General features: G+C 58.7%; 50 protein-coding genes, 1 tRNA gene and 4 pseudogenes (1 of these 55 running past the window's edge). 25 read left to right on the top strand and 30 right to left on the bottom strand.

Translation table 11 applies throughout. The features are described 5' to 3' along the window. The 8 genes and pseudogenes from UIA24_RS07895 to UIA24_RS07860 all read right to left on the bottom strand — a co-directional run. A protein-coding gene (locus UIA24_RS07895; protein ID WP_330522567.1) for an aldehyde dehydrogenase crosses the window boundary here: on the bottom strand, window positions 1–273 show its 5' end (the start). It extends 1,179 nt beyond the left edge of the window; only the first 273 of its 1,452 coding nucleotides appear in the window; it begins with the start codon at window positions 271–273; its stop codon lies off the left edge, out of view. Between the two features lie 27 nt (window positions 274–300). After that, entirely contained in the window at window positions 301–1,446 is a 1,146-nt protein-coding gene (locus tag UIA24_RS07890) for an NAD(P)-dependent alcohol dehydrogenase (RefSeq protein WP_330522566.1), read from the bottom strand. A gap of 40 nt (window positions 1,447–1,486) precedes the next feature. Then, window positions 1,487–2,425: a catechol 1,2-dioxygenase gene (gene catA, locus UIA24_RS07885; RefSeq protein ID WP_330522565.1), complete on the bottom strand. Its 939-nt coding sequence runs from the start codon at window positions 2,423–2,425 to the stop codon at window positions 1,487–1,489. 72 nt (window positions 2,426–2,497) lie between these two features. Continuing rightward, complete coding sequence (gene salA, locus UIA24_RS07880; RefSeq protein WP_330522564.1) at window positions 2,498–3,784, bottom strand: salicylate 1-monooxygenase; 1,287 nt, start codon at window positions 3,782–3,784, stop codon at window positions 2,498–2,500. 187 nt (window positions 3,785–3,971) lie between these two features. Continuing rightward, window positions 3,972–5,309, bottom strand: coding sequence for an MFS transporter (locus tag UIA24_RS07875; RefSeq protein ID WP_330522563.1), 1,338 nt, complete (start codon window positions 5,307–5,309; stop codon window positions 3,972–3,974). Between the two features lie 341 nt (window positions 5,310–5,650). Continuing rightward, window positions 5,651–5,928, bottom strand: a pseudogene (locus UIA24_RS07870) (catechol 1,2-dioxygenase); the annotation flags it as partial. A 21-nt stretch (window positions 5,929–5,949) separates the two neighbouring features. Next, a complete protein-coding gene (gene catC / locus UIA24_RS07865) occupies window positions 5,950–6,240 on the bottom strand; it encodes a muconolactone Delta-isomerase (RefSeq protein WP_014756783.1) in 291 nt (96 codons plus the stop codon). Window positions 6,241–6,264: 24 nt separating this feature from the next. Further along, on the bottom strand, window positions 6,265–7,386 hold the full coding sequence (locus UIA24_RS07860; RefSeq protein WP_330522562.1) for a muconate cycloisomerase family protein: 1,122 nt from the start codon (window positions 7,384–7,386) through the stop codon (window positions 6,265–6,267). Window positions 7,387–7,534: 148 nt separating this feature from the next. Between UIA24_RS07860 and UIA24_RS07855 the strand changes: the two are divergent. The 3 genes and pseudogenes from UIA24_RS07855 to UIA24_RS07845 form a co-directional block, all read left to right on the top strand. Continuing rightward, window positions 7,535–7,856, top strand: a pseudogene (locus UIA24_RS07855) (LysR family transcriptional regulator); the annotation flags it as partial. Window positions 7,857–7,942: 86 nt separating this feature from the next. Then, window positions 7,943–8,863 carry a LysR family transcriptional regulator gene (locus UIA24_RS07850; RefSeq protein WP_330522561.1) on the top strand — a complete coding sequence of 307 codons (921 nt, stop codon included), beginning with the start codon at window positions 7,943–7,945 and terminating at the stop codon, window positions 8,861–8,863. 77 nt (window positions 8,864–8,940) lie between these two features. Beyond that, window positions 8,941–9,267, top strand: a complete 327-nt coding sequence (locus tag UIA24_RS07845; RefSeq protein WP_330522560.1) for an ArsR/SmtB family transcription factor — start codon at window positions 8,941–8,943, stop codon at window positions 9,265–9,267. A gap of 62 nt (window positions 9,268–9,329) precedes the next feature. On the opposite strand, the gene UIA24_RS07840 is transcribed toward UIA24_RS07845, so the two are convergent. Beyond that, a complete protein-coding gene (locus UIA24_RS07840) occupies window positions 9,330–10,223 on the bottom strand; it encodes a LysR family transcriptional regulator (protein ID WP_330522737.1) in 894 nt (297 codons plus the stop codon). A 142-nt stretch (window positions 10,224–10,365) separates the two neighbouring features. On the opposite strand from UIA24_RS07840, the gene UIA24_RS07835 reads away from it, so the two are divergent. From UIA24_RS07835 to UIA24_RS07820, 4 genes are read left to right on the top strand one after another with little or no spacing between them, the layout of a single operon-like run. Next, entirely contained in the window at window positions 10,366–11,358 is a 993-nt protein-coding gene (locus tag UIA24_RS07835; protein WP_330522559.1) for an LLM class oxidoreductase, read from the top strand. Between the two features lie 22 nt (window positions 11,359–11,380). Next, a complete protein-coding gene (locus UIA24_RS07830; protein ID WP_330522558.1) occupies window positions 11,381–12,181 on the top strand; it encodes a sugar phosphate isomerase/epimerase family protein in 801 nt (266 codons plus the stop codon). 23 nt (window positions 12,182–12,204) lie between these two features. After that, entirely contained in the window at window positions 12,205–13,014 is an 810-nt protein-coding gene (locus tag UIA24_RS07825) for a sugar phosphate isomerase/epimerase family protein (RefSeq protein ID WP_330522736.1), read from the top strand. A gap of 56 nt (window positions 13,015–13,070) precedes the next feature. Further along, on the top strand, window positions 13,071–14,057 hold the full coding sequence (locus UIA24_RS07820; RefSeq protein WP_330522557.1) for an LLM class flavin-dependent oxidoreductase: 987 nt from the start codon (window positions 13,071–13,073) through the stop codon (window positions 14,055–14,057). 45 nt (window positions 14,058–14,102) lie between these two features. Here UIA24_RS07820 and UIA24_RS07815 read toward each other — a convergent pair. Next, a pseudogene (locus UIA24_RS07815) lies at window positions 14,103–14,318 on the bottom strand (SDR family oxidoreductase); the annotation flags it as partial. Window positions 14,319–14,389: 71 nt separating this feature from the next. After that, window positions 14,390–15,289, bottom strand: a complete 900-nt coding sequence (locus tag UIA24_RS07810; RefSeq protein ID WP_330522556.1) for a LysR family transcriptional regulator — start codon at window positions 15,287–15,289, stop codon at window positions 14,390–14,392. Window positions 15,290–15,427: 138 nt separating this feature from the next. On the opposite strand from UIA24_RS07810, the gene UIA24_RS07805 reads away from it, so the two are divergent. The 9 genes and pseudogenes from UIA24_RS07805 (at window position 15,428) to UIA24_RS07770 (ending at window position 21,125) form a co-directional block, all read left to right on the top strand. Then, window positions 15,428–15,829 (top strand): DoxX family protein, encoded by a 402-nt coding sequence (locus UIA24_RS07805; protein WP_330522555.1) that lies wholly within the window; start codon window positions 15,428–15,430, stop codon window positions 15,827–15,829. 331 nt (window positions 15,830–16,160) lie between these two features. Beyond that, window positions 16,161–16,358 (top strand): tautomerase family protein, encoded by a 198-nt coding sequence (locus UIA24_RS07800; protein ID WP_330522554.1) that lies wholly within the window; start codon window positions 16,161–16,163, stop codon window positions 16,356–16,358. Between the two features lie 83 nt (window positions 16,359–16,441). After that, window positions 16,442–16,795, top strand: coding sequence for a putative quinol monooxygenase (locus tag UIA24_RS07795; RefSeq protein WP_330522553.1), 354 nt, complete (start codon window positions 16,442–16,444; stop codon window positions 16,793–16,795). Between the two features lie 23 nt (window positions 16,796–16,818). Then, entirely contained in the window at window positions 16,819–17,433 is a 615-nt protein-coding gene (locus tag UIA24_RS07790; RefSeq protein WP_330522552.1) for a nitroreductase family protein, read from the top strand. Between the two features lie 160 nt (window positions 17,434–17,593). Then, window positions 17,594–17,739 (top strand): annotated as a pseudogene (locus UIA24_RS23260) (alpha/beta fold hydrolase); the annotation flags it as partial. A 255-nt stretch (window positions 17,740–17,994) separates the two neighbouring features. Next, on the top strand, window positions 17,995–18,624 hold the full coding sequence (locus tag UIA24_RS07785) for an NADPH-dependent F420 reductase (protein WP_330522551.1): 630 nt from the start codon (window positions 17,995–17,997) through the stop codon (window positions 18,622–18,624). A gap of 20 nt (window positions 18,625–18,644) precedes the next feature. Continuing rightward, a complete protein-coding gene (locus UIA24_RS07780) occupies window positions 18,645–19,487 on the top strand; it encodes a DODA-type extradiol aromatic ring-opening family dioxygenase (protein ID WP_330522550.1) in 843 nt (280 codons plus the stop codon). After that, window positions 19,480–20,157 carry an alpha/beta hydrolase gene (locus tag UIA24_RS07775; RefSeq protein WP_330522549.1) on the top strand — a complete coding sequence of 226 codons (678 nt, stop codon included), beginning with the start codon at window positions 19,480–19,482 and terminating at the stop codon, window positions 20,155–20,157. Before UIA24_RS07780 ends, UIA24_RS07775 begins: the two co-directional genes overlap by 8 nt. 50 nt (window positions 20,158–20,207) lie before the next feature. After that, complete coding sequence (locus UIA24_RS07770; RefSeq protein WP_330522548.1) at window positions 20,208–21,125, top strand: LysR substrate-binding domain-containing protein; 918 nt, start codon at window positions 20,208–20,210, stop codon at window positions 21,123–21,125. A 409-nt stretch (window positions 21,126–21,534) separates the two neighbouring features. Here UIA24_RS07770 and UIA24_RS07765 read toward each other — a convergent pair. The 7 genes from UIA24_RS07765 to UIA24_RS07735 form a co-directional block, all read right to left on the bottom strand. Beyond that, a tRNA-Phe gene (locus UIA24_RS07765) sits at window positions 21,535–21,610 on the bottom strand. A gap of 181 nt (window positions 21,611–21,791) precedes the next feature. After that, a complete protein-coding gene (locus tag UIA24_RS07760; RefSeq protein ID WP_102052959.1) occupies window positions 21,792–22,346 on the bottom strand; it encodes a helix-turn-helix domain-containing protein in 555 nt (184 codons plus the stop codon). 530 nt (window positions 22,347–22,876) lie between these two features. Continuing rightward, window positions 22,877–24,235, bottom strand: coding sequence for an aspartate aminotransferase family protein (locus UIA24_RS07755; RefSeq protein ID WP_330522547.1), 1,359 nt, complete (start codon window positions 24,233–24,235; stop codon window positions 22,877–22,879). A gap of 68 nt (window positions 24,236–24,303) precedes the next feature. Then, window positions 24,304–25,077, bottom strand: coding sequence for a gamma-glutamyl-gamma-aminobutyrate hydrolase family protein (locus tag UIA24_RS07750; RefSeq protein WP_330522546.1), 774 nt, complete (start codon window positions 25,075–25,077; stop codon window positions 24,304–24,306). Between the two features lie 80 nt (window positions 25,078–25,157). Then, window positions 25,158–26,504, bottom strand: coding sequence for a glutamine synthetase family protein (locus tag UIA24_RS07745; RefSeq protein WP_330522545.1), 1,347 nt, complete (start codon window positions 26,502–26,504; stop codon window positions 25,158–25,160). Between the two features lie 27 nt (window positions 26,505–26,531). After that, window positions 26,532–27,086, bottom strand: coding sequence for a helix-turn-helix domain-containing protein (locus UIA24_RS07740; protein ID WP_099774829.1), 555 nt, complete (start codon window positions 27,084–27,086; stop codon window positions 26,532–26,534). Between the two features lie 275 nt (window positions 27,087–27,361). Next, on the bottom strand, window positions 27,362–27,970 hold the full coding sequence (locus UIA24_RS07735; protein ID WP_065761715.1) for a dTMP kinase: 609 nt from the start codon (window positions 27,968–27,970) through the stop codon (window positions 27,362–27,364). 423 nt (window positions 27,971–28,393) lie between these two features. On the opposite strand from UIA24_RS07735, the gene UIA24_RS07730 reads away from it, so the two are divergent. The 3 genes from UIA24_RS07730 (at window position 28,394) to UIA24_RS07720 (ending at window position 30,621) form a co-directional block, all read left to right on the top strand. Next, on the top strand, window positions 28,394–28,621 hold the full coding sequence (locus tag UIA24_RS07730; RefSeq protein ID WP_065761721.1) for a helix-turn-helix domain-containing protein: 228 nt from the start codon (window positions 28,394–28,396) through the stop codon (window positions 28,619–28,621). Beyond that, entirely contained in the window at window positions 28,618–29,871 is a 1,254-nt protein-coding gene (locus UIA24_RS07725; protein WP_330522544.1) for a HipA domain-containing protein, read from the top strand. The genes UIA24_RS07730 and UIA24_RS07725 overlap by 4 nt, the downstream gene beginning before the upstream one ends. Before the next feature lie 141 nt (window positions 29,872–30,012). Next, the gene (locus UIA24_RS07720) at window positions 30,013–30,621 is read left to right on the top strand and encodes a trimeric intracellular cation channel family protein (RefSeq protein ID WP_330522543.1); all 609 of its coding nucleotides are present in this window, start codon (window positions 30,013–30,015) and stop codon (window positions 30,619–30,621) included. 24 nt (window positions 30,622–30,645) lie between these two features. Here the strand turns inward: UIA24_RS07720 and UIA24_RS07715 are convergent, their stop codons facing one another. The 7 genes from UIA24_RS07715 to UIA24_RS07685 all read right to left on the bottom strand — a co-directional run bounded on the left by UIA24_RS07715 (window position 30,646) and on the right by UIA24_RS07685 (window position 40,446). Further along, on the bottom strand, window positions 30,646–33,339 hold the full coding sequence (locus tag UIA24_RS07715; RefSeq protein ID WP_330522542.1) for a cation-translocating P-type ATPase: 2,694 nt from the start codon (window positions 33,337–33,339) through the stop codon (window positions 30,646–30,648). 65 nt (window positions 33,340–33,404) lie between these two features. Then, window positions 33,405–35,186, bottom strand: a complete 1,782-nt coding sequence (polX, locus tag UIA24_RS07710; protein ID WP_330522541.1) for a DNA polymerase/3'-5' exonuclease PolX — start codon at window positions 35,184–35,186, stop codon at window positions 33,405–33,407. Between the two features lie 110 nt (window positions 35,187–35,296). Next, window positions 35,297–36,439: an ABC transporter permease gene (locus UIA24_RS07705; RefSeq protein WP_330522540.1), complete on the bottom strand. Its 1,143-nt coding sequence runs from the start codon at window positions 36,437–36,439 to the stop codon at window positions 35,297–35,299. Beyond that, entirely contained in the window at window positions 36,436–37,929 is a 1,494-nt protein-coding gene (locus tag UIA24_RS07700; RefSeq protein WP_330522539.1) for an efflux transporter outer membrane subunit, read from the bottom strand. Before UIA24_RS07700 ends, UIA24_RS07705 begins: the two co-directional genes overlap by 4 nt. Continuing rightward, complete coding sequence (locus tag UIA24_RS07695) at window positions 37,929–38,816, bottom strand: efflux RND transporter periplasmic adaptor subunit (protein WP_330522538.1); 888 nt, start codon at window positions 38,814–38,816, stop codon at window positions 37,929–37,931. The genes UIA24_RS07700 and UIA24_RS07695 overlap by 1 nt, the downstream gene beginning before the upstream one ends. Further along, complete coding sequence (locus tag UIA24_RS07690) at window positions 38,813–39,532, bottom strand: ABC transporter ATP-binding protein (RefSeq protein WP_099774837.1); 720 nt, start codon at window positions 39,530–39,532, stop codon at window positions 38,813–38,815. The genes UIA24_RS07695 and UIA24_RS07690 overlap by 4 nt, the downstream gene beginning before the upstream one ends. Next, window positions 39,529–40,446 carry a universal stress protein gene (locus UIA24_RS07685; protein ID WP_330522537.1) on the bottom strand — a complete coding sequence of 306 codons (918 nt, stop codon included), beginning with the start codon at window positions 40,444–40,446 and terminating at the stop codon, window positions 39,529–39,531. The genes UIA24_RS07690 and UIA24_RS07685 overlap by 4 nt, the downstream gene beginning before the upstream one ends. A 309-nt stretch (window positions 40,447–40,755) precedes the next feature. On the opposite strand from UIA24_RS07685, the gene UIA24_RS07680 reads away from it, so the two are divergent. The 3 genes from UIA24_RS07680 (at window position 40,756) to UIA24_RS07670 (ending at window position 45,531) form a co-directional block, all read left to right on the top strand. Then, window positions 40,756–41,082, top strand: a complete 327-nt coding sequence (locus tag UIA24_RS07680; RefSeq protein ID WP_065761036.1) for a hypothetical protein — start codon at window positions 40,756–40,758, stop codon at window positions 41,080–41,082. Window positions 41,083–41,163: 81 nt separating this feature from the next. Beyond that, window positions 41,164–44,661 carry a hypothetical protein gene (locus UIA24_RS07675; protein ID WP_330522536.1) on the top strand — a complete coding sequence of 1,166 codons (3,498 nt, stop codon included), beginning with the start codon at window positions 41,164–41,166 and terminating at the stop codon, window positions 44,659–44,661. Between the two features lie 111 nt (window positions 44,662–44,772). After that, window positions 44,773–45,531, top strand: coding sequence for a hypothetical protein (locus UIA24_RS07670; RefSeq protein WP_330522535.1), 759 nt, complete (start codon window positions 44,773–44,775; stop codon window positions 45,529–45,531). An 83-nt stretch (window positions 45,532–45,614) separates the two neighbouring features. Here UIA24_RS07670 and UIA24_RS07665 read toward each other — a convergent pair whose 3' ends face one another. Both UIA24_RS07665 and UIA24_RS07660 read right to left on the bottom strand, forming a co-directional pair. Then, a complete protein-coding gene (locus UIA24_RS07665) occupies window positions 45,615–47,021 on the bottom strand; it encodes a tetratricopeptide repeat protein (protein WP_330522534.1) in 1,407 nt (468 codons plus the stop codon). 35 nt (window positions 47,022–47,056) lie between these two features. Further along, entirely contained in the window at window positions 47,057–47,641 is a 585-nt protein-coding gene (locus UIA24_RS07660) for a hypothetical protein (RefSeq protein ID WP_330522533.1), read from the bottom strand. A gap of 234 nt (window positions 47,642–47,875) precedes the next feature. Between UIA24_RS07660 and UIA24_RS07655 the strand changes: the two genes are divergently transcribed. The 3 genes from UIA24_RS07655 (at window position 47,876) to fhuB (ending at window position 51,547) form a co-directional block, all read left to right on the top strand. After that, complete coding sequence (locus UIA24_RS07655; RefSeq protein WP_065761041.1) at window positions 47,876–48,643, top strand: ATP-binding cassette domain-containing protein; 768 nt, start codon at window positions 47,876–47,878, stop codon at window positions 48,641–48,643. 61 nt (window positions 48,644–48,704) lie between these two features. Next, entirely contained in the window at window positions 48,705–49,571 is an 867-nt protein-coding gene (locus UIA24_RS07650) for an ABC transporter substrate-binding protein (RefSeq protein WP_330522532.1), read from the top strand. Next, window positions 49,568–51,547, top strand: coding sequence for a Fe(3+)-hydroxamate ABC transporter permease FhuB (gene fhuB, locus UIA24_RS07645; protein WP_330522531.1), 1,980 nt, complete (start codon window positions 49,568–49,570; stop codon window positions 51,545–51,547). The genes UIA24_RS07650 and fhuB overlap by 4 nt, the downstream gene beginning before the upstream one ends. A gap of 9 nt (window positions 51,548–51,556) precedes the next feature. Here fhuB and fhuF read toward each other — a convergent pair whose 3' ends face one another. The 3 genes from fhuF to UIA24_RS07630 form a co-directional block, all read right to left on the bottom strand. Next, window positions 51,557–52,327 carry a siderophore-iron reductase FhuF gene (fhuF, locus tag UIA24_RS07640; protein WP_330522530.1) on the bottom strand — a complete coding sequence of 257 codons (771 nt, stop codon included), beginning with the start codon at window positions 52,325–52,327 and terminating at the stop codon, window positions 51,557–51,559. A 49-nt stretch (window positions 52,328–52,376) separates the two neighbouring features. Next, complete coding sequence (locus UIA24_RS07635; RefSeq protein WP_065761045.1) at window positions 52,377–52,874, bottom strand: sigma-70 family RNA polymerase sigma factor; 498 nt, start codon at window positions 52,872–52,874, stop codon at window positions 52,377–52,379. A gap of 232 nt (window positions 52,875–53,106) precedes the next feature. Further along, window positions 53,107–57,671: amino acid adenylation domain-containing protein (locus UIA24_RS07630; protein ID WP_330522529.1), on the bottom strand; the 4,565-nt coding region annotated here is incomplete at its 5' end.

The raw sequence follows: 57,671 nt of genomic DNA, 5'->3' as shown, positions 1-57,671 counted from the left end.
ACCGATTTCATCGGCCATTGCGACGCAGAAATCCGTCATCTTGGCTTCGAGTGCATCGGCGGCGGCCAGCAAGATACGACGACGCTCTGTTGGCCCTGTACCAGCCCAGGTTTGGAACGCTCGCTGGGACGATTCTGCGGCACGCAGTGCGTCTGCAACGCTGCAAGCGGCACCGACGCTGACAGTATGCGAGCTGATAGGATCGACTCGTTGATAGGTCTTGCCGTCGGATGCGGATTGCTTCTGGTTATCTATCACCAGTTGTACAGTCATGGTACATACCTCTAGGTAACAAAAAAATCAGGCTGCTAACACTGCTGGCATCCGCAAGATCGGCTTGATGGTCACGCCACGCTCGCTATCCGCCATGGCTTCGTTGACCTGATCGAACTCATAGAACTTGCATAGCTTGTCGAACGGGAACCGACCTTGCAGGTAGAGATCCACAAGCTTCGGAATGAACGCGTTGGCGACCACGTCGCCCTGGACGATACCCATGATGCGTTTGCCAGGGATCATCACTTCGTTGATGTTAAACGCTACTTCAGTTCCGAACTTGGTCGCGCCAACGATGCCGCAGGTGCCAAGCGTGGCCAGTGCATCGATGGCCTGGCGCAGCACTTCCGCGCGACCCGAACACTCCAGGCTGTAATTGGCGCCGCCTGCGGTAATCTGTTGTATGCGCCCGACCGGGTTTTCTTCACAGCTGTTAATGACATGTGTCGCACCGAGTTCCAGCGCCAATTGAAGCCGGCTCGGGGTGACATCCACCGCGATGATGGTGGTCGCACCAGCAATACGGGCAGCCATGACTGAGGCCAGGCCGACTGCTCCTGCGCCGAAGGCGACGAAACTGGAGCCAGCCTCGACCTTCAGTGCGTTCAGTACAGACCCTGCACCTGTCTGAATACCGCAACCCAGTGGCCCCAGCAATTCCAGCGGTGCCTCTTTGGCGACCTTGACCACGTTGCGTTCGTTGGCGATGGCATACGTCGAGAAGGATGACTGACCAAAGAAATGATCATGTATTGGCGTGCCCGATTCACAGCCGCAGCTTGAAGTACTTCCATCCAAGCGACCGCCGCCAAAGTTCAGCGGGTGCATGTGGGTGCAGTGCGCCGGGTGTCCTGTCTCACAAGGCAGGCACAGGCCGCAGGACATGTAGGTCATCACAACATGATCACCCGGCTTGACCGTCGTCACCGCAGAGCCGACCGCATCGACCACACCCGCGCCCTCGTGGCCGAGAATGATGGGCATCGGTGTAGGGAACAGTTGGTCGCGAACCACCATATCGGTGTGACAGACACCCGATGCCACAACCCGTACACGCACTTCAGTGGGACCGGGTGCTTCGATCAGCACATCCTCGACATTCAGAGGTGCACCTGACTCTCGCAGGACTGCCGCCTGGATACGCATCTTCTGCATGTTATCGTGGGACATTTGCTTCTCCTCGAATACTCACACTGGCCAGCGGCGCGGATCAGGCTGGTTGCAGGGCACGTGGTCGCTGGCTTCGCTCGGTCGCTTTCTCGCTCACTGCAGGGCGCAAACAAAAGTCGAAGGTCATTTCGGCAAAGCGCCCTTCCACACCCCTTGCCTTGGAGCGCTCAGCGTCGTCGACAAATTGGATATCGCCGATCAGGCCGTCACGGGTTGCGTAGGCGAAGTCATCCCACAGGTACTTGTCGTTGGACAGGTTGATCTGGGTAGTGAGATGTTCATGCCCAGGCGCGGAGATGAAGAAATGCACGTGCGCTGGACGCTGCCCGTGTCTGCCAAGCGTATCGAGACACTCCTGGGTAGGGCCGGCCGGGTTGCAGCCATATCCGGATGGTACGATGCTGCGCGCGCGGTACCGGCCCTGCTCATCCGTGATGATCCGGCGGCGCAGGTTGTACTCGGATTGACTCTTGTCGAAGTAGGAGTAATTCCCTTCAGTGTTGGCTTGCCACAGGTCCACGATCGCACCTGCAATCGGCTGTCCCTGCAAGTCGACCACCTGCCCCTCAAGGAACATCACGGTCGCACGGTCATCCTCAGTCCCGTCATCCATGCGCGCGACACCTTCGCAGATCGGAGCGCCTGCGACATAGAGTGGGCCCTCGATAGTGCGCGGGGTTCCGCCAGTACGGCCCGCGGCTTCATCCTTGGCATCGGCCAGAAGATCAAGAAAGTGTTCAATACCCAGGCCGGCGACGAGCAAACCGGCTTCGTTCTTGGCACCCAGACGGTTCAGGTAGTCGACCGCTTTCCAGAATTCGTTTTCGGTAATTTCCAGGTCTTCGATTAGTCGCGCGACATCCTGCAGCACGCGCAGGATTATCTGTTTGCAGCGAGCATCGCCCTGGTCGTGATCAAAGCCGGCAGCTTGACGGAAAAACGCTTGAATTTCAGGCAGGTTGGAAATAGTGATCGCCATGGTGATGACACCTTCTTATATGTGTTCTGAGCGAGGCAAGGCATCAGCGCCCTGCCCTATCTTGGAATTGGATCAAGCCGCTTGCGCGTGCAAGCCGAGCTGCTCACGGGCCTGCAGCAGGTCTTCCTGCATGTCGTGATTCCACAGCCAGTCGAACCGCTCGGCGAGTACCTTGCCGAGCCGTTCCTTGTCTTCCAGTACCGCCGGGTCACGGAACTCGTAGAGTTCGCCAGCTTCCCAAGAGGTCCGCTGCACGCGGCATGCACGTGGCCGGCGTACTGCGTCATAGGCGTCGAGCACTGCCTGTGGACGCTTCTCCAGCACTTTCGGGTCAGCCAGCAGGCGCGCCAGCAGCCACGCATCCTCCAGCCCTTGCCCAGCACCAGCGCCCTGGTGCGGCAACATGGCATGGGCAGCGTCCCCGATCAGGCCGACACGGCCATAGACGTAACCCGGCAACTCCGCCAGATCGTGAAGTGCCCACAGCGAAGGCGTTGGAATGCATTCCAGAAGCACCTGCGCGGCGTCATCCCAGCCCTCGAACGCGGTCAGCATTTCTGCTTGTGTTGCGTTACGCACCCAAGGCGCGTCGCTGGGCCAGACCGGGTTTGGTTGACTACGATCGGAGATGAACGCGACGACGTTGATCAAGCGCCCTTGCTTGACCGGGAAGGTGAGGATGTGGCCGTCCAGCCCAAGGTACATCTGTGGAACATCGATAAGATGCTCATCAACGCCACGTGCCCGGTAGGCTTCGCGCAGTTGCTGGCTGTCAATGAGGCCTCGGTAGGCACAGGTACCGCTGAAACGAGGCGCAGCAAGTGGCTGGTTCAAGCCTTGCAGCACATGGTCACGGATCGAAGACTTGATGCCATCGGCACCGATCAACACGTCGCAGCGATGCTCAGTGCCATCAGTGAACGTTACTTGAACCTGTTCACCGTCCTGCTCCACGCGCTGGGCACGTTTGCCAAACTGGGCGATGCCCTCAGGGAGCTGGCTGGCCAGGGCGTCGAGGAAGTCGGCACGATGCACAGACGATTGCCCGACACCCTCGGCAACGCTGCACCCCAGATACTTGGCATCGCGCCCCATACGCCATTCGAACCAGATGTCCTGCCAAGGCGCAGGCGTGCTGTCAGCGATGTTGCGGTAGGGCTCGGCGATACCGAGGCCAGCGATGGCGCGCACGGCATTGGCGCCGAAGGAGACGCCTGCGCCTACTTCACCGAAAGCGGGCGCTGCTTCGAACAGTTGGACATTCAGATGAGCGTGACGGCACAGATCCAGTGCCAGAGCAACGCCTGCGATACCACCACCGATAATCGAGACGTTCAGAGCAGAAGTAGAGGTTTGCATAGCAAGGTACCCTTGGGGCTGATTGTTATTGGAGTTCACGGATGATTACCGCTGCGTCGCTATTGATAAATACCGTGAAACCCATAAACGACATCACAGCTATGAATATTGCTCGCGAACACGAACGTCATGCGTTACCTGATTTCAAGCACGCAGGCCGACGTTCAAGCCGCTGAACACGCGCCCATCAGGAAGCCGCCTGCGTGCTGATCTGCACAGGCGACAGCACCTTGCGGTGCTTCAGAAAGACCAGGATCGCTGCCGCGCCAATGGCACCGGGTATGGCAAAAACCAGGAAGCTGGCCTGCAATGGCAAGTTTGACCCATGCAATAGCCCGCCAAGTACCGGGCCGATGATTGCCCCGGTTCGCCCTATTCCCATTGCCCAGCCCAACCCCGTGGACCGCACATGCGGCGGGTAATACTGCACAGCGCAAGCATTGGCCAGAATTTGAGTGCCGATGGTGCAAGCTCCAGCAATGGCGATCAGCAGATACAGCACCGCCAAAGGCGCCTTTATTGCCAGCAGGCTTAATGACAAGGCGCCGCAGGCAAAGAACATCAGCAAGACCTTGGTGATGCCCACCCGGTCGCCGAGCCAGCCACCTGCGATAGCGCCGACAATGGCGCCACCGTTCAGCACCAGCAGGAACGCCAAGCTCGAATTGAGTCCGTAACCTGCGCTGTTCATTATCTTGGGCAACCACGAACTCAACGCGTACACCATCAACAAGCAGCAGAAGAATGCGACCCACAAGGCCAAGGTGCTGACGAGGCGGCCATCACGGAACAGCTCCCCGATCGAGGCGGTTGAGCCACGCGCAACCGAATGAACCAACTGATCGTCTGCTTCGGGCAAGTAGCTTGGCGTCGTTTGCGCCAACAAGGATTTGGCCCGCTCGATTTGCCCGCTGCGCAGCAGAAAGTCCATCGACTCCGGCAACTGCCGCAGCAGCAGCGGGAGTATCAGCATCGGGATCAAGGCAACGTAGAATACCGCCTGCCATCCCCACTGCGGGATGAACAGCATACCCAGCCCCGCGGATAACATCCCGCCCAGCGAATAGCCGCTGAACATAATCGCAACCAAGGTGCTGCGTGATTTTTGCGGGGCGTATTCATTCATCAGGGCCACGACGTTCGGCATCACGCCACCGATCCCAAGCCCCGCAATGAAGCGACACAGCGCGAAGGCCGCAGGACTGGATGCAAGACCGTTCAATGCGGTGACGCCGCTAAACAGCAGCACACATATCATGATGGTCTTGCGGCGACCGACCCGGTCTGAGATCGATCCGAAAAACAAGGCGCCCAACATCATCCCGACCAGCGCACAGCTACCCAGTGCGCCCGCTTGCACTGCACTGAGCCCCCATTCGGTCATTAACGACGGCAACACCACGCCGTAGATCACCAGGTCGTAGCCGTCGAAGATGATGATAAGTGCGCACCAGACCAGAATTCGCGCATGAAAGGCATTGAAACGCGCCCCGTTTATCAGGGCCGAAACGTCGATTGTTCGCATGGCATTGCTCATTCTTGTAATTGTTATGGCGGGGCTTCAACCCCCTTGTTACGCCCTCAGCACCGTGGTGTGTCGCTGGACGGTGACCAACAGGCTGAAGTGCGCTGAGGGTCATCATGACCAAGCCGACAGTGGTCTCACATGCAGCGAAACGAATAACCAGTATTTCCATCCTGAATATTCGTCACCACTTCACACACCTGATGCCGATATGGGAAATGCTTTCATCTAACGCCTGGAGCGAGCATGCAGGGGTACGGTTCGGCCAGGGAGAGCAGAGAGAGCAGAGAGAGCAGAGAGAGCAGAGAGAGGTCAGGCTGGGGTTGCTGCCCTCCTCTGCGTTACGCCTGCAGCGCGCGCGGCCGCAAGCTGTGTTGTTCGTCGGGAGTTTCAGCTGCCGGTTGCAACTGGAAGTCAAAGGACAGTTCCGCAAAGCGCCCTTCTACACCTTGTTTGGCGGCCAGACCCGCATCCTCGATAAAGCGCACTTCCCTGATCAGCCCTTCGCGCGTGGCATAGGCAAAGTCATCCCAGAGGTACTTGCCCCCTATGGCTCACAAACGTAGCCGGAAGGAACAATGCTGCGAGCACGGTACCGACCGTCTGCATCGGTGATGATTCACAATGACAAGCGTGGTACTCAGCGATCATCCTCATGAATCGACGAAGGATGACGGCACAGGCCGGTCACTTCGATGTCCATGTAGGGGAACAGCGGCAGTTGCATGAGGGTGTCGTGCAGCGCTTCGACGCTGTCCACGTCGAACACACTGAAGTTGGCGTAGTGGCCGGCAATGCGCCACAGATGACGCCACTTGCCCTCACGCTGCAGGCGCTGGGCCAGTTCCTTTTCGTCAGCCTTCAAGCGGGCAGCCACTTGCGGGTCCATGTCCACTGGCAGCTTTACAGTCATCTTCACGTGAAACAGCATTTGCCAAATCTCCTATAAAAGGTTTCAAGTACGACGAAATCGGGCCAGGCGGTCTTCATCGAGCGTCAGCCCGAGGCCCGGCGTGGCAGGGACGTGCAACTGGAAGTCGCGGTACACAGGCGCTTCGGTCACGATTTCTTCGGTGAGCAGCAGTGGGCCGAACAGCTCCGTGTGCCATTGCATCTGATCCAGGGTGATGAACGCATGGGCCGATGCCAGGGTGCCCACTGCCCCTTCCAGCATGGTCCCGCCATACAGCGCAATGCCTGCTGCCTGGGCAATCTGGGCGGTGCGCAGCACGGCGCGAGGGCCGCCATTCTTGGCGATCTTCAGCGCGAAAATGCTGGCAGCGCCATCGGCCGCCAGACTGAAAGCGTCCTCGACACTTTCGATGGATTCGTCCGCCATGATGGGCGCCGGGCTGCGCTGGTTAAGCCGCACTTGCCCGCTTCGGTTGATCCGCGAAATCGGCTGTTCGATCAGGTCGATGCCGTTTTCACCCAGCACCTGGCAGCCCCTGATGGCCTGAGACTCGGTCCAGTATTGGTTGACGTCGACACGTACGCTGGCGCGATCGCCCAATGCTTTCTTGATGGCCACCACATGGACAAGGTCATGCTCCAGGGCATTGGCACCAATTTTGAGTTTGAAGATGCGGTGGCGACGTTGCTCGAGCATACACTCGGCTTCTTCGATGTCCTTGCCGGTGTCGCCACTGGCAAGGGTCCAGGCCACCTCCAGGGCATCACGCACCCGGCCGCCCAGCAACTCGCTGACAGGTAGCCCCAACCGCTTGCCTTGGGCATCGAGCAACGCCGTTTCCACTGCTGAGCGGGCGAATGTGTTGCCCTTGATGGCTTTGTCCAGGCGATGCATCGCCGCATTGATGTTCTCTGCGTCCTGGCCGATCAGCAAAGGCGCGAAGTAGCTGTCCAGGTTGCTCTTGATGCTTTCTGGGCTTTCATTGCCGTAGGCGAGCCCGCCAATGGTGGTGGCCTCACCGATCCCCTCGATGCCGTCGCTACACAACAAACGAAGGATGACCAGTGTCTGGCTGCGCATGGTGTGCATGGCCAGCTTGTGCGGGCGAATGGTCGGCAAGTCGACGATGATCGTCTCAAGGCGCTCGATTCGGGCTGCTTTCATTTCGGATTCCATTACGCAAGGTAGAGGCTGGGGTGCGATGCCATTGCATCAATACCCATAGGATCTTGTTTCGTGTACCGTAGGATCGACCCATCGCATTCATTGAGTCCAATATTGTTTTCATCTCGAACAATACTCAGGAGGTATCGTGGATCTCAGGCATGTTCGTTACTTCCAGGCAGTCGCGAAAACCTTGAATTTCACCCGCGCTGCCGAGCGTCTGAACATCGCCAGCCGCCCCTGAGTCGCCAGATTCAGCAGTTGGAAGAACATCTGGGCACAGCATTGCTTGAGCGCAGACAACCGACGCAGGCCGGTTTTTCTATGAGCAGAGCGTCACCTTGCTCAAGCAGCTTGAACAGGTATGCGAAAACACCAGGCGTATAGGTGACGGGCAGCGGCAATGGTTTGGCATAGGCTTTGCGCTGTCCACGCTCTATGCCGTACTGCCGGAGCTGATTACAGGTCTCACCGTGGGCCAGTGACATCAGTCCCATAACCCAGCGCTGCCTGGCAATCATCTCGACCATCAATCGTTAAGCGACGACGAGGCATCATGGAATTACGCGACCTGGACTTGAACCTGCTGCTGGTGTTCAACCAACTGCTGATCGACCGCAAGGTTTCCACCGCTGCTGAGCATCTTGAGCTGACCCAGCCTGCGATGAGCAATGCGCTCAAGCGACTGCGCACGGCACTGCAGGACGAACTGTTCGTTCGCACCTATCAGGGCATGGAGCCCACACCTTATGCGTTGCAACTGGCTGAACCGGTGACACTCGCAATTCAAACGTTACGAGACGCGCTCGGTCGACAGGATGTGTTCGACCCCCGCACTTGCAACCGGCGCTTCACCATGGCCATGACCGACATCGGCGAAATCTACTTCATGCCCAAGTTGATGGACGCTTTGGCTGAGCTTGCGCCAGGCTGCACCATCAGCACGCTGCGCAATACCGCCGATACCCTTGCCGAAGGTTTGCAAAACGGGACCATCGATCTGGCGGTCGGGTTGTTGCCCCATTTGCAAGCAGGTTTCTTCCAGCGCCGCCTGTTCCATCATCGCTACGTGTGCCTATGCCGGGCAGGCCACCCCGCTACGCGGGAGCCCTTGACCGTAGAGCGTTTCACCCAGTATGACCACGTCAGGGTCGTTGCCGCTAATACAGGTCACGGCGAAGTCGATACTTTCTATTCAAGAGCAGGCGTGGTGCGCAACGTGCGCCTGGAAGTTCCCCACTTCGTTGCAGTGGGCCACATTCTGCAGCGAACCGACCTGCTAGCAACGGTGCCAGAGCGATTCGCGATCAGCTGTGAAGGCCCTTTCGACCTGTGTATATTGCCGCCCCCGGTTGAACTGCCGAACATCGAAATCAACCTGTTCTGGCATGCCCGCTTCAATAAAGACCCCGCCAATCGCTGGCTGCGACAACTGATGTTCGACCTGTTCTCGGATCACGAAACACCCGTTCGATAACCATTTAACGGTTGCGCTAGCCTTAACAAGGGATCTGAAGGCCCTCGCCTTAATCGACTTCTCAAAGGAACAATGCCGTGCTCAACGTGCGCACCACAGCAGAAACCGATGATCTTGATGTGTTGATCAAAGCCTTGGCACACCCGATCCGTCGTCAAATACTCTCGTGGCTGAAACAGCCTGCTGTGCACTTTCCCGATCAGTCTTATGGGCACGAATTCGGCGTCTGTGCTCAGCAGATCTCACGGCGCTGTGATCTCGCCCAATCGACAATGTCGACACACCTGGCGCAATTGCAAAGGGGCGGACTGATCCTGGTGAACCGACAAGGGCAAAGCAAGTTTTTCAGCCGCAATGAGGCGCTGATCGAAAGCATGCTGAAGGCCTTGCAAGATGCGCTGTAAATAAAAGTGAGCCTTCGTTATCACTCACGGAGGCTCATCCTGCCCAGTGCTGACGCATTGAGTTACCCGCGGTCCGCTGGTAACCGGTTAACCATGAAGTCGACGAAAGCCTTTATCTTGGGCAATGGTTGCCGGCTCGACGGCCACAATATAGTGAAATTGCGCCGATCTGACACATACGCTTCCAACAAAGATACCAGTCGCCCCTGTGCAAGAGCATCGACCAGTATGAAGTCGGGAAGGCAGGCAATACCCTGCCCGGCTTCAGCCATTGCCAGCAAGGGATCGATGGCATTGGCGACCGCACTTTGAGGAAGGTCCAGATGCACGGGTTTGCCGTGTTCGCTCAACGGCCAGGCATCCAGCTTGCCGCTCGAGGGATAGCGATAGTGTAAACACGCGTGACTTACCAACTCCGAGGGACGCTTCGGCGTGCCACGTTGTTCAAGATAGCCTGGAGTAGCGACGATGCGATGACTGAAACCCTGCAGTCTGCGCATCATCAATCTTGAGTCCTCTACTTCACCTATACGCATGACCGCGTCAAACCCCTCCTCGATCACATTCACGAGGCGATCACTGAAGTCCATCTCCAGCTCCACGGCTGGGTAGGTCTGTTGAAATGCGATCAGGTGGGGCATCAGGCGCATCCCCAACTGCGGCAAACTCAGTCGCAGCTTACCTTGCGGTTTTGCCGCCGACTGATGCAGTTCGCGCTCAGCCACCTCGAGTTCGGCGAAAATTCGGTGGCAGCGCTCCAGGAATAGCGCGCCTTCTGGTGTAAGGGTGATGGCTCGGGTGGAACGATGAAACAGCCGTACGCCAAGCCGCTCTTCCAGCCGGGCAATGGCTTTGCCGATAGCGGATGAGGACACCTCCAGACGCCTGCCGGCCTCCGTGAAACTGCGTGCTTCCGCGGCATAGACAAACGCCCCCAAGCCCCCCATCTGATCCATCATCGCAGACATTATTGCATCCAATTATTCCTGAATGTTCGGAATTGTAGCTTATTTTTCTTCACGATAATCCTCTCTATAGTCGTCCAACCGCTGTTGTCGAGCCTCTGATGATGGGCTCAAACGAATCGACGAGGTAAAGATGAGCTTCAAACATCCGTCCGCAACGTTGCCAACCGAACTGTCCAGCCACCGAGGGTTTGCAAGAGTGTTCCGCCCCGGGCACCTGACCTTCGGTTTCATTGCGCCTTTGGAGAGTTACCCAGAAACCCCTGGCCCGACACTGGCCAATCACACGGCCATGGCGCAGAAAGTCGATGAGGCAGGGTTCTCCGTCATCTGGCTGAGGGACGTTCCCTTCTATGACCCCCATTTTGGCGATGTCGCACAGGTGTTGGATCCGTTGGTCTATGCCGGCTATCTCGCCGCAGTCACCCGTAATATCGCGATCGGTACCGCCGGTATAGTGCTACCACTGCGTGACCCACTGATCGTTGCAAAGCAAGCTGCAAGTGTCGACCAATTGCTGGGAGGGCGCTTGATTCTGGGCCTTGCAGGCGGTGACCGGCCCATCGAATACCCCGCGTTCGGGGTTGAATTCGATAGCCGCGCCGACCGCTTCCGGGATGCGCTTGCGGTGCTCAGGGCAGCAACGGAACAGGACTGGCCAACTGTTTCTACGCTTTTTTATGGACAACTCACTGGCAGCCTCGACTTGGTACCCAAACCGTTGGCACCCAGGCTGCCCACCTTGGTGGTGGGCATGGCCGGACAGACGCTGGAGTGGATTGCCGAACACACGGACGGAATGATCGGCTACCTCAATGACCCCATCCGCGTGCCGAGCATCGTGTCCCAGTGGCAACAGGCTTCTGCCGGAAAACCGTTCAAGCCATACGGTTACGGAACCTTCTTCGACCTCGATTCAGACCCGAATGCACCACTGCAACAAGGGCGGGTAATGCGTGCCGGCCGTAATACTCTCATCGAATTGTGGTTGCGCCAGCAGGACCAAGGCGTTTCGCATGTCGCCCTGAACTTTAAACCACAACATCGCCCCGCCTCTGAAGTCATCGATGAGCTTGGTGAGTACGTGCTTCCGCATTTCCCTACCCATGTTCCTGCAGGCGCATAACCCATCTCAACGGAGTTTCACTATGCAACACGCTGTCCATGCGATGGATTTCATCTTTCAGACCAAATTGGGGACCTATCCCCTGGCGGTGCAGTGCGAAATGCTCGCCTCCCTGGGTTACCAGGGCATCACCGTATCGTCCTGGAGCACTGAGCTCAGGGACCTGCCAAAGGTAAAGCGCGACTGGGGCCTGGACGTAGGCGCCATCTATGCGATCTACCGCCAGGGCCTGGAAGGCCGCCTGATCAACCTGTTCGAAACGCTAGAAGGCTGTAGTTCCATTGAGCTCGCCCTGCACTCCGGTGACAGCATTCAAGACCATGACCTGCACATGCTCGAGCGGCTGCTGCCGATCTGCGAGCAACGCGGCATCCAGATCGCGCTGTATCCGCATATCCGTTACGGCATGCAGACGACCCGCGAGGCTGTTGAACTGTGCGAGCGTTTCGATCACGCCAATCTTGGCATCGTCTTCAACGGCTACCACTGGTATGCCTGCCAGGAAGGGGCACTGGAGCAAAGACTGGATGCCGTCATGCCTTGGCTGCGTCAGGTGAACATTGCAGGTTGCCGCCTCTCTCCACTCGGTTGGGGAGGAGCAGCAACCATCGAGCCCTTGGATGAGGGGGAGATGGACAACTTCGTGTTGCTCGGCGCGCTGGAGCGCCGCGGTTACAAGGGCCGCTATGGGTTCCTGGGGTGGGAAAGCATGGGCGGCGATGTGCATGGCAATCTGCTGCGCTCGCTCACGGCATTCCGCTCCATGGAAGAGCGTCTGGCGCGTAATCCGCACTGGGCACTTATGACCGATCTTCCACGCTGACGCAGCGGTAACTGATGAACGCCATGAACAACCCCATCCACGCGCTCGACTCCTTTTTCTATACCTCAATGGGGGTATACAGCTTCCAGTCACAATGCGAGATGGTCGCTGAAGTCGGCTATGACGCAATAACCGTGGCGGCCTGGAGCGGACACCCACTGACCGATTTGAAACTGCTGCCGCAGGTGAAGGCGAAGCATGGGCTGGATGTAGCAGCCCTGTATTTGGTGCTGCATGAAGGGCGCAATGATCACCTGGTCAAGCAAATCGTCGAGTCAGTCGAGGGCGTGCAACTCATCGAATTGGCCATTCAAACCTCGATCAACGGCGTAAAGGCGATACTGCAGTCCATCGAGCGCTTGTTGCCAATTGTCGAGCGCAGGGGACTAAAGCTAGCGCTTTACCCACATCGCAATCATGTCACCGAGACCACATCCCAAGTCGTAGAGGTGTGTCGATTTTTCGATCATCCTCAACTCGGTGCAGTCTTCAATGGCTACCACTGGTATGCCAGCCAAGAAGGCGACCTGCAAGGGCGTCTTGACGCCATGAAGCCTTGGCTGATGCAAGTGACCACCTCAGGGTCGACCCTTTCACAATTGGGGTGGGGAGGTGTTGCGACCATGGAACCGCCAGACCGGGGGGAACTGGACAACTTCGCATTGCTGGGTGCCCTTCAACGCATGGAATACAACGGCCGGATCGGTCTTCTCGGCTGGGATTACTGCGGTGACGTCTATATCAAGCTTCAGCGATCGCTCAAAGCCATGCGCGGCATCCAGCAGCGCCTGGCAGAACACCCAACCTGGGCAGACATCCCGCTCGCTCGCTAACGCTCTGGGTGCCGAGCAGCGATGCCTGGCGCCCGCCTCTTCTACAAGGAGCTCTCATGACTGCACTCTCAGTACTTGACCTGATGATGATCGGTGAAGGCAACACCTTTTCCGATACGCTCGAAGGCGCCCGGTTGCTGGCCCGGCACGTCGAGCAGCACGGCTATCGCCGTTACTGGATCGCCGAACACCACGACTTGCCAGGCATCGGCTCGATGGCCACACCGTTGATTATCCAGCACCTGGCGGCGTCGACCTCGACCCTGCGCGTCGGCGCCGGCGGCATTATGTTGCCCAATCATTCGCCGCTGATCGTTGCTGAGCAGTTCGGTACGTTACATACGCTTTTTCCCGACCGGATCGACCTCGGTGTAGGCCGTGCTGCTGGCAGCGGCGGTCCGACCATTCGTGCCATCCGCGGCTTGGCGCAAGAGCGCGACTTCGCCCAGGACGTTGCCCGGCTGATCAATTACCTGCAAAACAATGGGCGCGAGCCAGTAAGTGCCCTTCCAGGGCGCCATGACGTACCGGTATGGGTGCTGGGTTCTGGCATGCAGGGCGCAGACCTGGCTGCGAAGATGGGGCTTCCCTACGCGTTCGCTTCACACTTCGCACCGCAGATGCTGATGCAGGCACTCGAGCATTACCGCACGAGCTTTCGCCCCTCCGAGTTCCTCGCCAAGCCCTACACCATGGCAGGAGTGAACGTGATTGCCGCACAAACACGAGCGCAAGCGCATTGGCTGGCGAGTTCACACCAGCAATGGGTGGTGAAGCTGCACGCAGGGCGGGCCGGCTTACTGCCAATGCCTGAAGAAGGGTATCTGAACAAGATCTCCGATTACGACCGGGAAGGTTTGAATCAGGCCATGGCCTGCACTGCAATCGGGGACATCGACGACGTGGGCGCCTGGCTTCGGCAGTTCATCGCCACCACACAAGTCGATGAACTGATGATCGATGCGCGAATCCATGACCCTGTAGCGCGCTGCCGATCCTATCAATTGGCTGCGCAGTCTATTGCAGACCTGCTGGACGATTGAAAAACTTGGGCTCGAGCGGGAGAAATCCCGCTCATATTCCTACCCTCAGAGAATGTCGTCCACCACCCCGCCATCTACGCGAAGTGCAGCGCCGCTGGTAGCAGAAGCAAGCGTCGAACAGACGTAGACCACCATGTTGGCGACTTCGTCCATAGTCGCCGCGCGCTGAATCAAGGAAGTGGGACGATGCGACATGACGAAATCGGCTGCCAGCAGCCATTTGGCCAAGCCGCGGGATAGCGCCAGTTGAGCCGTTTTCGACGGCTCCGTAATTGACCATAATTCCTTTAAAATCCGAAATTGGCAGCAATTTAGTCTACCTTCTGGGTATTTCAGTCTTGCCAAGGCGGCGAGGCAAAACGTTCAGCCAGGAAGTTGATGAGCGCGCGAACTTTGGGTGACAGGTGTTTGCGTGTCGGGTAGACAATGTAGACACCCAGTTCAACTGACTTGTACTCAGGCAACACCTCCACCAAAACCCCCGTGCTCAGGTCATTGCTGACCATGAAGCTCGGCTGCAAAGAAATACCGCCCCCTGCGACCGTGATGCTGCGACAGGTATCGCCATTGTTGCAGCGCACCGTCGACCGGGTGCGTACACTCTCGGGGCCAGAGGGCCCTGTAAAATGCCACTCATTACCGCTCGAAAAGTTCGTGTAGGCGATTGCACCGTGTTGTTCCAGGTCCGACAGGGTGGTTATGGCGGGGTGACTGGCCAGGTAATCGGGCGAAGCGCAAAGGCGCATCCGTGTCCCGGCAAGACGCCGACCAATAAGCGACGAACTTTCCATTCGGGCAATGCGCACCGCCGCGTCGAAGCCTTCGTCAACCAGGTCCACTTGCCTGTCGTTGAGGCTGATGTCCAACTCGATTTTTGGATAGAGCCGCATGAAGTCCGCCCAGACTGGCGCAAGGTGGAGTACACCAAAACTCAAAGGCGCATTGACCCGCAGCACGCCGGTGGGCTCCGGCGAGGCTGAAGTGACCGCCTCCTCTGCCTGATCCATCAATGCCAGCACTTCCCGCGCCTGGTGATAGAACTGCCTGCCTTCATCCGTCAACGAGAGCCGCCGGGTAGTGCGCTGAATCAACCGCACCCCAAGCCGCTCTTCCAGCGCATTGACATGACGCGATACTGCGGCCTTGGACATGTCCAGGGGTTCTGCAGCGCCGACAAAATTGCCCTTGTCGACCACAGTGCAAAACACCTGCATTTCGAGTGCACGATCCATTTTTGTCTCACTAAGTGGAACTGTAAGTCACATAAATGTGAGTTTATCCCAAAATTCAAGCCTATAGACTGTGCTCATCGGCCTTGTCCAGGCAGATCAAATGCACCAATTACCTAATTTCAAAAGCGGATACTCATCATGATTGACACTCGCACCGCCCCCTACGCCGCCCTTGCCATGCGACTGGCCCTGGGCATCATGTTCATTGCACACGGCCTGACCAAGGTTTTCGTATTCACCCCTTCGGGCACTGCAGGTTTCTTCGAGTCGATCGGCTTCCCGGGCTTTCTGGCATACCCGGTCATGGCGTTCGAAGTCATCGGCGGCCTGATGCTGGTGCTGGGTGTCTATGCTCGCTGGGTAGCTTGCGTAGCCGTGATTCAGCTGTTCGTTGCCGCTACCGTTCACTTCGGTAATGGCTGGAGCTTCACCAACGCAAACGGCGGCTGGGAGTATCCGATTTACTTGACCATCAGTGCTTTGGTTGTTGCCCTGTTGGGTGATGGCGCATACGCAGCCAAACCCGCCGTGAAAGCGTGAGCTGACTGCAAGCTCAACGCTACCTTCCCTTTCTGCTAATCGCGCTTTGCCCGGCCAGGTTCTCGCTCCCGTGTTCCCTTGGCCGGGATTTTCTTTTCGCCCCGTTTGAAAGAGTTGTATCTCTCCGTAGAAGGTAGATATAAATTCTACAAATATTGGATTTAAAGGCAGTTTATCGTTATCAATTTCTACACTACGATGAATCCACAGTTTGATTCGAGAGCAGACACTACTTTCCTTGCTTGCCTCAGCTGCTGACTTAACGTCTGCCCTCTTCCCGTCAGCAAGCTTTGAGGTACTCGTCCAATCACTATTCAAAAGGATTGTTCCTATGCCCGTAGTACGTGTCAGCTGGTTCGAAGGCAAAGACCATGCACAAAAAGCCACTGTTGCCGCAGACATCACCGAGACGATCGTCAAAAACACCGGCACACCGGCAGAGTACATCTACGTCATCTTTGAAGACGTCAAACCATCGGATTGGGCTGGCGCCGGAAAGTTGTTCGCAGACGATCCTGAGAACACCTGAACCGTGTGAACACTCTCGCGCCGTTAGAACGTGACGGCGCGCTCCCATCCAGGCCAGATCATCGCCCACGACGAATTCATCCCATGCATCCCTACATTTCCTGCCTTTTTACCCTCGCCGTTAAACCGACCGATTTTCCGGAATTCAAAGCGCTGATCAGCAAGATCGTTGCAGTGACCAAGCAGGAACCGGGCACGCTGGTTTACGAATACAGCGTCAATGAAGACACCAACACCGTCCATATTTTGGAGCGTTACAACGCTGATGCAGTCGTCAGCCATGTGGACACCACCTTCGCTCCCTTCGGTGAGCGCTTTCTCGAGCTCTGCACAGTGAAAGGTTTGGTCGTTTATGGCACCCCGGATGCTGAAATCCGCAAACGCCTCGACCCCTTCGGCGCTGTGTACATGACACCTTTCGATGGCTTCAGCCGTTAACCGTTTTATTCAAGGAGTTCTTCATGTCGACGATTGCTCAAGCCATCAGGTCGCGCACTTCCATCAACCAGTACGACACCGAGCGAGGCTTGACTGACCAAGAGATCGCAAACCTGGTTGAACTGGCAACACTTGCGCCCTCGGCGTTCAATTCACAGAACTGGCGTTTTCTGGCGGTGCGAAGCCCAGAAGAAAAAGCCCGACTGCTGCCCTTGGCGTTCGGTCAGCAGAAGGTAGTGGACGCCGCCGTGACGTTCATCGTCTGCGGCACACTCGCCCCCCATGAGTCGCTGCCATCGGCACTGGAGCCCGCACGCAATGCCGGCATTATCGACCAGTCGGTCTATGACATGTGGGTCCAGGCCGCTAAGGGCATGTACCAGGACAACCTGCAACTGCAGCGTGACGAGGCTATCCGCTCGGGCTCGCTCGCAGCAATGACCTTGATGCTGGCAGCTCAGGGTCAAGGCTTGGCGTCAACCCCGATGATTGGTTTCGATGCCGCTGCGGTAGCCAAAGCATTCGGCCTCACGGCGAATGACGTCCCTGTGATGCTGGTTACTGTCGGCTACCCCGGTGCCTCCAACTGGCCTCAGAAGCCCCGTAAAGCGGTGCATGAGGTTCTGGAACTGGTTTGACCGCAAAGCCCCTCTATTCACCGGTAGGGGGGCGACTCGGTGTGGCTAGATCCAACTTTATACCTGCCCCCCCCCCCCCGAGGACCGTATCTTGAGCTTCCCCATCGACAGGTTATCGCTCCGATCGCTCGTTGGAGACGACTTCCACCTCCCCCACTAAATCGCTGGCCAGCCCTGCGGCCTGCCGATTTTCAAGCGCTGACGATCAGCAGCTTTCGCACCAGTGACAATGTCCATCTGAGCTACTGGGAAGCCGGTAGCGGCCATCCCTTGATCTTCATTCCTGGATGGTCGGCCAACGGCGCATAGCGGGCGCCTCTTCATAAATAAAGATCGCCACCTGGCAATCATTCTTGCCAGCTCGCATGTGAGCTGCGCATCTGAAGTCAACTGCGAAATTGCCTCAAGAAAGCCAAGGCCCGATGGTCTTGGCTTTTCTGTTTCAGTCATACCAACAATCTCGATTAGTGAGACTATTAATCACATTATGGCGGGTTTATCTCATTTTAATGGCCTATAGAATGACCTGATCGAAACGCAAACCAACGATCAGAGGTAGCTATGAAAATCACAGTAATTGGTACCGGCAACATGGGTTCGGGTTTTGCAAAGCAGCTCTCCAACGCGGGTCACACCGTACGTGTCACCGGCCGCGACCTCGCAAAAGCGCAAGCCTTGGCAGATCAGTATCCGAATGTCACTGCGTACGCCGCATCCGAAGCCTTGGGCGACAGCGATGCCGTGATCATTGCGACGGCCTACAACGATGCAGTTCCTGCATTGCACGGCTTGGGCGACCTAACCGGTAAGGTGGTCATCGATATAACCAACCCACTGAGCGCCGATTACATGTCGCTGACCATTGGCCACTCATCCAGCGCTGCTGAAGAAATCGCCAAGGCGGTACCCCAGGCGCACATCGTCAAAGCCTTCAACACCCTGTTCGCCCAAGTGCTTGCCGACGGCCCTGAATTCGCCGACAGCCAACGGGGCACCGTGTTTGTTGCCGCCGACCATGAGCGTGCCAAACAAACCGCGATCGCGCTGGCTCAAAGCATGGGCTGGAACACCGTTGACGCCGGTGGACTGCTTAATGCGCGGTATCTGGAGCCTCTGGCCGGGCTCAACATCTATCTCGGCTATGGCGCAGGCCTGGGCACGTCTATTGCCCCGGTGTGGTTGAGCAAGTAAACGTTTTTTGAGGATATGCCATGAACACGCCTTTACCTGTTCTCTTTGTGTCTCATGGGGCTCCCATGTTCGCAATCGAGCCCGGCCAAGCAGGGGATCAACTGACCAAGCTCGGTCGCGAGCTGACGCAACCGCGCGCCATTGTGGTCATCTCGCCGCACTGGATGACCCACGGCGAGGTCTGTGTCACTGCGAGCACTCATCCAGAAACCATCCATGATTTCGGTGGTTTTCCGGACGCGCTGTACGAGCTGCAGTATCCCGCACCAGGTGCACCGTCTCTGGCGCAGGAGATCGTAGATCTGTTGGGCGATGCCGGCTGGAAGGCACGGCTGGACGCCCGCCGCGGGCTCGATCATGGCGCATGGGTACCGCTACTTTACCTGGCGCCCGAAGCATTCACGCCTGTGATCCAGGTATCCATGCCCATGCCAATGGATACTCATAGCGCGTTGAAGCTGGGCCAGGCATTGAAGCCCTTGCGCGACATGAACGTGCTAATTGTCGCGTCGGGCAGCCTGACCCATAACCTGTACGAATTCAGAGGCGCAACTACTCACGGCGAAGCATACGTCAAACAATTTGCCGCCTGGACAGCGCAAGTGCTCGAGGCCGGAGATACCGCACAAGTCCTAGATTACCGCCGCCTGGCGCCTGGCGCCGAGCGAGCCCATCCAACCGACGAGCACTTTCTGCCGTTGCTCATTGCCTTGGGCGCCGCAGGTGAAACCTACCATGCACGGATATTGGAGGGGGGTATCACCTATGGGGTGCTGGCGATGGACAGTTATCTCTTTTCCTCGGTAGCCCAAGCGCACATCGAGCCGACTCAGTTCAACAGAGGCAATGCCAACCATGCGTGACACCACGTTCTCCGACCCCGCCCGCGAACCGGGTACGGGTCTGATTTACCGTAAGGCCTGCACCACTTCGTCGCCGAAAGGGCGCCTGATCCTGCTGCACGGAGTAGGTTCAAATGAAGCCAATCTGGCAAGCTTGGCCGCCTCGCTGCCCGAAGAGCTGGAAGTGATTCTGCTTCGAGGTCCGTTGCAGCTCAGCCCGCAAGGATTTGCCTGGTTCCAGGTGACATTTACCAATGACGGTCCCTCGTACAATGAAGTGCAGGCTGAGACGAGCCGGCAACTGCTCCTACGCTTCATTGATGCCCTTCCCGCATTGCCGACTGTGATTGCCGGCTTCAGCCAAGGCGGCATCATGAGTGCCAGCGTCGCCCTAACCGAGCCCGAGCGAGTCGCAGGCTTTGCAATTCTCAGCGGCCGTATACTCCGTGAACTGGCCCCCATCATCGCCGAGCCGAATCGCCGCAAGCATCTGCACGCATTCATTGCCCACGGCCATGAAGACAACGTGCTGCCGGAGCGCTGGGCGAAGGAAGCCGACGCCTGGCTGAGCACACTGGGGGTCGCTCACGAAACGCACTACTACAACATGGGTCACGAAATCGTTGCGCCAGAGCTGGCTGACTTCTCGCAATGGCTGGACAACACCTTTGCACTCCCCCCTTTACGTTGAGCACTCGGGTATCCTTTTGGGTAGCACTCACGTCTACCTGGTAAGTCTGCATGACTGACGACACGTTCAGCGGAATAAACATTTTTCTCGTAACGGCACGCTCAGCTACCTTCACCGAAGCGGCTGAGCGCTTAGGGCTCTCGAAATCCGCAGTAGGCAAAGCCATAGCTCGGCTGGAGGAGCGACTCGGGACCAGCCTGTTCTACCGATCCACGCGCAAGCTGTCCCTTTCACCTGATGGCGAAGCCTACTTCGCCGTCTGGTCATCAGCGCTAGAGGAAATACGTTCAACCGAGAGCAGCTTTGGCAGTCAGTTGGGGGTTCCAGCAGGCCGGCTGAGGGTAGACATGCCCGTGGCGTTCGGCAAACAAGTGGTGCTGCCCGTATTGCTTAGCATGAGCCGCCGCTTCCCGCAGTTGCAGCTGACATTGACCTTCAGCGATCAGTTGGTGGACTTGACTGACGAGGGAATCGACTTGGCCATCCGATTCGGCAGCGTGGATAGCGTGCCGGGTCTAGTGGCGCGGCGCTTGACCTCCCACCGCTGGGTAACCTGCGCGTCCCCGGAATATCTCGACGAATTCGGTTGCCCCAAGACACTTGAGGACATGGCAGGCCACCGCGCCATCGTTGGCTATCGCCGTGGCGGCTTGTTGCCATGGAAAATGACTCAGGCCGGCCAGGCAATGAAGTATTCGCCTCCTGCGACGTACCAATTCGATGATGCCGAGGCCATGATCGCGGCGGCCGTGGCGGGACTGGGGATTTGCCAGATGCCCATCTGCCTGTTGGAACAATCGATCGCGAAAGGGGCACTTGTGCCGGTGCTGCAGGACTATGAGCCGGAGCCTGTAGAAGTTCATGCCCTGTGGTCCAAGAGCAATCATTTACGGCCCAAGATTCGTTGCTTGGTTGATGAGTTGCTAAGCCTTTTCGCAGCATCGCCCAGCACATCGTCGCCACGTTGATGGCCCACTACTGCTTAGGGTAGCCACTAACACTCTCATCAGGTTTTGACGCCTCGTTACGTCGCCTGATTCGGTATAATCCGCGGCGTGATTTCCATGCCCGAAAACCTTCCCGACCATCCTGTTTTGCTCAAGCAATTGCTCGAGCAAATGATCAATCAGCGCGCGTCTGACAAGGGCAGATTGTTGGCAGCATGGCCACGTTCATACCGAGTCAGTGCCGTCCAGCGCTTGAGGCAGTATCCAGAGCTAAGGAAGTGGCGGGCATGCTCGCCCGCGCGGCTCGGACTGAAGTCGTAAACGACTGCCTTGATCGCTGAAGATGGATAGAACCCGTGCTCTCAAATAGCTGCGGTCGCTAAAAATAGAAAACCCCTGAAACCATTAGGAGTCAGGGGTTTAGAAGTAGTGGTGCCCAGAGACGGAATCGAACCGCCGACACGGGGATTTTCAATCCCCTGCTCTACCGACTGAGCTATCTGGGCCGCAGCCGAATTAAACGTTTTTACGGCTGGAGCGTCAAGCACGAAATCAAAAAAAATCAACTAAATCCTATGCTTAGGATTTTCCGTAATGTGGAAAAGCCACGAAGCTATTAGCGCTAAATAAAGCTGATGCCGCTCCCGCAAGGTCGCGAACACGATGAACAATTGAGCCTGATCACACTCAATTGAACACCCAGAGCACGCGGGTGAGCGCGTCCGTCAGGTTGGCATAACGGAAGCTTGCATGGGGTTGTAGCTGAAAACTATCGTTTGCGTAGAGCGTCACGGGATCGCCCTCATCCAGCCAGACGGTCAGCTCGCCTTCAAGCACGAAGCAGCCCTGCTCCGAACTGTCGTCCAGGTACTCTTCCCCACTGGTTGCCCCAGGCTCAAGACGGCTGTCAAGCATGGAGAAGCCTCCAGCTATCGTGGGCGAGACCAGGACATCGGTAATACCACCTCCGAAATACAGCGTACGACGTTCATGCGGACGCGTTACCCAACTAAGGTCACGGGGCTTGTTCAGGTTGTAAAAATAGGCTGTTGATACACCGAGTGTTTCGCTGATAGCCGTCAGGTCTGCCACGGTTGGGCGCGACACACCCCGTTCAACCTGGGAAAGAAAGCCAACCGATCGGCCAATGCGTTGAGCTAGCTCGCCCAGCGTCAGCCCTTTGAATTTGCGCAAGTCGCGAATGAGTATCGCCAGGCCTTCAACTTCTTCGTGCATTTTCATCATTAAACCCATAGATCAAAAAAGTGCATGCGCTGAAAAGCCCTTGCTCAACGCCTCAAAAACCGACAACACGAATGCTTGCGCCTTATTGTCCAGGACACGTTTCACATACGTGTTAATCAACACCGGAGCTGCCGAGATTTTTGTGAAACGTGAGGGTAGAGAGCAGAGGAGATAGAACCCATCGCCCCCAAAGCGCTGCGCAGAGGTCGGTCAGGCAAGATGTCAGTATCGCGAGCAGCATGCTGTGAAGCGAGCTTGTGGGCCATGGTTAAGCGCAGCTGTAAAATTATTTAGTTATTTTCATGAAAAAATACATGAATAATTTCACAAATCAAGCGCGTCACGAAACTCGGCCGCAGCGTCGAGCGGTGCACGTTGTCGCTAGCGGGGCAAAACCCTGACGATGTACCAGGGCAAGTCAAGATCAAGGGCTCTGAAGGGTGATTCCTTTCAGCGACTGAGCGCAAAGCGAGCACCTCGGCATGAGTCTGCAGACTGTCAGCAGAATCATGCCGAGCTGCTATGTGTTAATGGATAGCCTGATAGGTCAGGTCCAGGCACTTGCGCGCCTTTTCCACCAATTCGTCGATCTCTTCAATGGTGATCACCAGCGGTGGTGCGATGATCATGGTGTCGCCCACCGCGCGCATGATCAGGCCGTTGTCGAAACAGTGCTGGCGGCAAACCATGCCGACACCCTTGCCTTCGTAACGCGCCCGCGTGGCCTTATCCTTCACCAGCTCGATCGCACCAAGCATGCCCAGGCCGCGCACTTCGCCCACCAGCGGGTGGTCAGCCAGTTCACGCAGGCGTTTTTGCAGATACGGCGCGGTCACTTCGCGAACCTGCTCGATAATCTTCTCTTCTCGCAGGATACGCAGGTTTTCCAGGCCCACCGCCGCCGCTACCGGGTGGCCGGAATAGGTGAAGCCGTGGTTGAAGTCGCCGCCTTCGCTGATCACCTTGGCCACTTCGTCACGCACGATCACACCGCCCATGGGGATGTAACCGGAGGTGAGGCCCTTGGCGATGGTCATCAGGTCGGGCTTGAGGCCGTAGTAGTCAGAACCAAACCACTGACCGGTACGGCCAAAGCCGCAGATCACTTCGTCGGCGACAAAGAGGATGTCGTACTTGGCGAGGATTTCCTTGACCTTCGGCCAGTAGGTCTGTGGCGGGATAATCACGCCGCCGGCGCCCTGGATCGGCTCGGCGATAAAGGCGGCGACATTGTTCTCGCCGACTTCCAGAATCTTCTTCTCCAACTGCTCCGCCGCCCACACGCCGAACTCGGCTTCGGTCATGTCGCCGCCTTCGCCGAACCAGTAAGGTTGCGGGATGTGCACGACATCCGGAATCAGGCCGCCCTGCTGGTGCATGCCGGCCATGCCGCCCAGGCCCGCGCCAGCCACGGTGGAGCCGTGGTAGCCGTTGATGCGGCCAATGATGACCTTCTTGTCCTTCTTGCCCTTGATCGCCCAGTAATGGCGAACCAGGCGCAATACGGTGTCGTTGCCTTCGGAGCCGGAGCCCGTGAAGAACACATGGCTCATACCTTGCGGGGCCACATCGGCAATCGCCTTGGCCAGCTCCAGCGCTGGCGGGTGCGCGGTCTGGAAGAACAGGTTGTAGTACGGTAGTTCCTTCATCTGCCGGCTGGCCACCTCGGCCAGTTCGTCACGACCGTAGCCGACTGCCACGCACCACAAGCCAGCCATGCCATCGAGAATCTTGTTGCCTTCGCTGTCCCACAGGTACACGCCCTTCGCCGAGGTGATGATGCGTGGGCCTTTCTCGGCAAGTTGTTTGACATCGCTGAAGGGTGCCAGATGATGATCACGGCTCATCGCTTGCCAGGCAAGCGTTTGCGAATTCTTTTCACTCATCACTTCTCTCCATCAAAATACGCAGCCTGGCTGCGGGGGCATTTTTTTATATTGATAACGGCCAGTTTTCAGGCGGACTTCAACATCAGTTGGCGCAGTACCGAGCGTTGCCGGCAGGCTTTTCCAAATGACTGGAAGATCGTTAGGTAATGCGGGTTTTCAAGTACCTGAAACTCTGGATGCCATTGAACGGCCAGGGCAAAACCCTTGCTGTTTTCAACCGAGATCGCTTCCACCAATCCATCGGGTGCACGTGCTTCCACCCTTAGCCCAGGCGCCAGTGCATCAATGCCCTGGCCATGTATGGAATTGACATCGATGATCGGCGGCAAGCCCATGCGGTCCATCACGCCGCCCGGCTGTATATGCATCTTGTGGCGTGGGCCATATTGCTTTTCCATGGGTTCACCCTTGACCTCACGATGGTCCATGAACAAACCAGTCTCATGAACTTTCTGGTGGAGGGTGCCTCCCAGCGCCACATTCATCTCCTGAAAGCCACGGCAAATACCGAGCACCGGAACACCCGCCGCGATGGCCGCACGCATGAGCGGCAAGGTCGTGGCATCACGCGCTGGGTCGTGATGGCTGCCCGGCGCACTGGCCGGACCGTTGTAATGGAACGGTTCTATATTGGACGGCGAGCCGGTGAAGATCAGCCCATCCACCAGGTCAATGATGTCGGTGGTATCTATCAGGTCAGCGAGACTGGGAATCACGATCGGCAAACCGCACGCCGCCTTGCTCGCAGCACGGGCATACTTCTCACTGATGGTCTGGGTAGCATGCAGCTCAATTTCGCTGGTGCATGCAGTGATGCCGATAACTGGCACACATGGCATATCATTCTCCGGCAAATCAATCTTTCGAGTTGTATTCAAACGTGTGGGTAGAACGTGCGGCGTAACGAGAGCATCTGGACTTACAAAAACCAGCGATATTCGCGCGCATTGATTTCATTCAGAAAATCCAGTTGCTCCTGGCGCTTGTTTTCGCAGTAGACCATCACGAACTCACTCCCCAGCCCTTCATTGATCACCGGGTGGTGGCGCATGGCAGCCACTGCGCTCAGCGCGTCCTTGGGGAAGTCGATGCCGCTATGGCGGTTTTCGTTCAGCGGCGCAATGGGTTCGACGCCGCGATCCAGGCCGTGTTCCATCCCCGTCAGGATGGCCGCCAGTACCAGGTACGGGTTGGCATCGGCGCCAGCCAGCCGGTGTTCGATACGCAGGTTGCGCGGGTCGGACTCGGGAATGCGAATGCACGCGTCTCGGTCTTCAAAGCCCCAGCTAGCAAGGCTTGCAGCGTTGACCATCGCGCCGTAGCGGCGGTAGGCGTTGTGGTTGGGCGCGAAGATCGGCATGCAATGGGGCAGCAATTCCAGGCAACCCGCCACCGCATGGCGCAGGTTGCGCTGCTCGAAGCGTGCCAGGAGGTTGTTTCCAGCCTCGTCGTACAGGCTGACATGCACATGCATCCCGCTGCCCGGAGCGTCCAGGTAAGGCTTGCTCATGAAGCTGGCGCGATAGCCGTGTTTCATCGCAACGCCGCGGGTACTGCGACAGAACAGCGCCGACCAGTCCGCCGCACTCAGGGCATCATCGCTGTGGGAGAAGTTGATTTCGAATTGGCCAGGGCCCAGTTCCGCCGTGATGACGTTCGCCGGCACGCCCTGCTCGTTGGCGACATCGACCATCTCGTGCAATACAGACGAAAAACGCGACAGTCGTTCGATATGCATGTTCGGCTGGTCGTCTTCGTCATCGGTCGATGTATCGCGTGGGAACTGTGGCAGGCCGTCCTTGAGCTTGCGATCGAACAGGTAGAACTCAAGTTCGAAGGCAACCACCGGGCGCACGCCACGTCGGGCAAGGCGTTCGATCACACGGGCCAGCACTTCACGGGGCTCGAACTCGATAGGCTTCGAGGTGCCGTCCGAAGTGATCAGCATCTGCGCGATCACGTCCTTTTCCCAGCGCACCGGTTTCAACGTACCCGGCACCAGGCGCCGTGATGCATCCGGGTCGCCATCGGCAAAACAATAGTCGCCAATCTTGTACAGGCCGCCCTGGGTACCCAGCAGTACACAGTTCTGAGGCAACTTCAGGGGTGCCCCCGCTGCGACTTTCTCAAGCATATCCATGGGGTAGCGCTTGCCATAGAAGTGCCCGGGAATATCCAGCGCAATCAAGTCCACGTAACGTACTTCAGGGTACTTCGCTCGAAAAGAGCGCACTTCAGTCAGCAGATCCGGAAAGATGGCACTCATCTTCTTTTCCTTGTGAGGTGAACGAATTCAATTGAATACCCAGAACACGCGGGTGAGGTTGTCCGTCAGGTTGGCGTAACGGAAATGCGTGTGGGGTTGCAGCTGGAAGCTGTCGTTTGCATGGAGTGTCACGGGGTCGGCGTCTTCCAGCCAAACCGTCAGTTCGCCTTCGAGCACGAAACAGCCCTGCTCCGAACGGTCGCTCAGGTACTGATCGCCACTGGTGGCACCCGGCTCAAGACGGCTGTCGAGCATGGAGAAGCTGCCAGTAATACGGGGCGAGGCCAGTACATCGGTAATACCTGAGCCGAGGTACAGTGTGCGCCGCTCATGGGGGCGAGTAACCCAAGTGATGCCACGGGGCTTACTCAGGTTGTAAAAGTACGCGGTCGATACACCGAGTGTTTCGCTGATAGCCGTGAGATCCGCCACGGTCGGGCGCGACACCCCCTGTTCAACCTTGGAAAGAAAGTCATCCGAACGATCGACACGTTCAGCCAGTTCGCCCAGTGTCAGGTTCTTGAATGTGCGCAGATCGTGGATAAAGATCGCCAGGCCTTCGACTTCTTCGTGCATCTTCATTGTTCAGGAGCATGCCGTGAAAATATTTGAGTTATTTTTCATGAAAAAATACATGAAAAATTTCACAGGTCAAGTCGAACGCTGAATTTGGCCGGACCATTGGTCAAGGCAGGTGCTCGCGCAGCAGCAAGCGCTGGGTGAAATCCAGCGCCAGCTACTCAGGTCATAGGGTTTGATTCAAACGAAGGGGACGGAGCAAAAGCTCACGCTGAAGAGGCAGGCCAAGCGGTCGCTGCGTCCTGGAAACGCCATTTTCTAGCGTCTGTCACGGGGCATCAAAGCAGCCTGTAAATCTCGGAAACCACGTGCATCGTTGCGTCTTCGAGCGTTCCTTCATTGCGGCACAGAAACCAGCCGTGATCGGCAATCGCTCGCTCGAACGCCTTGGTACTCGCGACCTGCTCTTCCTGGGTATGAAGCAGCGTACTGCTCAGCCCGCGCGATCGTGCCGCTGCCCTCGCCCATGAGATATCAGGGGCGGTGACAACCCCGACATGCAGGTCTGGCACTCGCACGTTTCGCTCAATGTTCAACTGCAGAATCTCTGCAAACGGGACTATCCGGCGAAACGCGGCATCCGACGGGTACCAGCGATCGATCAAGATGATGCTGTCCGGTGGCTGTTTAACCAGCACGTGCTGGGAAATCCAGGTACGGCTATCAGCAAAGCGTTCACAAACCCCCAACTCCAAATCCCGGCTGGGATTTCTGACGAGCGTGTTAACGAGGGCCATCGTTTCACCCCTGTAGGGATCGCTTTTTTTCTCGCAAAGTCGGATCACCTTCTTGTTGTCCGCCCTCAGCACTTTCGTAACGGCCTCCAACAGTGTGGTTTTGCCGGTACCCTTGGGCCCATCCAGAGAAATAAATAACTGACGATTCATTCTTCACATAACGAGTGATATACGTCTTTTCCAAGACTCAAATCGCACAATAGCATTTTGCTTCCTTGACCATTGGATATAAGCAGTGAGGACTGTCAGGTAAAACACCGCGATCGGGCGCAGCTTTGCCCAAGGGAAGTCATCTAGCCCGCGCGATCTGGTGCATAGGCTAACACCCTGCTGTTTTACCCTCTTGACCAAACAGTGATTCGATTTGCTCACCCTTGATCAGAACAGCACTGTTTTCTGAGGCTCAACACGCCCGCAATTAAAATCGAAGCCATACTTTCGTTTTCATGGAATATCCAGCTTAAATCGTAAAAACGAAGCTATGGCTTAGTTTTCCTTGACTTCATGGGTTTCGCCCACATAATCGCAGTCATAGCTTCGTTTTTACTGACAGCCAGACAGGTTGACCACACCATGAGCGCGCTCGTACAGATCCATACCCCTGATGACTTGGGGAAGGCGGTACGCAAGGTTCGAAAGGCCCAAGGCATTACTCAGTCAGATCTGGCATTGATCGCTGGGAAGAGTCACGTATTGCTGAGAGATATCGAGACAGGAAAAGGCACTGTCTCTCTGGCCAGCGTTCTGCTCGTGATGCAGGAGTTAGGCATACGCCTCTACATGGATATACCCGGAAAATGAGAACACTCGAGGTTGTCATCAATGCGAATCACGTCGCGACGTTGAGAGACACCGCAGGCGTCTGGAGCCTTGAATACACCCCTGAATGGATTGCCAGCGCCGACGGTTACGACTTGTCTCCCGCCCTTGCAAGAGCAAAGGGCATGATCGTTGATGGTTCTTCAGAGCGCCCTGTTCAATGGTTCTTCGACAACCTGCTACCTGAGGAGCAGGCGCGCTCATTACTGGCCAGCGATGCAAAAATCGAATTTTCGGATGCCTTTGGCCTGCTTGGCTATTACGGGGCCGAGTCCGCCGGCGCAGTGACGTTGCTCCACGACCCACACTTGCCAGCGGAGGGTGGGCTCAGACCGCTCCCCGATACAGAACTCAGCGAAAGGATTCGCAATCTACCACGCGTTGCGTTGACCACCGGCGCCCCGAAGCGCATGTCGCTGGCCGGCGCACAGCACAAACTGGCTGTCGTGCTGGAAAATGGCAGCCTGTTCGAGCCTATGGGCAGCACCCCTTCAACCCATATCCTCAAGCCTGATCACTCTCAGCGCGATCTGTATGACGCAACTGCCGTCAACGAGTGGTTTGTGATGAGCATTGCCCAGGAAGTAAAGCTGGGCGTTCCGGCGGTGTACATTCGTCGCGTGCCTGAACCGGTGTACCTGATTGAGCGGTTTGACCGCCGACGGGTGAACAATCGGCTAGAGCGGGAACACGTGTTGGATGCCTGCCAGATGCTGGGGTTGGATAAAAGCTTCAAGTATCAGCAGGCGACGCCTGAAACGTTGCGAAAAATCCTGGGCCTCGTGCGGAACGTTGCGCAGACGCGGATACAGTTGTTCAAGTGGTTGGTCTTCAACATCCTGGTTGGCAACAATGATGCCCACCTGAAAAATCTCTCATTTTTCGTACGTGCGGACTCCTACTACCTTGCCCCTCACTACGACCTCTTGTGCACGGCGGTCTATGGCGAGTCCGCAGCACCGTGGCTAGAGGCAGAACTGGTGTGGAAGCCAGAGGGTATTCGTACGCATGCGGAGGTCACCAGGGCCAGTGTTATCAGCCTGGGTGAAGCCATTGGCGTGAACAAAGCCCTGACAACCAAGATCATCAATGAACTGGCCGAAGGTGTGAGCAACGCGGCCAGCACAATTCTGAACGAATACGCTCATGCAATGAATGCCGGTGAGAGCAGGCTTGTCAGGCGAATCGTTCATGGTGTGATCGCTGACATGGTGCGACAGCTGAAGGATTGATCGGGATATCGGTGAAACCAATTGCAGTAGCTACCATTAGACATTGCACATCCTTGCCAACGGCGATGGATTGCAGATCGGCAAAGGCACGGACATTCACTTAGCTGTCGTTCACTTTATAACCTGAGGGCGGAGTCAAGCATGCTGTATTTTCAGGAAATGCTGGGCACCGCCGTGTTTGCCATTACCGGGGTGTTGGCTATCCATAAGGTTGGTGTCGATTTGTTTGGGGCCGTGGTCCTGGGCATCATCACGGCAATTGGGGGTGGCACCCTTAGAGACCTGTTGCTCGATCAACCGATATTCTGGATTGCAGATTTCAACTACATCTGGGTTGCCTTGTTCGCAGCGCTGCTGGCTTTTTTTCTCACCAAGCGACTGCAACGACGCTACCGTCTGTTGCTCTACCTTGATGGCTTGGCGGCTGCCCTCTTTGGGTTGGTCGCTACCGAGAAAGTCCTGGGACTGCATCTTGCTGCGCCGCTGGCGGTGATGATGGGCCTGTTGACCAGTATTGGAGGTGGTATCGCGCGTGATGTTCTGGCCGCAAGGCCCTCGCTGCTGATGTCACGTGAGATCTACGCCACGCCGATCCTGTTTGGGTGCAGCCTTTATGTTCTGTTGCGCAGTGCATTTCCGTCGATCTGGATTGCCGGTTGGGTGGCCTTGATATTCACCTCGGGCTTGAGGTTTCTCGCCATTTACAAGGAGCTGCAAATGCCCGCTATTTTTTCCACCAAGCAAGGGTAAGGACTGGCCCAAGGTCGTGACCGCTCACACGTAATGTGCGGCCTTTCTCGAGATCCGGCGTCGACTCCAGTACTTGCGAAACTCTTCAAGCCCGATCAGCGCCAGCACGAACGGTATTAACAACAGCCACACCTGCCAGGAAACCGGGCTGGTTCCCAGCAACTGGTTGCCCCAAGGGGTATAGGCGAACACCAGGATCAGCAAGACCTCGAGCATGACACCCCAGGTTATCAAGCGGTTCCCCCGCAGCCCTGTTTGCAGGCAAGACCGGCTTGCGCTACGGCACATGAAGACATTGACGATCTGCAACACAACGATTGCGACCATGCTGGCCGTGGTTCCCTGCAAGTAGAGCGCATCGCTGGAAGGCAGTGCCTGCCCCCACGTCCACCCTCCCCGCGTCAGCACAAAAAAGAACGCTGCCAATGTGCCAAGCGCTTCAACAAGCCCGAGAACGAGATAGCCTCGTAACGCCAAGGCCAGATTGAACAGACGTTGCTTGGGAGGGCGTGGTGGCCTGCGCATGATATCCGCGTCCGCCCGCTCTACCCCAAGCCCCAGTGCGGTCAATGAGTCGGTCCCCATGTCGATGGCCAGCATCTGCAGCGGCGTGATTGCCAGCGGAACCCTGGCAAGTGCGAAACACAGATAGGGGATCAGCTCAGCCATGTTGTGGGCCAGGATATACGTCAGGAACTTGCGGATGTTGTCGAAGACTGCCCGGCCTTCAGCGATGGCGGAAACGATGCTCGCAAAGTTGTCGTCCAGCAGCACCATGTCGGCCGCTTCCCTGGCGACATCGGTTCCCGATACGCCCATGGCGATACCGACATGCGCATGCTTGAGCGCCGGCGCATCGTTAACCCCATCCCCCGTGACGGCAACGATCTCGCCCTTGCCTTCAAGCGCCGTGACAATACGCAGCTTCTGATCCGCCGAAATACGGGCACAGATGATTTGCGGTGCATCGAGCGCCAGCAGTAACTGGGTATGCGACAGGTTCGTGATCTGCTCGCCACTGAGCACCAGCGGCGATGCAATGGTCACCAGGCCAATCTGCCGGGCAATGGCAACAGCAGTGTGAGGATGATCACCTGTGACCATGATGGTTTTGATGCCGGCTTGCCGACAGGCCATGATTGCCGCAGGCACCTCTGGCCTCGGTGGGTCCTGCAGGCCTGCGAGCCCTGCCAGTATCAAGCCTCGCTCACACGGTTCCTGCCCAGGTGGCAACCATCGCCAGGCCAGCGCCAGGACACGCAACCCTCGATCGGCCATGCGTTCTTGTGCGTCGAGAATGTTCGCCCTCAGCTCGCGTGAAAGCGGTTCTTGGCGCTGCAAATTCCAGGTCGACTCGCACAGCGGCAGCAGTTTTTCCAATGCGCCTTTGCACAGCAACACCCGCCCTTCGGGGAGGTCATAAATCACCGACATACACATGCGAACGGCGTCGAAAGGCAGCTCGTCGATACGCTGTGCCCCATTCCACGGGGCGATCTGTGGCGCGGCCATGTGCATCAGCGCTTGCTCCATCGGGTCGCCACAGTACGTCGCGGTTTCACCCTGCCCGACAAGGCGCACGTTATGGCAAAGCCCGGCAACCCAGAAAAACGGCAGGTTCGCCTCGCACAATGTCGGTGGCAGGCCTTGCTCGACGTCCGGGTACTCACTGCCGTCCAGCCATAGGGTTTGTACGGTCATGCGGTTTTGCGTCAGTGTCCCGGTCTTGTCGGTACAGATCACCGTCACAGAGCCCAACGCTTCCACACACGGCAAATGTCGAATCAGTACCTGCTGGCGAGCCATGCGCTGAGTAGCCAGCACCAGCGCCAACGTCAGTGTCGGCAAGAGCCCTTCAGGTACCATCGCCACAATCAGGCCGATGGCGAAGATCAAGTCTTCCCAGAACGGAACGCCAAACAGGTTGCCCAGAAAGAAAAACAGCACGCTGATGCCCAATGAAAGTGCCAGGATGCTTCGGCTCAGGCGGATGATCTGAAGACGCAACGGCGACATCTGATCACCGCTGACTTGAGTCAGGTGTGCAATTCGCCCGAATTCGGTGTGGAGCCCCGTGGCAAATACGACGGCAGTGCCTTTACCGGAGGTTATGGATGTACCGGCCAGCACGATGTTGCGGGCATGCAGCCGGTCCTCACTGTCGCAGGCAGATGCATCGCGCAGTTCGGCAGTGGCTTCGCCGGTGATCGTGGCGTTGTTGACCCGCATGCCAGAGGCTTCGATCAGCCGACCATCCGCAGGGACACTGTCGCCTTCCGCTAACAGCATCAGGTCCCCGGGCACCAGATCATCAATCATGATCGCTTGAACGGTTCCATCACGTTGTACCTGCACCTGCTGTGGCAACAACTTGACCAAGGCGCTTAAAGCCTTTTCGATGCGGTACTCCTGCCAGTATGAGAACACCCCGCTAATCAGGATGACGGCAACGATAGCCACGCCAAGGCGCCCCATGCCCTCACCGGGTACCTGCCATTCAACGGCAAAGGCCAGCAGTGCGGCAATCCAGAGCACAACGGAGAACAGCTGGGTGAACTCTGCGAGCAATGCCCACAAGCGGTTGCGCCGCTTGGCCGGTGCCACGTGGTTTGGCCCGAACTGCTGCAAGCGCCGCTGTGCCTCGCCAGAAGACAACCCCTGGGCCGTGGTGTGGAGGCTGGCCAGGGCATCGGTAACCGACTGCTGATGTATGTTCATGTGCGTGCCATTGGTGCCGAAAAGGAATGGACCGTTTCAATCACCCCATCAACAGCAAGTTAAGCTCAGGCAGAACTTGAGTTCAGGAATCCCTTGAGCGCCTTCAGCGAGCGGGTGTTGAGCACGTCATGTTTTTCCAGCCAGGCACGGCGTGCCTGTGCGACCCCATACTGCAAATAGGCAAAGTCGGCGCTGCGGTGGGCATCCGAGTTGATGCTGATGAGCACACCTTCATCCTTGGCGTACCGGCACTGCAGGTCCAGCAGGTCCATGCGTTGGGGCTGTGCATTGAGCTCAAGGCAGCAACCGCGCTGGCGAGCAGCCTTGATGATTGCGGGCAAATCCAGGTTCAGCGGGTCGCGCTGGTTGATGAGTCGGCATGACGGGTGCGCCAGCATCGTGAAATAGCGATGATCCATGGCCCGTAACAAGCGTTGGGTCTGCTGGCGCAGTGTCAGGAGAAAATGACTGTGTACTGCGCCAACCACCACGTCCAGCCGGCCCAAGATGTCATCCGGCAGGTCCAGGCTGCCGTCTTCGAGAATGTCCACCTCGATGCCCTTGAGCAGGGTAATGCCCTTCAGACGGGCATTTAGCGCATCAATCTGATCGATCTGCTTGAGCAACCTGTCGACATCCAGGCCATGGGCGACCCTGAGGGATCTCGAATGCTCGGTGATCGCCAGGTACTCCAACCCGGCCTGTTGTGCGGCCAACGCCATCACTTCCAGGCTGTGACTTCCGTCCGAAGCATCGGTGTGGGCATGCAAATCGCCTTTAAGGTCGCCCAACTCAATCAGCTTGGGCAAGGTGCCCGCTTGTGCCGCCGCAATCTCGCCGCGATCCTCACGCAGTTCAGGTGTCATCCATTCCAGCCCCAGCGCCTGATAGACAGCGCGTTCAGTGGCGCTGGCCACGCATTTTCTTGCGCTGAATACGCCGTACTCACTGAGTTTGAGACCTTGCTTTTGGGCCAGCTGGCGGATCGCAATGTTATGCGCCTTGCTGCCAGTGAAATACACCAGTGCTGCGCCATAGGCAGCTGGTTCGACCACACGCAGATCCACTTGCATACCGGTGCCCAGCACCACGCTGGCACGCGTGCGCCCGCGCACCAGCACAGTGGAAACGTCCTGATGCTTGAGCAAATGTGCGGTGACGTCCACCGACCGCGCAGCGGCAACCAGAATATCGATGTCCCCGACCGTATCGCGCATGCGTCGAACGCTGCCGGCAACCGTGGCAGCCTCAACACCGGGAAGCTGTTTCAGGTAATCGGCAAGCCGACTGGCCACGGGAGCCACAAAAGCCAGCGGCAGCCTGTGGTCCCTGCCGATCCCCTTCTGTGCCGCCTGCAGCAGTCGGGCCTCCATCTTTTCACCGAAGCCGGGCACATGACGAATGAGCCCCTCTTTGGCGGCATGGCACAGTTGCTGAACGGATTCGATACCCAGGTCGTGATAGAGGTGTTTGATTCGCCTGGGCCCCAAGCCGGCGATGGAAAGCAGTTCGACCAAGCCCGCAGGCAATGCGGTACAGAGCCGTTGGCGTAGCGCACAGTCTCCGGTGGTGACGATTTCATTGATCTTGCCCGCAAGATCAACGCCGATACCACTGAGTTTAGGAAGCGGCTCCCCCCGTGCGATCAGCTCTGCCACCTCGAAGGTCAAGGCCCTCAAGGTCCTTGCTGCATTGCGGTAGGCCCGAATACGGAAGGGATTGGCATCCTCGATTTCCAACAGATTGGCAATATCTTCAAAGACGGCGGCGATCTGATCATTTCCGACCACCTGCCCGGCCGTGGCCGAAGAAGGCAAAGCGGGTGCCGGCTCTTGAAGAGGTGCCACGGTCAGCTTCATAGCGCAATCGACTCGATGGACGTCATCAGATCAGCATTGCCGATCCCGCCAACCTGTCATTGATATACATCAGACATCGCCTGAATGTCGGTTCAAATTCACCCCCTGAAAATGTCGAACGGCTCGATTCTGAGCACCTTGCGTATCCCGACATAACTGGAGGCTGCGGCAATCAGCAGCACCAGGCCGAAGGCCAACCCCAGGTTCCAGAATGTGATGATCGCGGCATAATTGGGCAGATAGGTGCGTACCGTGACGATCATCAACGTGACCAGGCCGACACCTAGACCGTACCCCGTGAGGGCTGTGAAGGTCGCCATGAAGAGGATCATGTAGATCAGCTCGCGGCCTTTGGCGCCAATAGCCTTGAGGGCTGCAAACTTGTCCAGGTTTTCCAGGATGAAGGTGTAAAACGTTTGCCCCGAGATGGATAGCCCGACCAGGAAACTGATGATGGTCATCGTCAGTATGTTGGTGCCAACCCCGGTCTGATAAATGTAGAACTCGGTGATGCGCTGATTGAACTCTTCCCTGGTCAAGGCGAGATAACCCAACTGGGCAACCTGCCGTTTGATGGCGGCTTGTGCGGCCTCGTTCCTGGGCTCCAGCAGAATGTAAGACACCGTAAAGCGGGTGGTCGGGATGTATTCGATGGCGCGTCGGTAGGTGGTGTAGAGCGTCGGTACACCGGTCAATCCGCTGGTCAGCACCTTGGCGATGCCGACGATGGTACCGCGGTGGTCATTGAGCTCGAAGGCGGTGCCGATCCCGGGGCTCTCCAGTTTCGAATATTCAGTATCGCGAACGACGATAAATGCGTTGTCTGCGTAGATGTCTTCGATAGCCCCCTGTTCAAGCTCAGGGCGACCGAACAGGCTGGTGTCGTCCAGGCCTACCACACTGACCGCTTGATAGGTGCCACTGGCTAACCTGACTTGCGCCCCGCCAATGAATACAGGCACTGCATAGCGCACCTGCTCCATGCTGCGTACAGCATCGAGCAGGTAATCCGGCAGCGGAATGACACTGGTCGGCGTATTCACGGCCGGGTCCATGATCCACATCGCTGCACCGATATTGGTCACCGTCGAGTAGGCGCGGTTCAGAATGCCGGCGAACATTGCAGTCATCTGCATCATCAGGAACACCGAGAACGTAATCCCGACCAGCAAAGCCGAAAACTTGGCCTTGTCGTTCACCAGCAGTTTGAAGCCGATTTTCAGGATGCCTGAGTACTTCATGGCATTTGCCTGCTATCGGCGCTTGGGGGTGCATTCCACCAGCCGCCCCCAAGCGCAGCGAACAGCCCGACGGTGTCCTGGTACCGCTGAGCCAGTGCTTGCAGATAGGCAATATTGATCTGCTGAAGCTGGACGTCGGCCACCAGCAGGTCCAGATAAGTCACCAGGCCGGATCGGTAGTTGGCTTGCAGCAAGCGCAACGCCTCCTCAGCACTGGCCTGCGCTTGCGCCTGCTTCAGAAGGACCTGCGCATCGAACTCCAACGCCTTGAGGGCATCGGCCACCTGGGCGAAAGACTCAAGCACGGTCTGTCGGTAATTCGCCGCCGCTTGCTGATAAGCATCAATCGCGGCTTGACGACCAAACCACAGGCTCCCCCCCTGAAACAACGGGATGTCGATCGAGGGGCCGATGCTCCAGAACCTCCCGGCACCCGCAAACAGTGAGCCCAGGCTTGAGCCTGCCGTCCCATAGGTCCCGGTCAGGCTGAAACTGGGAAACATCGCCGCCGTTGCTACGCCGATGTTGGCACTGGCGCGGTGTAGCTGCGCTTCAGCGGACAAGATATCCGGTCGCTGCCTCACCAGTTGCGAAGGCAGGCTGACCGGCAAATCGGTGGGCAGTGAAAGCGCTGTCAGTTCGATCTCGGGGACGCGCACCTCCGTCGGCGCGACGCCTTCGAGGGTGGCCAACAGGTGTTCGGACTGGCTGATTTTCTGCTCAAATGTCGGTAGTAAAGCCTCGTTCGTGGCAATCAGGCTGCGTAGGCTGAGGCTGTCCGAATAAGGTGCCGTACCGCTACGTACCTGCACCTCAATGGTCTGTAACTGTTGCTTTTGCAGCCCGATCAACTGCTCGGTTGTGCGCAGTTGTGCTGCATAGCCCGCCCGTGCAATGGCGGTGTTGACGACATTGGCGGTCAGGGCGAGGTAGGCCGCGCGGGTCAACCAGGTTTGGTGGTCGACTTCTGCCTGCAGCCCCTCCACGGTGCGGCGCGCGCGCCCAAAGATATCGAGCGTATAGCTGATCGTTCCACTCAGGGTGACAACATTGAACGTCGACCCTGCACTGTTCAGCCCTGGCTGTACCGGAGAACTACGCTCACGGGTCGCACCAGCACGCGCATCAAGCTGCGGATAGAAAACGCCATGACCGGCCATGAGTGTATTCTGGCTTTGCCGCAGGCTGGCCTCGGCAGCCTGCAGGGTCTGGTTGTTGGCGATTGCCAGGCGGACCACCGAGTTCAGAGCGTCAGACTTGAACAGTCGCCACCAGTCGAACGCAACGTCAGCACCCGGCGAAAAATGTTGCGCCTGGCCCTGCGCAGGGAGGGTGGCCGCTACCGGATTACGTACATAGGCGGTCTGCGGCGGCGCTGCCGGGCGTGAAAAATCAGGGCCTACCGTGCAGGCACTCATCAACATCAGCACGAGCATGGACAGCGCCCGTGCCTGTGGCCACAAAGGTCGATAGACGCTGAACAGGTCCATCATTTGCGTCCTATGAAGACATCCACCAACTGCCCCGGGTACACCATCGGGACGTCTTTTTTCTCGAACCGGAAAAGCACCGGCAACACCCTGAGGTCGACTTTCTCCTGCCGCTGATTGGACAACTGGATTTTCGGCGACACGTACGGCTGTACACGGACAAATTCCAGCGGCACCTTGATGTCCGAGCCATGAATCAGCATCTGTGCCTGGATATGTTCAGGCGCGGGCAAGCGGGTAATCAGGATCTCGTCCACATAGCAGCGTACCGCCAGGTGCGTCTGTTCAGCCCCCATCACCAGCAGCGGACTGAATTGCTGGGTGTACGGATCATAAGCGCCCTGAGGCGATACATAACTGCCCACCGTGGTATTGATAGCCAGGACCACGCCATCCACCGGCGCCATGATCGCGTATTGCGCCAGCGAGGCCTGCGTGGCCTTGAGCGCAGCCTGTGCTTGAGCAGCGTTATTTTTTGCAGTGTCCAGCGTGTCTTTGCTGATGGACTTGGGATCAATCTGGTATGAAGCCACGCGCTTGAGGTACTGATCCTGGGCGGTTCGCAGGTTGGCCTGGGCCAATTCAACGTTTGCCCTGGGCACTGCATCATCGATGCTCACCAAAGGCATGCCGCGGGAGACCACCTGCCCCTCGCGCACCAAGACGTGAGTGACCGGCCCGGAAACCTGCGGATAAATCACGATGTTGGAGCCACCGGACTGCTCGCTTTCGATGATGCCATTGGCATAAATGGCGGTTTCATAGGGGCTACTCGCCGGGGCGAAGGCTGGCGGCAAGGCATGGGGCGTACGCCCGAACAGGTACGCTGCAACCAGCCCGGCCAGTACGCCGATGATCGCCAGCACAAACAGCACCCGGTTCTTCATGATGAAGTCCAGTCAGGTTCGCTGATACGGCCGTCCTCCATGTGGATGATTCGGTCGGCGTACTCGTTGATCCGTACATCGTGAGTGACGATCAGGATGCAACGCTGCTTGTTGAGGATCTTAGACTTTACAAAGGCAATGATCATCTTGCCCGTGTCGCCATCAAGAGAGGCAGTGGGCTCATCTAAAATCAGTATCTGCGGGCTGCCGATGATCGCACGGGCAATCGCCACGCGCTGTTGTTCGCCGCCGGACAGCTTGAGCGGCAGCACATCACCACGGTCCTTCAGGCCTACCACTTCCAGGCTCTGCTTTGCCTGCGCGATGGCCGCGTCCCAGTCACAATGCTTGAGGATCAAGGGAATCGCGACGTTCTCGGCAGCGGTCAAGCGCGCAAAAAGATGGTAGTCCTGAAACACGAACCCAATGCTATTGAGGCGTAACGCTGCCAATTGATCATTGTTCAAGGCCCAGATATCACATCCATTGATATGCACGGTTCCGGCGTCAGGCCTCAGGATGCCCGAGATCATGCTCAGGAGCGTGGTCTTGCCGCTCCCGGATGGGCCGACGATGAATACCATTTCGCCAAACTGAGCAACCAGCGAGACCTGGTCGACCGCTTTCATCCGTGCGTCGCCCTCCCCGAACCATTTGGTCAGGCCGCGCGAGACGATCGCTGGATGCGGGGCCGCAGCCGTTTGATCTGAACTCATGGGCACTCACTTGGCTTTATCGCCAGAACACTGCACGGCGCCTGATGCAGCAGGTACTCGGCAGTGCTGCCCAAGCGTTTGTTCAAACCGCTGTGCTGCACCGTTCCCATGACGATCACGTCAGTCTGATGATCAACTGCAAACGCACAGATACTCGGCAAGGGTGTGCCCTCGATAAAGTGGCAGCGGTCCGCTGGAACGCCATTGCGTTCGATCAGGGCCGAAAACGCTTCGTGCTGGGCCTCTGACAACGCTTCGCAGATACCGGTGGCCAGCGGCAATGCACCGACCCCCATATCCATGGCATACACCGCGGCCCAGTCATACACATGGACCAGGTCGAGCTGTGCGTTGCATTGTTCGGCCAGCTTCACGGCTGCGGCGATGATCTGGTCGTTGAAAACCAGGTCCTGCGCTTCACTGCGTAATACATCGACGATCGCCAGCACGTTGCGCGGCCTTGGGTGGAGGGCATTGGTGACCAGATGCACGGGCGCCGGACAATCGCGCAACAACCGCCAATCCAGTGGCGTAAAGAAGATCCGTTTCAACACCGACTCCTCCTGGGCATCCTTGATGATCAGCGCCAAGGGCATCTCATTGACGAAGTGCAGGATTTCCTCATAGGGGTCTTGAACCCAGACCACCTCACTGGTCACCTCGATCCGGTGCTTTCTCGCCTGCGCGGCTTGCTCCTCAAGCCATTGCCGATGGCTCTCCAGGTAGCCGTCACGGGCTTGCCGGATTTGCTCGGGAGCAAAAAAACCGGCCACCGCCAAGGCTTCGAGGTAATCGAATGCCACGATATGCAAAGGTAGTTGCATCGCCTGAGCCAAGGACGTTGCGCGTTCAAACGCAGGCGTACGGGTCATTGATGACGAGGCAATCAGGAGCAAACGCTGGGTCTGGGACATGAGGCACCTCGGCGCGGGGCCATTTCAATGCGAGAACGACCACTCAAGGTTGAGCGCTTCGGGCGCGGACGACTTGATTTTTATCAGTTCGAGGCAAGTCGTTTACGTTGAAGTCCGTTTCGAAGGGGGAATGCAGTGGGCAGGTCACGGGGGCGCCGCGCCAAAGGCCTGGAAATCGCTTTTTTAACGACTGAATTTGCCCGTCGAATAATCTCGAACTACAGTTTCAACGCGCCATCGCTCGTGTTTCAGGAGTCTTGTCTTTCACACATCCCGCAATAGCCAGTCAGTGCAGAATGGAGTTCTCATATGGCAATCAGCGCTATCGTCAATGCTGTCTTCAACATCGACAGCAAAACCTACACCGCGTCCCTCAACATCCCGAGTTCCGCCCCCACCAAGGACGCACCTTTCCAGTTCAGCGTGATCTCGCAGGCTCCGACGCCCGATGGAGGTAAAGCACCGGCTCCGCAGACACTGCTCGAGGTCGCCGTAGGCAGTACCAACCAGGTGTTCGTTGCCGTTTCACCGCCCATGGATGTGATTTCCGGTGCCATCGGCAGTGATGTGGTTCAAGACCTGAATGTTGTCGTGTCGGAAGGCACCTACAACCGCGAGAAGCATACCTTCAGCTAAGCAGCGCTCGAGTGTGCGACGGGGTGTTCCTGACCACCTCGCCGCATCGAAGCCTATCGTCTGCGGGAGGGCCCTTCGCCCATGGATATCCGCATCTCGGCCCAGTTCGGCTGGTCAGAAATTTTTGGTGGAAAATTCAATAGCCAAAGCACCTGCGAACTGGACTTATCGCGGCAATACAGTCTGATCTACGCCGATCTGGCAACTCCTGGCGGCACCGGGCTCGACGTTTTCTCGTTGTTGAATGATGCGTTCGACACGCAACTGCCCACAGGAAAGATCCTGGTGCAGGATGCCGGCTTTTTCACGTTCAGCCATTTTGGCGATGGCGCGCCACCGAGCGGTACGACGCTCCTCAATGTATTCCCTCAAACGCCGGTCCCCATGAGCGTGGCTGAAACGACCCTGTCCATGGACAGCACCTGTGGCTTCTGGCTCACGGTGCGACTCAAGGACATCGAGTTGTTCGACAGCTTGATCCAGATCGGTTATGACACCTCAGCAGGCGCCGGAGACACGCTCTCGCTGTCCGCACTATTGGCCAGCGGCACATCTGCAGGCTCTGCCGTAAAGCAGGCCGTCTATGAGGTGGCCCTGCCGAACTTCAAGTTGTTCGGCATGTTCGGTTTCGAGAACATCAAGGTGGGCTACCAGTTCACCACGGCCAGGCGACTGAGCATCAGCGGAAACCTGACCGTGACGGTGTTCAGCAACGACTATGCCTTCTCCGGTGCGCTGATTTCCGATGACGCAAAGAAAACCGTAACGGCCTGCCTGCAGGCGGCGCAACTTGATGCCACGATACCCTCGCTGTTCGGGGGGGCCATGACCGGCATCTCGTTCTCAAACCTTGTGTTCGGCGCCTATGTCCAGTATGGCGATGCCTCGGCACAGAAGCATTTTCAGGTGCAAGGTTCGGTGAAGGTGGGATCGGCTCAACTCACCGGGCAGATCTACCTGCAAAACGGCACGCCTCAGGTGGCAAGCGTCAAGGTCGACCAGACCCTATCAATCGGCGATCTGTTCAGACAGTGCCTGGGTATCAAGCAGCCGCCCACCTCGCTGATAGACATCACCTTCAAGGCCGGCAGCCAACTCTATTACTGCGCAACCGCAGGCGCCGCGCCGCTGAGCCTGAATACGTTCGCCTGCCCGGCGTCGGGAGGGACAGGCGTGGTGCCCGTCGCACCACCGGCCAGCAGCATTCCGTACCTGCCCGGTTTCAATATTCAGGCTGTTTTTGACCTGACGCTCGTCAGCACCCTCGAAGTGATCGGTAATATTCAGATTGCCAAGGATGGCATCACCGCGTCCATTGCCCTGACCAAACCCATCGACATCTATATTCTGACCATCGCTGCACCGAAGGCGACCAGCGCCACAGGCGGGCCGACGCTGTACATTTCCACGGTCGGCGATAAAGCGTCCATGGGGTTCGCCGGCAGTCTGTGGTTCATGCAAGCGTCATTTGGCGTCGATATCACCGTGGCGGCAAGCAAGAACCAAAGCGGCAACCTGCAGATCGATGGAACGCTCACCGCCCTCTCCGATTACGCCCCCTTCCTGCCCAAGAACACGTCATTGGGGGTGCGCTACAGCAAGGATGGCGGGTTCCAGATTACCCACTGGCCAAACTTTGAATACCTGACCAAGGCCATCGACTTCATCAAGACCCTGCAGAAGCTGTCAAGTGAAGGCAAGCCAGGCTGCGGCCAACTGGCAGATTTCGCTTTCAATACGCTGCTCAAGTCCAGCTTCACCATCAGCGTGTCGTTCAGTACGCAGAGTAACGGCGTAAGCTTGCAACTTGACGGCAATTACACCCTTTCGATCGCCGACACCTCCCTCACTGCTGTGGCGATCCCCTTTCCCGGCATCGTTTCTATCCCCCTGCCCAACACTGCCAAGCTCTCTGAACTAGGCGCTTACATCGATAAAGCGCTTGAACAAGCGGCAGAGTCGTTCGTGCAGGGGCTACTCAAAAACAGCGAAGCCATTGCCACGCTGATCGCCCTGACAGCCGGCAAGGCGGCCGCCTCCTACGCTGCCACACTGGCGTGCCAACATCTGATCGAAGGTGCGGCCGCCGACGCAGTAGCGAGCACCGCAGCGGCGGCACTGGCGGCTGCCGAAGCCGCTGCCGCCGGTGCGGCGGGTGCTGCCGCCGCCGTAGCCGGTACGGTAACGGCTGTCGTGGCGATCCTGAACGGTACTGGTACTGGCACTGGCACTGGCACTGGCACTGGCACTCAGAGTGCTCCTACCCATCCCGCCGTCAATATCAACAACACGGTGGTGACACTGACGTGGGGCGGAGGCCAGGGTAACAGTGGCTATCATGCACAACTGCTCGACAGTGCCGCAAAAGTTCTGCTCGACCAGCCTGGGCTGGCCATCGAAGCACGCCAGACCACTTTCGAGTTCGCCTCCAGTTGGCCTACCGGCACCTACAAGGCCCAGGTGCAGGGCACCAATGCGTCATCCGCCAGCGCCTGGGTTGAGGCGCCGTTTCAGCGCCTGCCGACACCCGCGGACCTGGCCGCTCATCCCGACGACAGCCTCACGCCCCCGAACACCGGCGTAACCTTGACCTGGACGGCTGTGCAGAATGCCCTGTCATACGTGCTTTCCAGTACCCATGCAGGCAGCACCTGGACGCCGGATCAAACGCTCCAGCCGACGACGCCGGGGCAGGCGCCGCCCACTCGCTGCAATGTGTTGTTCGATACGGTCGCGCCGGCTGGCGACTTCAGCTTCACCCTTGTCGCCCACGGCAACTCTGCCACGGTGCCCAGCCTGCCGACCGAGGCTCTGGTGCTGACTCGCCTCGGCACGCCGGAGAACCTTCAGGCAACAAGCACTGGCGTCACCGCGACCCTTCGTTGGCAGCCAGTCACCGGTGCCTCCGGCTATCAAGCGCTGATCACCGACGCAGACAGCGCCCTCCAGGTCAGCCTGCTGAACGCGAGCACCCAGGGCGACAACCTGATTGCGTTACTGACGCTCAAGGGTGCCCCTGGAACGTCGCTCGCCTACCAATTGGCCGTGCAGGCGGTACCCGTTGCGGGTCAGTTGAATGTCATTGCCGGGGCTCCTTCGAACGCGGTAAACGTTACGATCACAGCGTTTTCGAGCGCCGCCGACATGGCCAAGGCCCTTATCGCCGAAGCAGTCGAGGGGGGCCGATGCGGCCAATTGCTGCTAGACGCGTTCCCGAACCTGAGCCTGGACACCCTGGCCAGCGCCATGGCCCAAGCCGGTTATGCAGCCGCCGACACCAGCAAAGGACTGCTCCGCGCCTGGCCAGACACACCGCCGGCTGCGTTGGCGGCGGCGTTGACCCGGGCCTATCCGGACCCGGTTCAAATCGCGCGGGATATGCGCCGTCAGGGAGCCCCTGGCACGGATTGCGCTCAGGCCCTGATCAAGGCGTACCCTGTCCTGACCGCCAAGGAGATGGCAAGCGCCATGGCGCAAGCCGGGTATCTGGCCGATGACACGTCAAGCGGATTGAAGGCGGCCTTCCCTGCCCTGTCGCCTCTGGAGATGTCCGTCGCGCTAGTGAGTGCTTATCACTGAGGCAAAGAGCATGCGGTCACGCAAAGTGTGCTGATCGCCCCAAGGTCGGGTGGCATTCGACCGCCCTGTACAAACGCACGACCTGCATTATCACTACAAAGGAGCGTCACCATGATGATGGACGTACAACACATAGTCAGCCTCTTGGCCCCCTTGAAGCAGCAGGGCATGAGCCCGCTTCAGGCGGTGAATGCCCTGCTGTCGCAAGCATCGGCGGGCGACGGTTCGGTTGCGTTGGTAGTGCCCCATGAGGCGATCATCGCCAGCAGTGAAGCCGTGGCACGCGCCCTGACCCAGGTATTCGCGCCACTGAACCCTGCAGAACTGGCCATGATCCTGCATGAAAGCTACCCCGCACTGTCGGCCCTCGACATTGGCAACGTCATCCTTGCCGCCGAGGTTTTTCCAGACACGCCGGCAGCAGTGATGTTAAGCGCCCTGACCGGCGCCGGGTTCGATGCGAACACCGCAGCCGATGCCGTGAATGTGCTTTACCCCATCACAGTCACGGTGCAATCCAACCAGCCCTGGCAAGCCACCGGGTTGCATGTCACAGGTCGCCAGTCCACACAAATCAGCGCACAGGGCTCATGGACCGCCAACCCCGCAACCGGCATGGTGGGCCCCGCTGGCAACCGCGCATTCATCGCCATACCCGGGTATACCCTGCCCGGTGCACCGGAAGGTGCGTTGGTCGCCAGGATTGGCGACAATGCGCCTTTCCTGGTAGGCACCCTGGGCCAGGCACCGGTCGGGCAGTCCGGGCAGATGCATCTGTGTATCAATGATGACGTCAATGGGATCTATGGCGCTGGGCTGAAGGATAACCACGGGACACTAGAGGTACATATCGTTACCCAACCCAGCTAGTACACAGCCACCAGGCAGCCGTTGCAGATAATCGGGCGGCTGTCTGGCAAACACCCGAGTGGGCTGATCGGGAGCCTGCGCGGTCATTCTGTGCCTGAGCGTTCCCGCTCGCCATAGAGCAAGGTTATGTTGACTCTTTTGTCAGCGTAACCCGGTCGGAATCTGATCGGCGCCGTCGCATGAAACAGGTCCGAGTTGAAGATGATTGCCCGGTTGCAGCGATACGGTATGACAACAGGCTTCGCACCTGCGTCTCTCAAAAAGGCAGAGATCCTGTCCCCTTGTCGGTTGTAGGCCTCGAAATCCCAATCCATTGGTGCTTCCACGTCATAGATCAGCAGCCCACCAGACGCCTGGTCCAGATTCGCCTCATCTGGCGTAATCCAGAAGTTCACGTTCACCGCTGCAAAATCCGCATGAGGGTGCGTTGCAGGTTGGTCATGCCGGTACTTGAACCCCCACATCTGCAACAGCGGATGCCGGCGACCAATCACATTCGGGAATGCCTGCTGGATCTCTTCGGCAATCTGCAACAACAACGGGCAATTGAAGCCGTCCCTGAAGAACGCGCCCAGGCGGTCATAGGCATACCTGTTGGCATGCCAGACGGTGGATTCCAGGCAGAACGTCTGCAACTCCGAGAGTGCTTTCGGCGTCAGGAAATCATCGATTACCACGATACCCAGCGTGCTTGCCAGATAGGCCTTCTCAGCGTCCAGGTTTACCCCAGTGCGCGACAACGCGTTTTCAGGCAGCCTCGCCGCCGGATAATGATGAACGATGCGCCCGTAAGTGCTCTTCATGTGCACAGCGTCACCCACGCGCTGCCTCAACGCAGCGTCGTTTTCGTTAAAACACTGAACCGCCTGGCCATAGCAGTCGATGATGCCATCGAAGACCTCGCCCAGCAGGCCGTGACTGCGCAAATACCGGTACTGTTCGAGGTCATGCTGCAACTTGCCCTTCGATAACCTTGGCTCGGGTATCGTTACCAAGGGCGGATGGGCTGGCATCGGGTGATAAACACTGGCCCGGGTGACTGCGGCATACCGGGTCGCCCAGTAGCCCGCATCGACGAGATCGTTAGCCTTCAATGCCGTGCTGATCAGGTTGTCCAGTACTTCCGGGTCATGCGGGTAGCGCTCGACCAGCACCCGCCACATTGCCCTTGCTTCGTCGAACTTGCCAATGTGGACATACAAATGGGCGAGCAGGTAGGCAAGGTTCGCACGCGCCAGTTCAAACCCGGGGTCACGTTGCAAAGCCGTCTTGTAGCTGGCCAAAGCTTCTTCATTCCTGCCTTGCGCCTGCAGAACCCAGCCCAGGTTGTTATGAGCCATAGGCCAGTCTGGCTGCTGTTTCGCAACAGCCCTGAAACAGACCTCGGCATCCTCGTAGCGACGAGAGAGGCACAGCCGGTGCCCCTCTTCGATCTGTGCGAGCCCGTCACCGGCTGCAGGCTGCTCATGCGCAGCCCGACCAGTACCCACCGCTGTGCCATAGCAAGGTGTTTGTGGCGCCAATGCTAGACAAACCCTCGAAACTGCTCCAGATACAAGCTCAGTTGCCTGGCATCGTCTATCGCTTCGTTGACGGTGCTTTCTACTGCGTCATTCCACGCGTGTATTTGCTCCCTGGCGGTATGGGTGTCGTCAAGCGCGGCCCAACTGGACTCTTGAACCTCAGTAACATCGAGCGCCCTTCGCTGACCATTTTCAGAAGCATTGAGCACAAAGTCATAGTTGAACAGAAAGCTGCTTTCTATCAGTTTCGCCAGCATGCCGGTGCATCTAATAAACCCGACATAAACCTCGCCGTCGGCTGTGGCGATCGGAACCCCGGAGGTGGTCACTATCCCGCCTGGCGTCCTCATTTTGCTGATTTGGCCACCGGGCTGAGTGTGCTCCTTGAGGCGGGTCTCCAGCGTGCGGGATGTATAACCGCAATAGACCGGGAAGCACGCGCCGTCCGCGGTCGACGTGACGAAATAGAGAATATAGAGGCCAGCGCTTGTTACTGCCGGGGTATAGGTTCTGGTCATCTTGTAGGATGAGCCGCCATAGGCACGGATAATACCCGTTATGACCCGACTGTCCTGTTCTGCGTTCATGTGCACGTCCTTGTAGCCAGGGGTAGGAAATCATTCGTACAAGAGCATAGCTGACGATTATCCAGCGGCCAGTTCCGCCTCTTTCTGCGCCCTGCGTCAGGGCTGTGGTCGCGGCGACTCCTCACGAGCAGGTGCTCGATGAAAAGACAAATAATTGATAACCATTACCATTAGTGTTACTTTCAGCAGCCCTACTTCACGCGCCCTGACTGCCGGGGCTATTGCGAAAACACGATGTTTGAACTGCAATCGGTCAGCTTCAGTGTTCCCGGACGAACCCTGCTGCACCCGCTGAACCTGAGAATCCCCCACGGCCGCATGGTCGGCCTGATCGGGCATAACGGCTCGGGGAAGTCGACATTGATCAAGCTGCTGGCCCGTCAGCAACTGCCAGCCGAAGGGCAGATCACGCTGGACGGCAAACCCCTGTCAGGCTGGCAGAACCGTGAATTCGCGCGACAGGTCGCTTACCTGCCGCAGCAACTGCCACCTGCCGACAACCTCACCGTGCGAGAACTCGTCAGCCTTGGCCGCTACCCGTGGCACGGCGCCCTGGGGCGTTTTGGCAAAGAGGATCGCGAGCAGGTACAACGCGCCCTGGAGCTCACCCACACGCTCGTCTTTGCCGAGCGCATGGTCGACCATTTGTCCGGCGGCGAACGTCAACGTGTCTGGCTGGCGATGCTGCTTGCGCAAAACAGCCGCTACCTGCTCCTGGATGAACCCACCTCGGCCCTGGATATCGCCCATCAGGTAGAAGTGCTCGCGCTGGTCAAGAACCTGAGCGTTCAGTTAGGGCTTGGCGTGCTGGTGGTGCTCCACGACGTCAACATGGCTGCACGCTATTGCGACCATCTGCTCGCCCTGCATCAGGGGCGCCTGATGGCCGAAGGCAGCCCTGCCGAACTCATGCGCAGCGACACCCTGGAAAACATCTACGGCATCGCCATGGGCGTGCTGCCCCACCCTCAAGGCGGCTCCCCCATCAGCTTCGTCTACTGACCCGGAGAGCATCCTGTTGCCTGCCATCGCGCTGCGTGCCGCTCTAACGATTGTGCTCTCTGTGTTGCTACCTGCCGCCTTCGCACAGCCTGTGACCTGGAACGATGATTTTGGTCCCGTCACCTTCAAGCAACCACCACGCCGGGTCATCGTGCTCGACTGGGGGCTTGTGGAGCAACTGCTGGCCATCGGCGTCACTCCCGTAGGGGTCGGCGAACCAGACGGTTATCGCCGCTGGGTATCGACCCCGGCGTTACCGACCAGCGTGGCCGATGTGGGGGCTCGTCGCGAGCCTAATCTGGAAGCCATGAGCCAGTTGCGCCCGGACCTGATCCTGGCAACACCCGAGTACGCCTCGATCCTGCCGCTGTTGAACGCGGTGGCGCCGACCATGCTCCTGGCCACGTTCGATGACAGTGGCCAGCCGTTGCAACGCTCGCGGCAGATCACAACGCTGCTTGGGCGCATGCTCGATCACCAAGCGCAGGCGGATGCCCTGCTCAAGCGAGTCGACAATCACTTCGCCGAAGCCCGGGCCGCGCTCGCCGGGCAAGCCCTGGAACCCTTGTACCTGGTCACCTTTCTTGATGAGCGGCACTTGCGCGTCAACGGTGGGCAAGGCCTTTACCAGGCGGTGCTCGATGAGCTCGGTTTACGTAACGCCTGGCACGGCCCCACCAGTTCCTGGGGGTTTTCGACCATTACCTTGGCGGCACTTGCCACCCCGTCCGATGCACGCCTGGTCCTGTTCGAGCCGTTGCCGGACGCCGCTGCGCTGAATCGCAACCCCATCTGGAAAGCCCTGAGCGCCGTGCGTGAGCAGCGCGTCGACAGCCTTCCTGCCGTATGGCCCTACGGCGGCGTCAGCAGTGCCGAGCGCCTCGCCCTGCTGCTAAAGCAGCGTTTTGCCCCGAGCGCCCAGCCATGATCCTGCGTTACATCAATCGCCACCCCGCACCGCTACTGACCCTGATGCTACTCGCAGCACTTGCCCTGGCAACCGGCAACCTTGCCACGCACCTGCCCCCTGGCCTGTGGTGGCAAGCCGTCAGCGCCCCCCAGACAGAACAACTCGACCAACTGCTGGTGCATTACAGTTGGCTGCCGCGAATGGCCATGGCCTGGTTGTGTGGCGCAACCCTGGCGCTGACCGGCTGCATACTGCAGCAAGCGTTACGCAACCCATTGGCCGAGCCTGCCACCCTTGGCATTGCTTCAGGCGCGCAACTGGCGTTGAGCATGGCCACCCTGTGGGCACCCGGGCTGCTCGTCCATGGCCGCGAATGGCTGGCGCTGGCCGGCGGCGCGGTGGCGCTGCTGCTGGTGTTCGCCCTGGCCTGGCGCAGAGCCTTCAGCCCCTTGGCACTGATCTTGGGCGGCATTCTTGTGTCGTTGTACTTCGGTGCGGTCAATGCCGGGTTGATGATCATCCACGGCCAGGAACTGGGGCCGCTGTTCATCTGGGGGGCCGGCTCGCTCGTGCAACAGGACTGGCAGCAAGTAGCGTTTTTGCTGCCACGACTGCTGCCGGCCCTGGGTGTGCTGCTGCTGATTCGTCCGCTGACCCTGCTTGGCCTGGAAGATTCCGGCGCCCGCGCACTGGGCCTTTCACTCAATGGCAGCCGTGTGATTGCCTTGGTGCTGGCCCTGTGGCTCAGCGGCTGCGTGGTGGCCAGCGTCGGCATGATCGGTTTTATTGGCCTTACAGCCCCCAGCTTGTGCAGCATGCTCGGTGCACGCCGGCTGAAGGATCGCCTATTGTGGTCACCGGTGCTCGGTGCGCTGCTGCTATGGCTCACCGATCTGTTGGTGCAAAGCCTGGAAGGCTTTGACAGCGGCTTCCTGCCCACCGGCGCAGCGACGGCGCTGGTGGGTGCCCCACTGTTGATCTGGCTGGTACAAGGCTTGCGCTTGCGCGGCGATGCGCCGCACTCAAGCGCCCACAGCAGCCGCCCCCGGTATTCAAACCGCGTACTGTTGTCGGGCCTGGCGCTGTTGCTGGTCGCCACGGTGATGGTAGCGCTGGCCGTGGGCGATGGCCCGCAAGGCTGGACCTGGAGCCACGGCCCGATGCTTCAGGCGTTGCTGGAATGGCGCACGCCACGGGTGTTCGCCGCACTGGGCTGCGGAGCCTTGCTGGCGCTGGCGGGCTGCCTGATCCAACGCCTCACCGGCAACCCACTGGCAAGCCCTGAACTGCTCGGCATCAGTTCAGGGGCAGCCATGGGCATGTTGCTCGCCTTGATCGCACTGCCCGCTGCCAGCAACGGTACGCTGGTCGGGGCCAGTACCGCAGGCGCCGTGCTCACCTTCGCCGCGTTGCTGGCCTTGAGCCGACGTGACAACTTCTCGCCAACCCAACTGTTGCTGGTGGGCATCGCCGTCGGCGCGTTGTTCGATGCCCTGCTGCAAATACTCCTGGCCAACGGCGACTCACGCGCACAACACATGCTCAACTGGATGGCAGGTTCCACCTACCGCGCCAATGAGCAGACAGCGTGGCTGCTTGGGGGGATGTTGATGCTGTTCGGCGGGCTGTGCCTGATGCTTCATCGCTGGCTGGACATTCTGCCACTGGGTGAGGCCGCAACCCGAGGCTTCGGTGTCAGCCTTCGTGGCAGCCGCCTGGCATTACTGGGCTTGAGTGCGTTGATGACAGCCTGCGCCACGGTGGTCATTGGCCCCTTGAGCTTCATTGGCCTGCTGGCTCCGCACTTGACCCGTATGCTCGGGCTGGTGCGGGCACGGGCACAACTGATGGGCGCCATTCTGCTGGGTGCCTTGGTGATGGTCGCGGCGGACTGGCTGGGGCGCAATGTGCTCTACCCTTACCAGATGCCCGCCGGTTTGCTGGCGGCGCTGATCGCAGGGCCTTACCTGATGCTGCAGTTGTGGCGGCGCTGAGCCGTCGGCTCATTCGACGCTCAGGCCGCGCTCGGCCAAGGCATAGCGCAACAGCAGCTCATCGCTGATCAGCGGGCAATCGCTACAGCATTCATAACCGGGTAGCCCGTCACGCAGGCAACACTGGCGGCGCTGGCGGATCTGCAGCGGGCCTTGTGGCCCTGGCATCTGCACATAGCGCACCGGCTCGAAAAGCCGGTTGCGCTTGCCGTGCGGCCACTCGCGGACCCTGATCAGCGCCTCGCCATGGGCCAGGGTGTCGGTTGGAAAGCCACGCTCGGCCAGCACACCGATAATGCTCTCCACATAGTTGCCGGCGTTGTTCCACAGCACCCGGGGGGACAGCTTGACCACACGTGCCAGCGCATCGATGAAAGGCTCCAGGTTGCCCTCTATCAAGGGTGCAAATCGCTGCCAGGCATCATCAGGCGCTACCCGCTCACCAGGGTTCGGCAATACCAGGCGGGCAGGCAGCCCTTGCGCATCGATGACCACCTCGATGTCGTCCAGCGTGACGGGCAAGTGCCACCCCAGCACCAGGCTTGACGCAACCACTGCAGGCAGCACGGTCAGGAAATAGTCCTTGGACCATAAGGAGGCCAAGGCGCGCCGGTCGGCACCGGGATACCCCACGGCATACAGGTCCAGGCACTGTTCAAGCTGCTCGGCTTCAACAAAGCGCCGCCCTGACACCACCGGCTGGTCGCCGGCACTCAGGCTCAGGCCTTCGGCGTATACCGCCAGTTCTCCACAAAACAGAGGGGCCAATACATCGATCAAGAGCTGTACATCCGTGTAAGAGGCGGGCCAAAAGTCATTTCAAAAGGCATTACTGTGCCCGGTTTGCAGGCACAACGCCCAGTCGCTGGCGACAATGACGCAGGGCATCACGCAGGAGAAAATTGATCAGGGTCGGCGAGGCGTCCTCACGGCGTGCGGCTTCGCGCTGGGTATGCCCTTGCAGTTGGGTCATTTCAAAAATGCGCCGGGTGCGCTCGGGCAATTCCAACAAGGCGCGGTGCACCTGCTCAAGCATTGCCCGATGGATAACGGCAGCCTCCGGCGAGGGTTTTGAACACAACAGGACATACGCCTGCTCTTCCCCAACGCTGTGGCAGTTCTCCCAGTGCTGACGCCGCAGGCGGTCGATGGACAGGTTGCGCACCATCCGGTAGAGATAACCCAGCGGATGGGCCACAGGCAGACAAACAGGCTGTTCACACAATTTGAGGTAGATATCCTGGGCAACATCTTCTGCCTGATAACGACAGCCCAGTATGGCGTTGGCTCTGTCGATCAATGCCTGGCGATTGTCCAGAAAAGCCATCAGTAGCTCCGGGTTGTTGTTCGTTCCATGAGTCGTCAAAGCGAAACACCTTCAGGTCAATAAGAAGGGGTAAGTCCGATCGCGAATAATGCTATTACAAACCATTATCATTAGCAATTGATGACAAGGTGTTACTACGCCGCGTTCGAGGCGAATCCGCCTGTGCGCTCATGAAGCCAAAACCACGTGCATGGACCCATCCAGGCACGTGGTTAAGTTGCGCTCAAACCATTCAGGCGCCAGGCAACGCCTCAGCCAGGCTGCGCAGGAACGCTGGCTCCCGGACGATTCCGGCATGACTGCCCTCGATCTCCTGCCTGCTTTGCGCCTGCACGCCAATCCCCCGCTCCAATGCGGTCTGCGCAGCCATGGAAACCTCTGCCACTTCGCTTGACCACCAGCACTGCGTTGCCACATCGCAAGGCTTCAATGTGCAGTTAGCCGTCAGACCATTGAGGTGACGCATCACGGCGAAACCTTGAGCGATATCCCCCTGTTCGATACGCGGCGCATCGCCACGTGATTGTGCGACCGCCCAGGCCAGTACGCCCTCGATCAACTCGGCATCGCTGCAGCCCTCGCGGCGCGCCTCAGCGATGCGAGCCTGGACAGCGGCCAGCGGCACATCGCCGAACAACTCCACCAGGTAACGGGCAAAACCGCTGTCCAGGTCGGCGTGCTGCGCCTCACCCGTCGCAGCACCCACGCCAGGAACGAACGGGTCGACCAATCCGAGGAAGGCTACCGGTTCACCGGCCTCACGCAGCAACCGCGCCATCTCCACCGCGAGGGCGCCTCCCAGGGACCAGCCCAGCAGGTGATACGGCCCCTGCGGTTGAACCCGGCGAATCGCCTGTACATAGTCGTGGGCCATCTGCTCCAGAGAGCTGTCGCGCCAGGTCGGCTCTACAAAACTGCGGCACAACAAACCATCAACCTGCCAGGTCGCTTCCAATGCACGCGCCAGGGGGTAGTAACCAAACAGCGTGCCTCCGCCCGGGTGTACGCAAAACAGCCGAGGGGCTCCTGCGCTGGCCTGATTGAGAGGCACACGCGGCGACACCTCGGCAGATGGCCCTTGCACCCGTTGCAACAGCTCACTCAAGCGCGGGTACTGCATCAGTTGATCGAGCCGGACCTTCAGGCCCAGTCGGTCTTGCAGTGCAGCGGTCAAGGTCAATGCCAACAGCGAATGGCCTCCGAGGTCGAAGAAGTTATCGTCAAGGCCCACACGCTCTACCTCCAGCACCTGCGCCCAGATACGGGCAACAGCCTGTTCGGTATCAGTCTGCGGCGCCCGATACTCGCGGCCTGCTGCAGCGTCCGGCTCGGGTAGCGCGCGACGGTCGAGCTTGCCGTTGGCGGTCAGGGGCAAGCTCGCCAACACCACGATCTGTGCCGGGACCATGTATTCCGGCAGCCGTTCATGCAGGTGGGCCTTGAGCTCGTCCTGAATCGCCGGCGCCGGGCTGGCGACATAGCCCACCAGCCGGGGGCCACCGGCGCCCTCCTTGACCAGCACCGCCGCTTCGTTGACCTGGGGGTGGCTTTGCAACTGCGCTTCGATTTCCCCCAGCTCGATGCGGAAACCGCGAATCTTCACCTGCTGGTCGATACGCCCAAGGTATTCCAGGCTGCCATCGGAAAGGCGCCGGGCCAGGTCGCCGCTGCGGTACAGCCGCTGGCTGGCATCGAACGGGCTGGCGATGAAACGTTCGCTGGTCAGTTCCGGGCGGTTCAGGTAGCCACGGGCCAAACCGGCACCGCCGACGTACAACTCGCCGGCAATGCCGACCGGTTGCGGATTGAGGTTGGCGTCCAGCACGTGCAGGCTGAGGTCGGCCAACGGTCGGCCAATCGGGCTCGGCCCCTTGTGAGCAAGGTCTCGCTCGGTGATTTCGCGATAGGTCACGTGCACCGTGGTTTCGGTGATGCCGTACATGTTGATCAAGCGCGGCTGGCGATCACCGTAGCGCTCGAACCACGGCCGCAGGCTTTCCAGTTCCAATGCCTCGCCGCCAAAAATCACGTAACGCAGGCTCAGCGGCGCCGTACTTTTCTGCGCCAGCGGGATCAACTGACGGAACGCCGACGGTGTCTGGTTCAACACCGTCACGCCCTCTTCGCTCAGGAGCTTGAGGAAGTCTTCCGATGAACGGCTGGTGAAATACGGCACGATCACCAAAGCGCTGCCGTGCACCAGGGCGCCAAAGATTTCCCACACCGAGAAATCGAAGGCATAGGAGTGAAACAGGGTCCAGACGTCGTCTTGGTTGAAACCAAACTCACCCTGGGTGGCCTGGAACAGCCGCTCGACGTTGCGCTGGGTCAACTGCGCGCCTTTCGGCTTGCCGGTCGAGCCAGAGGTGTAGATCACATAGGCCAGTTGCTCAGGGTCGATGGTGACCTGTGGTGCGCTCGACGATTCTGCAGAAAGGTCCAGGGTGTCCAGCGGCAATACCTGTACCGGCAACTGCAGGTCCAGGCTGGACAGGCTGATGACCTGTTGCAGGCCGGAGTCCTCGACCATGTAGGCCAAGCGCTCTGCCGGGTAGTCCGGATCCAGCGGCACATAGGCACCACCCGCCTTGAGCACGGCCAACAGGGCGACGATCAGTTCCGCTGAACGAGGCAAGGCCACGCCGACCAGCACATCAGTGCCCACGCCCAGGCGTATCAGCCGATGGGCCAGTTGATTGGCACGCTGCTCCAGCTCGGCGTAGCAGACACTGACGCCTTGATGACGGATCGCCACCGCGTCAGGGCGCAGGGCAGCCTGTTCGGCAATACGGGACGATACCGGCACGAACGCCGGGAAATGCTGCTGTACTGCGCTCCACTGGGCCAACTGTCGCAACGTCACGGCATCGTTGAGCGGGATACGCCCCAACGCAACCTCGGCATCCTGGGCCATATTCAGCAAGATCTGCCGCAACTGCCCATCCAGGCGCATCAGTGTGGTTTGATCAAAGCATGAACAGTGGTAGCTGTAGCCGATCTCAAGGCGTTCACCGAGGTTGACGGTCAGGGCCAGCGGGTAGTTGGTCATCTCCAACTGTTCCATGGGGCCAAAGCGTGGGCCGCTGTCCGATGCCTGACGCAATGCCGCATCCACCGGGTAGTTCTCGAACACGATCAGCGTATCGAACAGGCCTTGGCCACCCTGCCCGGCCCAGCCCTGTATCGCGTACAGCGGCGTGTGTTCGTGCTCGCGCAGCGCCAGGTTGTCGGCCTGCAGCTTGCGCAAGTAGTCGCCCACCGCCTGCCCGGCGTCGAGCCGAACCAGTAGCGGCAAGGTATTGATGAACAGCCCCAGCCAGGATTCGGCGCCCTCCAGCTGTGTCGGACGCCCAGCCACGGTGACACCGGTGCACACGCTCTGCAGGCCGGTATAGCGTTGCAGCAACAGCAGCCATGCGCCCTGTACCAAGGTGTTGAGCGTAATCCGCTGGCGCTGGGCGAACGTTTGCAGAGCGGCCGTCTGCTCGACCGTCATTGCCTGTTTCCAGTTGCCCGAGCCCTCGCCGGCTGCAGGCGCGACCATGGTATTGGCCAGCAGGCATGGCTCATCGAGCAGGCTCAAGCGCTCACGCCAGAACGCCTCGCTGACGGTTGCATCCTGAGCCTGCAACCACTGGATGTATTGGCGATAACCGCCAGTGACTGGCCGCAGGCTGTGCGGGTCGGCATAGGCCTGCAGCACCTCACCGATCAGTTGGGCGCTACTCCAGCCATCAAGCAGTAAATGATGGCTGGTCCAGATCAGCCGGTAACGTTCGGGCTCGAAACGGATCAGGGTCAAACGTAGTAAAGGCGCCTCGTCCAGCTCAAAGCCACGGGCGTGATCGGCAGATGCGAATTGCTGCAACAACGACTGCACGTCACCCCGGTCACGGTAGTCAAGTACCTGCAATGGCACCGCGACCTGGCGCCGAACCAGTTGCAGCGGTTCAGGTAGATCACCGCGCCAGACAAAGCCCGTACGCAAGATGCCATGGCGTGCCAGCGCTATGTGCCAGGCGGCGCGAAAACGCTCGACATCCAGGTTGTCGACATCCACACAGAGCTGATTCACATAGGTTCCGGCCTCGGGTGCGTACAACGAATGGAACAGCAGGCCCTGCTGCATCGGTGCCAGCGGGTAGATGTCCTCAAGTGCATCAGCGCCCAGCGGCAGGCCATCAAGTTGCGACTGGCTCAAACGTACCAGCGGAAAGTCACTCGGCGTCACGCCGCCAGTACCGGCATCCAGACAATGGTCGAGCAGCGCCTGCAAGGTGTCGCGGTAGTCATCCACCAGCGCTTGCATGCGGGCAGTGCTATGGCGGGAGGTGTCAAAGCGCCAACTCAGGCTCAGTTCGCCGCCATAGACCTGGCCATTGATTTCCAGGCGCCGAGCCGGGCCGGATTGCGCGCCATGCTCACGACCGGCAGACTCAACGGCCGGTTGCAGCAAGCCGCCTTCAGCAAAGCTGCCATCGAACTGGCCGAGGTAGTTGAAGGTGATGTCAGCCCGCGGCAATGCCTGCATCGCGGCCCGGACCTGTGGCGTACCGAGGTAGCGGAGTGCGCCGAAACCGACGCCCTTGTGAGGTAGATTGCGCAGGGCCTCCTTGCAGCCCTTCAGTGTCGTTGCCGGATCGCTGTGAGCGCCAAGGCGCACCGGGTACAGGCTGGTGAACCAACCAACGGTACGGGTCAGGTCGAGGCCATCAAACAACGCCTCGCGGCCATGGCCTTCCAGATCGATCAGCACACTGGGCTGCCCGCTCCAGGCGCACAAGGTACGGGCCAGGG

Source organism: Pseudomonas sp. AL 58, from assembly GCF_036348395.1.
Taxonomy (GTDB): Bacteria; Pseudomonadota; Gammaproteobacteria; order Pseudomonadales; family Pseudomonadaceae; genus Aquipseudomonas; species Aquipseudomonas defluvii.
Note: the sequence above shows the minus strand (reverse complement) of the source record. Positions and strands in the feature narration are given on the sequence as shown.

Excerpts from the sequence above, each read along its gene's own strand:
- catA (WP_330522565.1), bottom strand. The coding sequence starts at position 2,425 with ATGGCGATCACTATTTCCAACCTGCCTGAAATTCAAGCGTTTTTCCGT.
- UIA24_RS07730 (WP_065761721.1), top strand. The coding sequence starts at position 28,394 with ATGAGCGCGCTCGTACAGATCCATACCCCTGATGACTTGGGGAAGGCG.
- UIA24_RS07800 (WP_330522554.1), top strand. The coding sequence starts at position 16,161 with ATGCCCGTAGTACGTGTCAGCTGGTTCGAAGGCAAAGACCATGCACAA.
- UIA24_RS07770 (WP_330522548.1), top strand. The coding sequence starts at position 20,208 with ATGACTGACGACACGTTCAGCGGAATAAACATTTTTCTCGTAACGGCA.
- UIA24_RS07835 (WP_330522559.1), top strand. The coding sequence starts at position 10,366 with ATGAGCTTCAAACATCCGTCCGCAACGTTGCCAACCGAACTGTCCAGC.
- UIA24_RS07830 (WP_330522558.1), top strand. The coding sequence starts at position 11,381 with ATGCAACACGCTGTCCATGCGATGGATTTCATCTTTCAGACCAAATTG.
- UIA24_RS07795 (WP_330522553.1), top strand. The coding sequence starts at position 16,442 with ATGCATCCCTACATTTCCTGCCTTTTTACCCTCGCCGTTAAACCGACC.
- UIA24_RS07695 (WP_330522538.1), bottom strand. The coding sequence starts at position 38,816 with ATGAAGAACCGGGTGCTGTTTGTGCTGGCGATCATCGGCGTACTGGCC.
- UIA24_RS07850 (WP_330522561.1), top strand. The coding sequence starts at position 7,943 with ATGGAATTACGCGACCTGGACTTGAACCTGCTGCTGGTGTTCAACCAA.
- UIA24_RS07785 (WP_330522551.1), top strand. The coding sequence starts at position 17,995 with ATGAAAATCACAGTAATTGGTACCGGCAACATGGGTTCGGGTTTTGCA.
- UIA24_RS07670 (WP_330522535.1), top strand. The coding sequence starts at position 44,773 with ATGATGATGGACGTACAACACATAGTCAGCCTCTTGGCCCCCTTGAAG.
- fhuB (WP_330522531.1), top strand. The coding sequence starts at position 49,568 with ATGATCCTGCGTTACATCAATCGCCACCCCGCACCGCTACTGACCCTG.
- UIA24_RS07780 (WP_330522550.1), top strand. The coding sequence starts at position 18,645 with ATGAACACGCCTTTACCTGTTCTCTTTGTGTCTCATGGGGCTCCCATG.
- UIA24_RS07700 (WP_330522539.1), bottom strand. The coding sequence starts at position 37,929 with ATGGACCTGTTCAGCGTCTATCGACCTTTGTGGCCACAGGCACGGGCG.
- UIA24_RS07720 (WP_330522543.1), top strand. The coding sequence starts at position 30,013 with ATGCTGTATTTTCAGGAAATGCTGGGCACCGCCGTGTTTGCCATTACC.
- UIA24_RS07820 (WP_330522557.1), top strand. The coding sequence starts at position 13,071 with ATGACTGCACTCTCAGTACTTGACCTGATGATGATCGGTGAAGGCAAC.
- UIA24_RS07860 (WP_330522562.1), bottom strand. The coding sequence starts at position 7,386 with ATGAAAGCAGCCCGAATCGAGCGCCTTGAGACGATCATCGTCGACTTG.
- UIA24_RS07745 (WP_330522545.1), bottom strand. The coding sequence starts at position 26,504 with ATGAGTGCCATCTTTCCGGATCTGCTGACTGAAGTGCGCTCTTTTCGA.
- catC (WP_014756783.1), bottom strand. The coding sequence starts at position 6,240 with ATGCTGTTTCACGTGAAGATGACTGTAAAGCTGCCAGTGGACATGGAC.
- UIA24_RS07805 (WP_330522555.1), top strand. The coding sequence starts at position 15,428 with ATGATTGACACTCGCACCGCCCCCTACGCCGCCCTTGCCATGCGACTG.
- UIA24_RS07825 (WP_330522736.1), top strand. The coding sequence starts at position 12,205 with ATGAACAACCCCATCCACGCGCTCGACTCCTTTTTCTATACCTCAATG.
- UIA24_RS07660 (WP_330522533.1), bottom strand. The coding sequence starts at position 47,641 with ATGAACGCAGAACAGGACAGTCGGGTCATAACGGGTATTATCCGTGCC.
- salA (WP_330522564.1), bottom strand. The coding sequence starts at position 3,784 with ATGCAAACCTCTACTTCTGCTCTGAACGTCTCGATTATCGGTGGTGGT.
- UIA24_RS07655 (WP_065761041.1), top strand. The coding sequence starts at position 47,876 with ATGTTTGAACTGCAATCGGTCAGCTTCAGTGTTCCCGGACGAACCCTG.
- UIA24_RS07690 (WP_099774837.1), bottom strand. The coding sequence starts at position 39,532 with ATGAGTTCAGATCAAACGGCTGCGGCCCCGCATCCAGCGATCGTCTCG.
- UIA24_RS07735 (WP_065761715.1), bottom strand. The coding sequence starts at position 27,970 with ATGAATCGTCAGTTATTTATTTCTCTGGATGGGCCCAAGGGTACCGGC.
- UIA24_RS07750 (WP_330522546.1), bottom strand. The coding sequence starts at position 25,077 with ATGCCATGTGTGCCAGTTATCGGCATCACTGCATGCACCAGCGAAATT.
- UIA24_RS07725 (WP_330522544.1), top strand. The coding sequence starts at position 28,618 with ATGAGAACACTCGAGGTTGTCATCAATGCGAATCACGTCGCGACGTTG.
- UIA24_RS07680 (WP_065761036.1), top strand. The coding sequence starts at position 40,756 with ATGGCAATCAGCGCTATCGTCAATGCTGTCTTCAACATCGACAGCAAA.
- UIA24_RS07715 (WP_330522542.1), bottom strand. The coding sequence starts at position 33,339 with ATGAACATACATCAGCAGTCGGTTACCGATGCCCTGGCCAGCCTCCAC.
- UIA24_RS07875 (WP_330522563.1), bottom strand. The coding sequence starts at position 5,309 with ATGCGAACAATCGACGTTTCGGCCCTGATAAACGGGGCGCGTTTCAAT.
- UIA24_RS07740 (WP_099774829.1), bottom strand. The coding sequence starts at position 27,086 with ATGAAGATGCACGAAGAAGTCGAAGGCCTGGCGATCTTTATCCACGAT.
- UIA24_RS07790 (WP_330522552.1), top strand. The coding sequence starts at position 16,819 with ATGTCGACGATTGCTCAAGCCATCAGGTCGCGCACTTCCATCAACCAG.
- UIA24_RS07755 (WP_330522547.1), bottom strand. The coding sequence starts at position 24,235 with ATGAGTGAAAAGAATTCGCAAACGCTTGCCTGGCAAGCGATGAGCCGT.
- UIA24_RS07635 (WP_065761045.1), bottom strand. The coding sequence starts at position 52,874 with ATGGCTTTTCTGGACAATCGCCAGGCATTGATCGACAGAGCCAACGCC.
- UIA24_RS07705 (WP_330522540.1), bottom strand. The coding sequence starts at position 36,439 with ATGAAGTACTCAGGCATCCTGAAAATCGGCTTCAAACTGCTGGTGAAC.
- UIA24_RS07890 (WP_330522566.1), bottom strand. The coding sequence starts at position 1,446 with ATGTCCCACGATAACATGCAGAAGATGCGTATCCAGGCGGCAGTCCTG.
- UIA24_RS07840 (WP_330522737.1), bottom strand. The coding sequence starts at position 10,223 with ATGGATCAGATGGGGGGCTTGGGGGCGTTTGTCTATGCCGCGGAAGCA.
- UIA24_RS07675 (WP_330522536.1), top strand. The coding sequence starts at position 41,164 with ATGGATATCCGCATCTCGGCCCAGTTCGGCTGGTCAGAAATTTTTGGT.
- UIA24_RS07685 (WP_330522537.1), bottom strand. The coding sequence starts at position 40,446 with ATGTCCCAGACCCAGCGTTTGCTCCTGATTGCCTCGTCATCAATGACC.
- UIA24_RS07760 (WP_102052959.1), bottom strand. The coding sequence starts at position 22,346 with ATGAAAATGCACGAAGAAGTTGAAGGCCTGGCGATACTCATTCGCGAC.
- UIA24_RS07775 (WP_330522549.1), top strand. The coding sequence starts at position 19,480 with ATGCGTGACACCACGTTCTCCGACCCCGCCCGCGAACCGGGTACGGGT.
- UIA24_RS07810 (WP_330522556.1), bottom strand. The coding sequence starts at position 15,289 with ATGGATCGTGCACTCGAAATGCAGGTGTTTTGCACTGTGGTCGACAAG.